Source organism: uncultured Umboniibacter sp. (assembly GCF_947497555.1).
Classification (GTDB): domain Bacteria; phylum Pseudomonadota; class Gammaproteobacteria; order Pseudomonadales; family DSM-25080; genus Umboniibacter.
This window is the reverse complement of record NZ_CANMGY010000004.1, coordinates 115,343-173,013: the sequence shown is the minus strand read 5'-3', so window position 1 is coordinate 173,013 and position 57,671 is coordinate 115,343. Positions and strand designations below refer to the sequence as shown.

Annotated in this window: 48 protein-coding genes (1 of these 48 cut by a window edge); 25 read left to right on the top strand and 23 right to left on the bottom strand. The window is 48.7% G+C overall.

Annotated elements, in window-relative coordinates:
* The 4 genes from Q0698_RS06885 to Q0698_RS06870 all read right to left on the bottom strand — a co-directional run.
* A protein-coding gene (locus Q0698_RS06885; RefSeq protein WP_298635071.1) for a trypsin-like peptidase domain-containing protein crosses the window boundary here: on the bottom strand, positions 1-819 show its 5' portion. 234 nt of this gene lie to the left of the window's left edge; only the first 819 of its 1,053 coding nucleotides appear in the window; it begins with the start codon at positions 817-819; its stop codon lies beyond the left edge, outside the window.
* The gene (locus tag Q0698_RS06880) at positions 816-2,831 is read right to left on the bottom strand and encodes a bifunctional diguanylate cyclase/phosphodiesterase (RefSeq protein WP_298635069.1); all 2,016 of its coding nucleotides are present in this window, start codon (positions 2,829-2,831) and stop codon (positions 816-818) included. The genes Q0698_RS06885 and Q0698_RS06880 overlap by 4 nt, the downstream gene beginning before the upstream one ends.
* Before the next feature lie 118 nt (positions 2,832-2,949).
* Positions 2,950-3,603 carry an HAD family phosphatase gene (locus Q0698_RS06875; RefSeq protein WP_298635067.1) on the bottom strand — a complete coding sequence of 218 codons (654 nt, stop codon included), beginning with the start codon at positions 3,601-3,603 and terminating at the stop codon, positions 2,950-2,952.
* Positions 3,604-4,236, bottom strand: coding sequence for a M15 family metallopeptidase (locus Q0698_RS06870; RefSeq protein ID WP_298635065.1), 633 nt, complete (start codon positions 4,234-4,236; stop codon positions 3,604-3,606).
* A 130-nt stretch (positions 4,237-4,366) separates the two neighbouring features.
* On the opposite strand from Q0698_RS06870, the gene Q0698_RS06865 reads away from it, so the two are divergent.
* The gene (locus Q0698_RS06865; RefSeq protein ID WP_298635061.1) at positions 4,367-5,350 is read left to right on the top strand and encodes a hypothetical protein; all 984 of its coding nucleotides are present in this window, start codon (positions 4,367-4,369) and stop codon (positions 5,348-5,350) included.
* Positions 5,351-5,450: 100 nt separating this feature from the next.
* Here Q0698_RS06865 and ppa read toward each other — a convergent pair whose 3' ends face one another.
* Positions 5,451-5,978, bottom strand: a complete 528-nt coding sequence (gene ppa / locus Q0698_RS06860; RefSeq protein ID WP_298635059.1) for an inorganic diphosphatase — start codon at positions 5,976-5,978, stop codon at positions 5,451-5,453.
* A gap of 224 nt (positions 5,979-6,202) precedes the next feature.
* On the opposite strand from ppa, the gene Q0698_RS06855 reads away from it, so the two are divergent.
* The 3 genes from Q0698_RS06855 to Q0698_RS06845 are packed head-to-tail and all read left to right on the top strand — an operon-like array spanning position 6,203 to position 9,217.
* Positions 6,203-8,266: a prolyl oligopeptidase family serine peptidase gene (locus tag Q0698_RS06855; protein WP_298635057.1), complete on the top strand. Its 2,064-nt coding sequence runs from the start codon at positions 6,203-6,205 to the stop codon at positions 8,264-8,266.
* Positions 8,256-8,849 (top strand): DNA-3-methyladenine glycosylase I, encoded by a 594-nt coding sequence (locus Q0698_RS06850; protein WP_298635055.1) that lies wholly within the window; start codon positions 8,256-8,258, stop codon positions 8,847-8,849. The genes Q0698_RS06855 and Q0698_RS06850 overlap by 11 nt, the downstream gene beginning before the upstream one ends.
* Positions 8,849-9,217, top strand: a complete 369-nt coding sequence (locus Q0698_RS06845) for a hypothetical protein (protein WP_298635053.1) — start codon at positions 8,849-8,851, stop codon at positions 9,215-9,217. The genes Q0698_RS06850 and Q0698_RS06845 overlap by 1 nt, the downstream gene beginning before the upstream one ends.
* Here the strand turns inward: Q0698_RS06845 and Q0698_RS06840 are convergent.
* The gene (locus tag Q0698_RS06840; RefSeq protein WP_298635051.1) at positions 9,214-10,470 is read right to left on the bottom strand and encodes a 6-phosphofructokinase; all 1,257 of its coding nucleotides are present in this window, start codon (positions 10,468-10,470) and stop codon (positions 9,214-9,216) included. The two genes, Q0698_RS06845 and Q0698_RS06840, sit on opposite strands and share 4 nt — an antisense overlap.
* Positions 10,471-10,636: 166 nt before the next feature.
* Here Q0698_RS06840 and mpl point away from each other — a divergent pair, with 166 nt between their 5' ends.
* From mpl to Q0698_RS06755, 18 genes are all read left to right on the top strand, one after another.
* Entirely contained in the window at positions 10,637-11,980 is a 1,344-nt protein-coding gene (gene mpl, locus Q0698_RS06835; protein WP_298635050.1) for a UDP-N-acetylmuramate:L-alanyl-gamma-D-glutamyl-meso-diaminopimelate ligase, read from the top strand.
* A gap of 3 nt (positions 11,981-11,983) precedes the next feature.
* Positions 11,984-12,586, top strand: coding sequence for a flavin prenyltransferase UbiX (locus Q0698_RS06830; RefSeq protein ID WP_298635047.1), 603 nt, complete (start codon positions 11,984-11,986; stop codon positions 12,584-12,586).
* Positions 12,587-12,590: 4 nt separating this feature from the next.
* The gene (locus tag Q0698_RS06825; RefSeq protein ID WP_298635045.1) at positions 12,591-15,275 is read left to right on the top strand and encodes an MMPL family transporter; all 2,685 of its coding nucleotides are present in this window, start codon (positions 12,591-12,593) and stop codon (positions 15,273-15,275) included.
* Positions 15,275-15,526, top strand: coding sequence for a YkgJ family cysteine cluster protein (locus Q0698_RS13335; protein WP_366140297.1), 252 nt, complete (start codon positions 15,275-15,277; stop codon positions 15,524-15,526). Before Q0698_RS06825 ends, Q0698_RS13335 begins: the two co-directional genes overlap by 1 nt.
* 243 nt (positions 15,527-15,769) lie before the next feature.
* Positions 15,770-16,735: a D-2-hydroxyacid dehydrogenase gene (locus Q0698_RS06820; RefSeq protein WP_298635043.1), complete on the top strand. Its 966-nt coding sequence runs from the start codon at positions 15,770-15,772 to the stop codon at positions 16,733-16,735.
* Between the two features lie 8 nt (positions 16,736-16,743).
* On the top strand, positions 16,744-18,000 hold the full coding sequence (locus Q0698_RS06815) for a glutamate-5-semialdehyde dehydrogenase (protein WP_298635156.1): 1,257 nt from the start codon (positions 16,744-16,746) through the stop codon (positions 17,998-18,000).
* On the top strand, positions 17,981-18,640 hold the full coding sequence (nadD, locus tag Q0698_RS06810; RefSeq protein WP_298635040.1) for a nicotinate-nucleotide adenylyltransferase: 660 nt from the start codon (positions 17,981-17,983) through the stop codon (positions 18,638-18,640). Before Q0698_RS06815 ends, nadD begins: the two co-directional genes overlap by 20 nt.
* A 4-nt stretch (positions 18,641-18,644) precedes the next feature.
* Positions 18,645-18,983 (top strand): ribosome silencing factor, encoded by a 339-nt coding sequence (rsfS, locus tag Q0698_RS06805; protein ID WP_298635038.1) that lies wholly within the window; start codon positions 18,645-18,647, stop codon positions 18,981-18,983.
* Between the two features lie 8 nt (positions 18,984-18,991).
* Positions 18,992-19,459, top strand: coding sequence for a 23S rRNA (pseudouridine(1915)-N(3))-methyltransferase RlmH (gene rlmH / locus Q0698_RS06800; RefSeq protein WP_298635036.1), 468 nt, complete (start codon positions 18,992-18,994; stop codon positions 19,457-19,459).
* A 21-nt stretch (positions 19,460-19,480) separates the two neighbouring features.
* The gene (gene mrdA, locus Q0698_RS06795) at positions 19,481-21,340 is read left to right on the top strand and encodes a penicillin-binding protein 2 (RefSeq protein WP_298635035.1); all 1,860 of its coding nucleotides are present in this window, start codon (positions 19,481-19,483) and stop codon (positions 21,338-21,340) included.
* A complete protein-coding gene (gene rodA, locus Q0698_RS06790) occupies positions 21,341-22,474 on the top strand; it encodes a rod shape-determining protein RodA (RefSeq protein WP_298635033.1) in 1,134 nt (377 codons plus the stop codon).
* Between the two features lie 21 nt (positions 22,475-22,495).
* Positions 22,496-23,482: a lytic murein transglycosylase B gene (mltB, locus tag Q0698_RS06785; protein WP_298635031.1), complete on the top strand. Its 987-nt coding sequence runs from the start codon at positions 22,496-22,498 to the stop codon at positions 23,480-23,482.
* Between the two features lie 468 nt (positions 23,483-23,950).
* Positions 23,951-25,750 carry a DEAD/DEAH box helicase gene (locus Q0698_RS06780; RefSeq protein WP_298635029.1) on the top strand — a complete coding sequence of 600 codons (1,800 nt, stop codon included), beginning with the start codon at positions 23,951-23,953 and terminating at the stop codon, positions 25,748-25,750.
* Between the two features lie 112 nt (positions 25,751-25,862).
* Entirely contained in the window at positions 25,863-27,032 is a 1,170-nt protein-coding gene (locus Q0698_RS06775) for a D-alanyl-D-alanine carboxypeptidase family protein (RefSeq protein ID WP_298635027.1), read from the top strand.
* The gene (locus tag Q0698_RS06770; protein ID WP_298635025.1) at positions 27,032-27,301 is read left to right on the top strand and encodes a DUF493 domain-containing protein; all 270 of its coding nucleotides are present in this window, start codon (positions 27,032-27,034) and stop codon (positions 27,299-27,301) included. Before Q0698_RS06775 ends, Q0698_RS06770 begins: the two co-directional genes overlap by 1 nt.
* The gene (gene lipB / locus Q0698_RS06765) at positions 27,302-27,958 is read left to right on the top strand and encodes a lipoyl(octanoyl) transferase LipB (protein ID WP_298635022.1); all 657 of its coding nucleotides are present in this window, start codon (positions 27,302-27,304) and stop codon (positions 27,956-27,958) included.
* Between the two features lie 3 nt (positions 27,959-27,961).
* Positions 27,962-28,957, top strand: a complete 996-nt coding sequence (gene lipA, locus Q0698_RS06760) for a lipoyl synthase (RefSeq protein ID WP_298635152.1) — start codon at positions 27,962-27,964, stop codon at positions 28,955-28,957.
* Positions 28,954-29,589: a trimeric intracellular cation channel family protein gene (locus Q0698_RS06755; RefSeq protein WP_298635020.1), complete on the top strand. Its 636-nt coding sequence runs from the start codon at positions 28,954-28,956 to the stop codon at positions 29,587-29,589. The genes lipA and Q0698_RS06755 overlap by 4 nt, the downstream gene beginning before the upstream one ends.
* Before the next feature lie 13 nt (positions 29,590-29,602).
* Here the strand turns inward: Q0698_RS06755 and msbA are convergent, their stop codons facing one another.
* The 6 genes from msbA to gcvP all read right to left on the bottom strand — a co-directional run bounded on the left by msbA (position 29,603) and on the right by gcvP (position 39,110).
* On the bottom strand, positions 29,603-31,387 hold the full coding sequence (msbA, locus tag Q0698_RS06750) for a lipid A export permease/ATP-binding protein MsbA (protein ID WP_298635018.1): 1,785 nt from the start codon (positions 31,385-31,387) through the stop codon (positions 29,603-29,605).
* 82 nt (positions 31,388-31,469) lie between these two features.
* Positions 31,470-32,912, bottom strand: coding sequence for a sodium:alanine symporter family protein (locus tag Q0698_RS06745; RefSeq protein WP_298635016.1), 1,443 nt, complete (start codon positions 32,910-32,912; stop codon positions 31,470-31,472).
* Positions 32,913-32,958: 46 nt separating this feature from the next.
* A complete protein-coding gene (locus Q0698_RS06740) occupies positions 32,959-33,702 on the bottom strand; it encodes a patatin-like phospholipase family protein (RefSeq protein ID WP_298635014.1) in 744 nt (247 codons plus the stop codon).
* Positions 33,703-33,705: 3 nt separating this feature from the next.
* Entirely contained in the window at positions 33,706-35,160 is a 1,455-nt protein-coding gene (locus Q0698_RS06735; RefSeq protein WP_298635012.1) for a protein adenylyltransferase SelO family protein, read from the bottom strand.
* Between the two features lie 547 nt (positions 35,161-35,707).
* Positions 35,708-36,109, bottom strand: coding sequence for an META domain-containing protein (locus Q0698_RS06730; RefSeq protein WP_298635010.1), 402 nt, complete (start codon positions 36,107-36,109; stop codon positions 35,708-35,710).
* A 109-nt stretch (positions 36,110-36,218) separates the two neighbouring features.
* Entirely contained in the window at positions 36,219-39,110 is a 2,892-nt protein-coding gene (gene gcvP / locus Q0698_RS06725; RefSeq protein WP_298635008.1) for an aminomethyl-transferring glycine dehydrogenase, read from the bottom strand.
* 197 nt (positions 39,111-39,307) lie between these two features.
* On the opposite strand from gcvP, the gene Q0698_RS06720 reads away from it, so the two are divergent.
* Positions 39,308-39,925, top strand: a complete 618-nt coding sequence (locus tag Q0698_RS06720) for an XRE family transcriptional regulator (protein WP_298635006.1) — start codon at positions 39,308-39,310, stop codon at positions 39,923-39,925.
* Between the two features lie 76 nt (positions 39,926-40,001).
* Positions 40,002-40,439, top strand: a complete 438-nt coding sequence (locus Q0698_RS06715) for a cytochrome c (protein WP_298635004.1) — start codon at positions 40,002-40,004, stop codon at positions 40,437-40,439.
* A gap of 180 nt (positions 40,440-40,619) precedes the next feature.
* On the opposite strand, the gene Q0698_RS06710 is transcribed toward Q0698_RS06715, so the two are convergent.
* Both Q0698_RS06710 and Q0698_RS06705 read right to left on the bottom strand, forming a co-directional pair.
* Entirely contained in the window at positions 40,620-42,743 is a 2,124-nt protein-coding gene (locus tag Q0698_RS06710; protein WP_298635002.1) for a prolyl oligopeptidase family serine peptidase, read from the bottom strand.
* 141 nt (positions 42,744-42,884) lie between these two features.
* Complete coding sequence (locus Q0698_RS06705; RefSeq protein ID WP_298635000.1) at positions 42,885-43,559, bottom strand: cytochrome b/b6 domain-containing protein; 675 nt, start codon at positions 43,557-43,559, stop codon at positions 42,885-42,887.
* A gap of 130 nt (positions 43,560-43,689) precedes the next feature.
* Here Q0698_RS06705 and argF point away from each other — a divergent pair, with 130 nt between their 5' ends.
* Positions 43,690-44,691, top strand: coding sequence for an ornithine carbamoyltransferase (argF, locus tag Q0698_RS06700; RefSeq protein WP_298634998.1), 1,002 nt, complete (start codon positions 43,690-43,692; stop codon positions 44,689-44,691).
* A 95-nt stretch (positions 44,692-44,786) separates the two neighbouring features.
* Here the strand turns inward: argF and holA are convergent, their stop codons facing one another.
* The 9 genes from holA to metF all read right to left on the bottom strand — a co-directional run bounded on the left by holA (position 44,787) and on the right by metF (position 57,299).
* Entirely contained in the window at positions 44,787-45,806 is a 1,020-nt protein-coding gene (gene holA, locus Q0698_RS06695; RefSeq protein WP_298634996.1) for a DNA polymerase III subunit delta, read from the bottom strand.
* On the bottom strand, positions 45,803-46,303 hold the full coding sequence (lptE, locus tag Q0698_RS06690; RefSeq protein WP_298634994.1) for an LPS assembly lipoprotein LptE: 501 nt from the start codon (positions 46,301-46,303) through the stop codon (positions 45,803-45,805). Before lptE ends, holA begins: the two co-directional genes overlap by 4 nt.
* A gap of 4 nt (positions 46,304-46,307) precedes the next feature.
* Positions 46,308-48,764: a leucine--tRNA ligase gene (gene leuS / locus Q0698_RS06685; protein ID WP_298634992.1), complete on the bottom strand. Its 2,457-nt coding sequence runs from the start codon at positions 48,762-48,764 to the stop codon at positions 46,308-46,310.
* 111 nt (positions 48,765-48,875) lie between these two features.
* Positions 48,876-50,099 carry an ABC transporter permease gene (locus Q0698_RS06680; RefSeq protein ID WP_298634991.1) on the bottom strand — a complete coding sequence of 408 codons (1,224 nt, stop codon included), beginning with the start codon at positions 50,097-50,099 and terminating at the stop codon, positions 48,876-48,878.
* Positions 50,089-50,796, bottom strand: a complete 708-nt coding sequence (locus Q0698_RS06675) for an ABC transporter ATP-binding protein (RefSeq protein ID WP_298634989.1) — start codon at positions 50,794-50,796, stop codon at positions 50,089-50,091. The genes Q0698_RS06680 and Q0698_RS06675 overlap by 11 nt, the downstream gene beginning before the upstream one ends.
* A complete protein-coding gene (locus Q0698_RS06670) occupies positions 50,793-51,953 on the bottom strand; it encodes an efflux RND transporter periplasmic adaptor subunit (protein ID WP_298634987.1) in 1,161 nt (386 codons plus the stop codon). The genes Q0698_RS06675 and Q0698_RS06670 overlap by 4 nt, the downstream gene beginning before the upstream one ends.
* 3 nt (positions 51,954-51,956) lie before the next feature.
* A complete protein-coding gene (locus Q0698_RS06665; protein WP_298634985.1) occupies positions 51,957-52,655 on the bottom strand; it encodes a YIP1 family protein in 699 nt (232 codons plus the stop codon).
* 87 nt (positions 52,656-52,742) lie between these two features.
* Entirely contained in the window at positions 52,743-56,372 is a 3,630-nt protein-coding gene (metH, locus tag Q0698_RS06660; protein ID WP_298634984.1) for a methionine synthase, read from the bottom strand.
* Positions 56,373-56,384: 12 nt separating this feature from the next.
* Positions 56,385-57,299, bottom strand: a complete 915-nt coding sequence (gene metF / locus Q0698_RS06655; RefSeq protein WP_366140295.1) for a methylenetetrahydrofolate reductase — start codon at positions 57,297-57,299, stop codon at positions 56,385-56,387.
* Positions 57,300-57,671 lie beyond the last annotated feature (372 nt).

The window sequence follows — 57,671 nt, the reverse complement described above, 5'->3', positions numbered from 1 at the left end:
TCGGGCAATAGCGATGCCATCAATATTTAGTCTTCTTAGCAGCTGTGGTGGCGCTAATTCAATACCGAGTACAGGTCTCTGTACCCGACCATACTGAATTAATTCGGGGATCGTGGCGTTAACGATATTGACAGGAATTGAAAAGCTAATTCCCGCGCTCGCACCCGAAGGACTGAAGATTGCGGTATTTACGCCAATCAACAGTCCAGCTGAATTAAGTAGCGGGCCACCCGAGTTACCGGGGTTAATTGCAGCGTCGGTTTGAATGACATCGCGAATAGTACGGTTACTTGGGGACTCAATAATTCGATTCAGAGCACTTATTACACCAGTGGTTAGCGTGGTGTCTAAGCCGAAGGGGTTGCCGATGGCAATGACTTTCTGGCCTACTCGTAATCTTTTAGAATCACCCCTAGTGATAGGTTTAAGAATATTTTCAGTAATATTTATCTTTAGTACCGCTAAATCGCGTTCAGGAGCGATACCGATGAGTTGAGCAGGGTAGTCGTGGCCCTGATAGCTAATAACTATTTGATTCGCGCCATCGATGACATGGAAGTTGGTAACAATATGACCATTCTCATCCCATACGAAGCCGGTCCCCGAACCCGCCGTAGCTTGGTATACACGGCGACTAAAGAGGTCGCGACGCAGGGTGCGATTCGTTACGAATACCACTGAATCTCTGGTCGCTTCATAGACTTCGATCGTATTCGCTTCGTCACTCGTTAAAGCTGGGTAGGCGTTATCCGCGCTAGCGAGTGAGCTCGCGGTGATTAGTATGAGAATTAATAATTTGAAGCGGACGTCTATTCTCATTTTTGAGTTAACAGCGCGTCAGTATTGACCCGAGTGGCTATTCGCTCAATCTGGTCAGAGCTAACAGGCTCAGATAAGAGGTTGCCCTGAATATAATCACATCCTAACGTCGAAAGAATGAGCATTTGACCCGGCGTTTCAACACCTTCCGCAACAACCGTAAGTTTTAATGTATGCGCTAACATCAAAATGGCATCAACAATTCCAGTGCTTTCAGAGCTGTGCTCGAGGTCCGAGATAAATGACTGATCGAGTTTTAACGTGTCGAGCTTAAATTTTCGCACGTAGGAAAGTGATGAATATCCGGTACCAAAGTCATCGATCGCCACACGAACGCCTAGACTTCGAACCTCTGCAACCGACTCAGCGATGTGGTGGTGATTACCGATCATTATGCTTTCCGTAATCTCTAGTTCTAGCAGGCTTGGGTCAATCGGAGCTAAATTGAGCGCTGCCTGAATATCATGGACGAAATCAGGATGCATAATTTGCGCTGGTGAGATATTTACGGCGATACTCAGTTCAATCCCATCCTGACGCCACGCGTCTAGTTGCTTGATAGCTTGTCTAAGTACCGAATTACCTAGCGTTCTAGCTTGGCCCGTATCTTCTGCGATACCAACAAATTCCAAGGGTGAAATGGGCCCTAGCCGCGGATGGTGCCAGCGTGCAAGCGCTTCGACAGAATCAATGACACGCGTTTTAAGCTGCTGCTTTGGCTGGTAAACCAGGAACAACTGGTTGCTAGCAATGGCATCACGTAAGTCATGTTCAAGTTCAAAGTTACGACTTAAGTTATCCATCGTCTCAGGGTTGTACTCGGTGAGATTCGATCCGACAAGAGTCTTCGAAACCTGCATTGCGTTATTTGCGGCGCGAAGAAGGCTTGCGACATCGCTACCGTGATCTGGCGCGAGACTTAAGCCGGCAGCAACCAAAAGACTAACCTGTTCATCTCGATAGGGGATTGGCTCGCCGACGATGGTAAGCACTTTTTGTGCTAACTCACCAATCGAACTCAATCGTGGATGTTGGATGACAATGGCAAACTCGTCACCGCCGATACGATAAACCTTATCGAAATGCGCTTTTAGGCGCGTGGCGGTCTCGCGAATCAGCATGTCACCGAGCTGATGTCCATATGACTGGTTGTATGTCTTGATACGGAGTAGGTCAATGACGATGAGCCCGGTTATCTGGCCATCAAATAGCGCGTCTTCGATTAATTGAGTTCCCGAATTCATAAGTGAAACTCGGTTCGGACAGAGTGTCATTGAGTCTTCGCTGGCTTGAACCTGCAATTGAGTAGATTTTTCTTGTACAAGTTCTTCCAAGTAGCTGCCGTAGTTCTTGAGTTGAGCCTCTCGCCCCTCAATGGCTTCCAGCATGATGTTAACGCTGCTTGCAAGGCGCCCAAATTCATCCTGACGGGTGGTGTCAAAGCGGTAGTTGAAAGTACTATTTAAGGCAATCTTTTCAGCGCGGTCTGATAAATGACGAATTGGCTTTAACGTTAAATTATCGAGCAGCTTTATCAGCAATGGAGACGCTAAACCAGCGATAAGTATCATTCCCAGCACGATGGCAATGGCGCGATTGAGCCAGTCCTGTTCATCAATAGGAGTGAAAATATAGCGCAGTTCACCTATTTTCTCACCCTGATAGTTAATGTCCACTAACTGTTGGATATCAGTGCTGGCGGGAGTGTAACCCTCTGCAGAAGCCTTGACGATGATATTTTTCGAACCATCAAAAAGCGTTGTGCAGCCTTTACCAGCTTGGCTTAGGAGTATCTGCTGAAGTTCGTTAGACTGAAAGCTTTCGGGATTTTCGAAGTAGCGCTGTGCAGCAAGCTGCATCACGGCTATCCGCTCTTCAATTAAACTTTGCTGGATCCGTTTAAGGCCTAGATAATCGTTGATCAAAAAAGCGGCAGACAGCATGGTGATTAGACCAAACAATACGCTAGTCAGAATGAATGCTTGGTGGGCTTTAACGGATAGCTTTTTCATGAGTTCATGTTGCTGATCAAATTTGATCGACAGTTTATTTACCTAATATTAATTCCTGTTAAGACTTTAACATAAAGTTGGGGGCTTGCTAGTAGATGTTTGTATTTCGACAACTAATTCAATGTCTTTCCATCCATGCTAATAATTCCGTATGGTCGCTAAAGAACAGCGTGTTGGGAAACCGGTGTTGTTCTGCCTGAGTAAGTTGAGTATGAAGCCCGATACTATTCATCCCCGCTGCATCGGCAGCCACAAGGCCAGCCTCGGAATCCTCGATCACTAAACACTGTTTTGGATGAGTGTTAAAATAATCGCTAGCCTTTAGAAATAAATCAGGAGCTGGTTTAGAACGAGCGACATCATGTGATGAAAAACGGACTGGAAAGTAGTTGAGTAAATGCGTTTGGCCCAAGGTCAAACTCATTTTTTCATGACTGCCCGATGAGGCAATGCACATTTTAGTGGGAGAACTCTGAAGTCGTCGCACAACTTTGTCGCAGCCAGGGAAACTCAAGTTGGTTGTACGGAACTGCTCGAAGGTTTCCCGCTGCATCGTTTCCAGAAAGTGAGTAGGAAGGTCTAATCTATATTGATTAATGGCTTCTCTAAGGCGTTCGGAAAGGCTTCTGCCGCGAAAAAATCGCTCGGTATCTTTCAAGTCTAAAGGCCATTCGTAGCGCGAGAGATGTTGGTGCAATACATTATTCGCAACACGCTCGGTATCTACTAGAACGCCATCACAATCAAAGATAACTAAGTCAATATTCTGCATTCACTGGTCCACATTAATGACATAGCGGTGAACTATCGTTTCTAACTGCGACGCGATTAGTTTTCCACCACGAATGTCGTCAAGGGGAACGAGTTGGGAAGGCTGTCGAGATAATAGGGTTTGCAAGGCGTTATCGGCATCCGCTTTATAGGAGAGGTGCCAGGCTTCTGGCTGCACGCCGCCGCGAAATTCTCGATAGGGCCGAAAGAAACCTTCGGCGCGGAGCTCATCAATATGAATCGCTAACCATGCGCCGAGTTTTTCGAACGGTCCACCGGGTTGATACTCTTCGGGTGTTAATTGAAGCTGATAGCCTTCCGGTACGGCAGCGGCGTCAAAAACATCAATGTCGGTTCCCCAGTGATGTCTAGAGAGCCCTGGAATGGCCGACCATTTCATGACGCAATCTAGCCACTCCTGATCCGTGAGTTCACCTGCCTTCTTTTGTGCACCATTAATATTGAAGGTGTAGGCAGGCGAATTCTTACGTTGCCATATTTGGACTTGTCGTTCTACCGAGCGAAATCCGGACGCAATGTGCAGGTCAATTCCCTCACGCGCAGCACGTTGGCGCAGTAACATAAACGCATGCTTGGTGTTGGGCGTTAGCTCATCAATGTTGGCAGTGCTCATATTTATCTCGCGATTGGTCTGTTAGCAACGATAACCAGTGCATGGTGTGATCGCAAGTATTGATGGTAGGCTTATTGCACCCAGTCATAAGTCATTATATGGTAGAGCGCATTCGGAGGAGGGGTTGATTTTGAGTAAAGTATTTATCTGTAGCCGCGGCGATATTGCGGCGAATAGTAATCTACAGGCTGTCCGAACGCTTATAGCTGAAGCATTTCCGGTATTGAAACCACTCCATCTAGAACAATTATTTTCGGGTGTACCCTGCGTGCTAAAAGTGGGCCAAAAGGAATCGTTGACCCAGCTCGTTCCGCGTTTTGAATCTCTGGGCTTGATTGTAGAAATTGTTGATAGCACGTCGCCGCTTAGAGCTTTGAATTTCGCTAAACTTAATTGGTTGAGTCTCCTACCTGAGGCGGGAAAGGTTGAAAAAGGATCGGCCGCCGATAACACACAGCGCTTCCGCGATGATCAAAATTCGAACGATCAAGCCGAATCTATAACAGCTCCTGAGCCTATGAGTGAGTCGACGGTAGCGCAGAGCCCGTCTACATTGGTAGCAGGCTCAGTGTCGCGCGAGAACGAGGTATTAAATCAATCAGAATCTGATGACATCTCCCTCGACTTTAGCTTCGAGGAATCGGCTGTCGACGTCAATTCAGATCAGGACGTAACCCCCGTTGAGAAATCTAAGGTTGATATCGACGCGCTCGCTAATTTGTCGCTGGGTATGGATGAGGATTTAGTTTTGAAATCACCGGTCTCGACGAGTAATTCACAGCAAGCTAAATCATCGGAATCATCGGAATCATGGGAATCATGGGAATCATCGGAATCATCAGAATCGTCGGAATCGTCGGAATCGTCGGAATCATCGGAATCGGTAGAAGTAGTTCAAGATTCAATGCTCGAAGTAGGCTCGTCAGCGGGTCTTGATTTTGAACTTGTTGATCACGCAAATCAAGAGGGTGCTCAATCAACAGCAGATGAAGATTTGCATCAGCCACCCCCACAATCGACTTCCTTTGACTTCAGTAATCTTAGCTTAGCACCGCTTGACGAAGGTGAGAGTAAGGGAGATGAAGACACCTCTGATGATGCTGAGGTGAAGTAGGCGACAATTTAACGCCTATTTAAATGAATCAAAAAAAAAGACGAGCCATTGAAGAGCTCGTCTTTTTAGTTAACTAACCGCTAACGTTTCAGGTAATAAATTACCCTTTGTATGCTGCGGCAGCTTTTAGGATTTCAGCGCGCGCAGTATCGGCATCAGCCCAACCGTCGATTTCAACCCATTTGCCATCTTCTAAGTCTTTATAGCGACGGAAGAAGTGCTCGATCTGCTGTGTAAGCAAGCTAGGAAGTTGTGATGCCTCAGTGATGTCAGCATATTCCTTAGAGAGCTTCTCGTGAGGAACGGCAACCAATTTTGCATCTTTACCAGCCTCATCAGACATGAGTAAGACACCAATTGGGCGGCAACGAATTACTGCGCCTGGAGCAACTGGGTAAGGGGTTATTACCAATACATCTACTGGATCGCCATCTTCAGAAAGCGTGTCATTAATATAACCGTAGTTCGCTGGATAGAACATTGGAGCGGTCATAAAACGGTCAACCATCAATGCATCAAAATCTTTGTCAATTTCGTACTTGATTGGCGCGTGGTTAGCTGGGATTTCAATAATCGCGTAGACATCGTTCGGTAAATCTTTACCTGCTGGAATTTTGGTATAGCTCATGGCCGTCTCTCTTTAAGTCACTTCAAAAAAATGAAAGGCCGAATTATACGCGTTCGAACAGTATTTATACAATGTTATCGGCGCAAAAAGCGGTGTTTATTACAGTTGAAGCCTGTTGGTGGTTTTGAAAATTGTTGGTATGACAGGGTATTCGTCGCCGAGTTTTGCGGTTGTTATCAGATTGTAACTGGTGAGATCGCGATTTACTGTTTAGTCTTATGAGCATGATGACATTTGTTCGTGCTTACCTCATTCGATTGGCGATGTATTGTCAGTTGAGTGCTATCGCCGTGGTGGCTGCAAGTCAAAGCTCTGAGGTGTTCGCCGATTCATTGGTAACTGAGACGCAGCCAATTCCTAGCGATACCACTTGGATTACAGAACTGAGTGAACTCACCCATGATCAGTTTGGCGACGGTTGGTGGTGGGATAGGTTTGACAGCTTAGAGTCTAATGCAATTGATGGATTGAATACTAACGCTGAGTTCCCTCGTCTTGTATGGCAACAAAATGCGGTGTGCCTCCTCGATTTTAGCGTGATCTTTAGTCAGGGGAGGTATCGCTGCGCCGATCGAGCAGATTATCTCAGTGGCGAAGTTAGGTGGCGAACGGTGGTTGATATGGCCGCCTTAAACAATCGTCACCATCGTGATTGGCGATTTGCTAGCCTGAACTGTCGTGATTACGAAACAGGCCCCTGTATTTTGGGCGTCACCGAAAATGGAACTGATGCCGTCTACTACGCAAGTTATAGTTTAGCTCAGCAGGATTGGTTCTCGAACGGTTTCGAGTTGGCACCTGGGCGCAATCAGGTTACCTGGTTCGACGACGATACGCTGTTGATAATGGATTCGGGATCACCGGATTTCACCAGTTCAGCGGGCTATCCGATGCGGCTAGAAAAGATTGATCGGGCGGGCTCACGATCCGTTTTGGTCAATTTCGCTAGTGACTCAATGGGCGGAACGGTGACCTGGATTGAAGGCGAACTTGTCCTCGTAGAATGGGTCGACTTTTTCGCTAGGCGCTACTTTCATTGGCGTGATGGTGAGTTCCATCCCTTGAACCTACCTCATGGGTCACGGTTAGTAGGTCGCTATCGAGATGGTTGGCTAGTTCAGACAGAATCATCGAAACAGCCTCGGAGCGATGACCTTATTTGGTGGCGGGAACAGGCAGAAAATTTTAACGCTGCAACCGTTGTTTATCGCCTATCACAAAGAGAGAAACTCCAACAAGTGGTCGCTACAGATAACGCTCTTTACCTGCTAACGAGTGCGGAGTTTAACGCACAATTATTAGTTGCTAGCGGTGAGCTTGTTAATGAACCTGAAGTTATCGCGGCAGCTCAGCTTGAACATTGGGTGGTGGAAACGGTCGTCGATGGTGGCCTAGTCGTGCGTAAAGAAACTCTGCTAACAGGGACTAGCCGCTGGCTAATATCTTCTGCAGCTCAGCGACAAATTGACCCGCCTAACTACACCTTGGATGTTGAGAATTTTAAGGCCGAACTCAGCTATGCTACCAGTTCTGATGGCGTGCTTATTCCCCTCTTGATAGTAACGCCAACTGCTAACATCGGAAACAAGCTCCCCACACTCATTGATGTTTATGGCGGTTTTGGTGTTTCTATCTCACCGGTTAATCACGCTATAACATCGAAGCTTTGGCTAGAGCGGGGCGGAAGGCTGGTGTATGCGGGTGTCAGAGGTGGAGGGGAGTATGGTCGATGGTGGCACCATGCTGGGCAGCGTAGGTACAAGAATCAAACGATTGATGATCTTATCTCGGTGGCGACATCTCTTGCCGACAGGGGATTGAGTTCGCCCCAACAACTCGCTTATCGAGGCGCGTCGAATGGTGGTCTAGTAGCCGCTGCGGCCGTCATTCGCGCTCCTCATGTTGTTGGTGCCGTGGTCTTGGAGGCCCCGTTAACGGATATGATGAACTATCATCGGACGCTTTCAGGCCCGAGTTGGTTGGTTGAGTATGGTAATCCTGAGAACCCCACCGAAAGCGCGTGGCTACTTGAGTACTCCCCGGTGCATAATATAAAAGATGACGAGGTTTACCCACCGATATTGTTGTTGGCAGCGAGAAATGATGATCGCGTTGATATCGCTCATTCCAGAAAATTTGCCCAACGTTTGTTCACGCTGGGACAACCTATTTTTTACGATGAGCGTGCTGTGGGCGGGCATTCAATAGCTGTTAGTGGCGCTGATATTGTAGCGAAGGAAGCGCTGATATTTAATTTTCTCTGGGAGATTTTAGCGGATGATGAGTAAAGAACAGGAACCCTGTGGATGGTGTCTTAGCGATCCGGTTTACCGCGATTACCATGATTCGGAATGGGGCGTCCCGCTATTTGATGAACGGCGGATCTTTGAATTCCTTCTACTAGAAGGTGTTCAGGCAGGTCTTAGCTGGATTACCGTATTAAAACGGAGAGACAACTACCGGCTGGTTTATGATAATTTTGATGCCAAAAAAATAGTAGCTTGGAGTGAAGAAAAGAAGCATAGTTTACTTCAGGATGCTCGTATCATTCGCAACAGACTCAAAGTCGAGAGCGCTCAGCGTAATGCCCGAGCATACTTGGAGATGCGCTCGCAGGGACTGTCATTGTCTCAGTACTTCTGGAACTTCGTTGATGGCGAGCCGATTCAGAATCGCTTTGAAGCACTGTCAGCTGTCCCAGCTGAAACACCATTGTCACAGCAAATATCAAAGGATTTGAAAAAACGCGGCTTTAACTTCGTTGGGCCGACAATAATTTACGCACACATGCAGGCGATGGGTTTAGTGAATGATCACTTACTCAGTTGTCCGAGGCATTCAGTCTGTGCAGAACTCAGGAGCTCGAAATAGTGAGATGGTTTACTTGTTTTGCGATATTAGTGGGTGTCATAGGGTGCGAGATGGGCACGGTAGGAATTACAGATTTCACGCCGTCGATATCGCATCAAATTGCAGCGGATGGCAGTAAACGATTTCGGTTTGAAGTGCATAAAGATATGGATAAAGAGGTAATTCGTAGTGCAAACGGACGATATGACGCTGCGCGTTTTGCTAGTGAATTCGATAATTTGCTTGAGAAAGAACTCAAAGATACACGTTACTGTAGGGATGGCTACTTCGTCATCGATCGCTTAGATCATCCCCGTGATGCCTTTATTTTTGGTGAGTGTAATGAAGGGGCGACGCCAGAAGACATCACCCGCTGGGGTGAGGCCTAAATATCGAAGATAGCGAGTTTCTTTGGCGTCAAATTGTGAGCCAGCTTCACATACACCGGTTGGCCATTTTCGTACGGAGGATAGTCTTCCCCTTGGATTAACGGTAAGAGGTAATCACGTCCCGCTTGAGTAATACCAAAGCCATCTTCAGAGATGAAGGATTTCGGCATGAAGCGTTCAACATTCGCGATGTCCTTTAAGGGTGCTGGAATAAAACTCCATTCGCCGTTTTCCATACGCTGAATAGCCGGCATGACCGAATTAAGTCCCTCAAGAGCGTACTCTATGGCCTTTTGCCCTGCTTGGAAGGCCAGGTCTACATCAGTCTTTGACGCGATGTGACGAGCCGAGCGTTGCAGGTAATCGGCGAGAGCCCAGTGATACTTGTATCCCAGTTCGCCCTTGATCAAGTTAGCTAAGACGGGTGCTACGCCACCGAGCTGGGCGTGACCGAAGGCATCAACCGAAGCTTCAGACGCAGCTAGGAAACTACCGTCACCGGTATGCGTACCCTCGGAGGCCACAATGGAGCAATAGCCGTAGGTTTCCACACAGAGCTTAACCTTGGCGAGGAACTTCTCTCTATCGAAGGCAACCTCTGGGAACAGAATAATGTGCGGAGCATCGCCTTCTTCCTGCTGAGCTAGCGCTCCGGCCGCAGCAATCCAACCGGCATGACGACCCATCACTTCCATGATGAAGACTTTGGTGGATGACTCGCACATTGAAGCGATATCAAGCGATGCCTCTTTGATGGAAACAGCGACATACTTTGCTACAGAGCCAAAACCCGGGCAGAAGTCGGTAATGGGGAGATCATTATCTACTGTCTTTGGAATTCCGATACATTGGATAGGGTAACCCATGGTTTCCGAGATCTGCGAGACTTTGTGGGCAGTATCTTGTGAGTCATTACCGCCGTTGTAGAAGAAGTAGCCGATATTGTGTGCTTTGAAGACTTCAATCAGACGCTCATACTCTGCACGACTTTCTTCAATGCTCCGTAACTTGAATCGACATGACCCGAAAGCGCCCGCTGGAGTATGACGCAGTGCTGCAATCTCTTCATCAGAATACTGATTGGTGTCGATCAATTCTTCGCGTAAAGCGCCGAGAATGCCATTTCGACCAGCGTACACGGTTCCGATTTTATCGGGATGTTGACGAGCGGCTTGAATGACACCACAGGCCGTGGCATTGATGACGGCTGTGACGCCACCTGACTGAGCATAGAATGCGTTTTTGATTGTCATGTCGACAATGTTCCTGTTAAAAGTGTGGAGGGTTGCTATTCTAACGACTTTTCTCACCGTTTGCATGGGGCAAATAACAGGGTATTCTAAGCGATGTCACTTAGCGAGATGGCCTCATTGTCAATTCAGCAATGGTTTTTATCTTGATCAAATCGTAGGAACAGCAATGCACATACACATTTTGGGGATTTGCGGCACGTTCATGGGCAGCTTGGCGATTTTGGCCAAGGAACTCGGTTATCGAGTGAGTGGCTGTGACCAAAATGTCTATCCGCCGATGAGCACTCAACTTGAGGATGCCGGTATTGAGCTTATTCAGGGGTACGATGTATCTCAGATAGCGCTCCAGCCGGATATATTCGTCATTGGCAACGCTATGAGCCGAGGTAACCCTTTAGTAGAAGAGATTCTAGAACGTGGTTTGCGCTATACCTCAGGGCCGCAATTTTTGCATGAGCACGTATTACCGGAACGTTGGGTCATAGCGGTCTCCGGGACGCATGGTAAGACCACTACCGCCACCATGGTTGCCAGCATTCTTGAATTCGCCGAAATGTCTCCCGGCTTCCTAATTGGCGGAGTTCCTTTAGGCTTCGAGCGCTCGGCACGACTCGGCGAGTCACCATTTTTCGTCGTCGAAGCCGATGAATATGATTCGGCCTTCTTCGACAAACGCAGTAAATTCGTCCATTACCAGCCCAGAACACTCATCATTAATAATTTGGAATTCGACCATGCCGATATCTTCGCAGATTTAGCAGCGATCCAGCGGCAGTTTCACCATGTGATTCGCTTAGTACCTCGTTCGGGTCAAGTGATTTACCCTGCGAAGAGTAAAGCTATTGCTGAGGTAATAGACCAAGGATGCTGGTCAGAGCAGGCGCAGCTAGAGAGTAATGATGGCTGGGCTAGCAAGCTTATCAATGCTGACGGATCTCACTTTTCCGTATTCCTTCACGATGAGAAGGTGGGTGAAGTGCAGTGGGACTCAACGGGCAATCATTCCGTTAGCAACGGCTTGGCCGCAATCGCGGCGGCGCGTCACGTTGGCGTGGCTCCCGCCATCGCCTGTGAAGCGTTGAGTCAGTTTGCTGGAGTTAAGCGGCGCATGGAATGCCTTTGGAACACGCCTGACCTCAAAGTTTATGACGACTTTGCCCATCATCCAACCGCCATTGAAACAACGCTAAACGGGTTGCGTGAAAAGGTGGGTGAGGAAAGGATTTTAGCGGTGATTGAGCCGCGTTCGAACACGATGAAGTCGGGAGTGCATAACCCACTACTAGGGTCATCCGCAACAGCGGCCGATGCCGTTTTATGGTTTGATGAGGATGGTCAAGCGGGGCTTGCTTCGGTGATCCAATCAAACGGACAAACAGTAGTAACCGAGTTTCCCGTTCTAAAAGCAAAAATATTGGCCGAAATTGCCAATTATCAACATATTGTAGTGATGAGTAACGGCGGCTTTGGCGGTCTGCATAAAGCAATTATCGCCCACCTCAAGGAGTGAAGCGTGACGAAAAGAATATCTTTAGCCCTAACGGGAGGCAGTGGCGCTCAATATGGCTTACGCCTACTGGAGGCACTCACAGCGGCTGGCTGTCACGTCTACCTAATGGTTTCGGATGCCGCCTGTGTAGTGATTAATACAGAAACGGATACCCAACTACCAGAAGATCATGACGGCCGTGCCAAAGTCTTTGCTGCTGACCATGTTAATCTACCTGGTAGCTTTGAACTCTTGACGAAAACAGATTGGTTTTCCGCACCGGCATCAGGGTCGAATGCGCCCGATGGGATGGTGATTTGCCCCGCTTCTGGAGGTACCCTTTCGGCAGTGTCCGTCGGGGCTTCCAATAATCTAATTGAGCGGGCTGCAGATGTGATGATCAAGGAGCGTAAGCCGCTTATATTAGTTCCTCGCGAGACACCACTTTCCACGATACATCTGCGAAATATGCTGCAGTTAAGTGAAGTTGGCGCAATTGTTTTGCCTGCCAGTCCAGGGTTCTACAATAAGCCTGCATCCATTAATGATTTAATTGATTTCGTTGTAGCTCGAATTCTCGACCAGTTGAAGGTTGATCAATCTTTGCAGCCAAAGTGGGGAAAATAGCAGTATGATCGATGACGCTTTCGCGGTTCATACTGCGCCCAAGTTCTTCACTCGATGGATGTCCTTGCGGCTTCTAATCATCAGCTTATTTGTCGGACTGTTAGGTGCTGCGATTTGGCAAATTCCCAATGCTCGACTTGATGCATCTTCTGATTCACTAACATTAGAAACTGATCCCGGCTTAGCGCTATATCGATCGGTATCAACTCGATATCGCTCCGGTGACTTCTTTGTTTTAGCATTCAGAGCGCATGACGGCGATGCGTTATCAAACGCCTCCTTGAATACCTTAGAGGCGCTGCAGGAAGACTTAGCGCAGATCGATGGGGTTGAATCGGTCATGTCAGTGCTTAATGTGCCTTTACTTCAAAGCCCACCAGTAGGTTTGGAAAGTTTGAGTTCGGATGCGCGAACACTGCTTAACGCCGAGGTAGATATTGAGATGGCGCGGGCTGAATTCCATGAGAGTCCCGTCTACCGAGATACTTTGCTTAGCGAAGACAACGCGACGACCGCGCTACTCATTTCGCTACCCGTTGATACCGATTACTACGCGCTGGTGGATCAACGTAATGAGTTACTTGGAGAGCCGGAATCAGCTAACGCTGATGGCGCGCTCGAAATTGCGCAGGCACAACTTCTGGCCTATCGCTCGCAACAGCAGGATATTACCAAAGAACGCTTAGCTCAGCTGCGAAGCGTGGTGGCGAAATACGAGCGCAATGCTGATATCTTTATTGGTGGCGTACCAATGATTGCTTCAGATATGCTCGATTTTATTCGTCGAGATATTCAGGTGTTTGGCTTAGCCAGTTTGGCCTTAATGATTGCTGCGCTTGCCTTGTTTTTCCGCAACTGGCGCTGGGTAGCCATACCGTTGACCATGAGTGCGAGTGTAGTCATTTTGATGTCGGGATGGTTGGCAACTATCGATTGGCGGCTCTCGGTCATTTCTTCGAACTTCGCTTCGCTACTTCTAATTATTTCGCTGGCCATCGGTATCCACCTGTCAGTTCGTTTTCGCGAGCTTCGTGCGCTTTCTGATGCGCCCTTAAATGACGTACTTTGGTCATCATTACAGAGTATGTGGAAACCGTGTTTCTACTCGGTTCTTACCACTTTAGTTGCGTTCTTATCGTTGGTTGTGAGCGGCATTCGCCCCGTTATCGACTTTGGTCAGATCATGGCAATGGGGATTACGCTCTCGTTGATACTCACTTTCGCACTATTTCCATTATTAGTTGCTTTGACGAGACCTACGGCAGAGGCCGAGAGAACTTCCCTAACATCGAAGGTTTTAGCTTCCTGGGGGCAGCTATCACTAAATCGTGGTAAACAAATTTTTGCGGTGTCGCTGCTGTTGTTAGTAGGCGCTTCCTACGGTGTCACTCAAGTGAAAGTAGAGAATCGATTTATTGACTACTTTGCTAAAGATACTGAAATCTATCAGGGTATGGCGCTCATCGATCGTGAACTCGGTGGCACCACGCCGCTAGAAATAGTAGTAAGCGCTCCCGACCTGAGTGAAAGTGAAAACCTGGGTTCGGCTGAGAGCTTCGATGGTTTTGACGACGGTTTTGGTAGCGATCCGCAAGCTGAAACAGCTTCAAGCTCCGAAAAAGGATTCGCGGGTGGTTTCGATGATGAATTCGGTGGCGGTTTCGATGATGAATTCGGTGGCGGTTTTGATGATGAATTCGGTGGCGGTTCTGATGATGAATTCGGTGGCGGTTTTGATGATGAATTCGGTGGCGGTTTTGATGATGAATTCGGTGGCGATGCGACGACGGCCTCCTGGTGGTTCTCGACGTCCGGAGTCAACGAGCTGAGAAAACTTCATGAATACATCGATGGTCTTGAGGCGTCTGGCAAGGTAATGAGCCTGGTTACGACTATTGATGTCGCCGAAGGGCTCAATAAGGGGCCGCTTGACGATTTTACCCTAGCCTTTTTACAAACGGTCATGCCCGAGGATATCGCCGCTCAAGTGGTTCGCCCGTATTGGCACGAGGCCACCGATGAGGCTCGCATTGAAGTGCGGGTAGTGGATTCAACACCGGGGCTTTCTAGACAGGCTTATGTGGAAGATATTGTCGCGTTCGCTAATCAGAAGGCTGGCTTAGCTGGGCGCGTAGAAGCGACAGGCATGCTGGTGCTTTATAACAATATGGTGCAGAGTCTGTTTAGCTCGCAAATCGAAACCCTTGGAGCTGTTTTTGTGGGGATTTTCCTCATGTTCTGGTTGCTGTTTAGGCGTTTAGGGTTGGCACTGGTTGCAATCATTCCTAATTTATTAGCGGCAGTGTGCATTGTTGGCTTCATGGGCGTAGCCGGCTTGCCATTAGATTTCATGACGATCACCATTGCCGCCATTGTGGTGGGGATTGGTGTAGATGATTGTATTCACTATGTGATTCGCTATCAGCATGAGCTAGCAATTGATCATGATAAGCGCGCTGCACTAACGAGGGCTCACCACACTATTGGCTCAGCCATGAGTTATACGTCCTGGACAGTCGTACTCGGCTTCGCTGTCTTAGCGCTTTCTAAATTCACTCCTTCAGTGGTATTCGGTTTGCTAACGGCCTCAGCCATGGTCTTGGCACTTACCGGAGCGCTAATTCTACTGCCACGACTACTACTGCTATTGCCGCTGTCACAGCTATTACCAGCTGGGAAACAAGGCTAGTGGAATGTCGATTGGGGTGTGGAGCCTGTTGCATCGCACCCTCAATCAACACGGCGATCCCTGGGATGCCACATGGCAAACCCGCGAATGTTCGATGTGTTAATCTCACCGACGATAATCTGTGTGTACTCTTTGAGACGCCTGATAGACCGGAACTGTGCGCCCAATTTGAAGCAACGCGAGAAAACTGCGGCAATAGTTCGGCTGAGGCCATTAAGATTCTCACGGATCTAGAGGACGCAACTCGATAGCTGGTAATAGGCAAGCAGAGTAGTGGTTTATCCTGTGATTTCTTGGCTCAGCTCTCGCATAGTTGTTCAGCATCTAAGCTCTACCTTCAGCAGTCGTTACGCTTAGATTCGCCACAGCGCTGCTCGCTGGGAAGCGGGTTCAAATTCCTATAACCAACTGTTTGCCGGAGTATAGATAAAGGTTGCTGTGATAATTAACTTGAAACTTGTATCCTTGGACTTTTCGTTAATGAGAGTAGCACCATGCGAATCGTGATTCTTGATGCGGAGTCAATGCACCCGAGCGACCTAGATCTATCATCTTGGTGCCCCGCGGGAGCTGAGCTAATTCAGTTTGACAATACTGCTCCGAAAGACGTGGCCGCTAGGCTAGCGAATGCCGACGTAGCCATTTTGAATAAAGTGGTTATTGGGCCGGCAGAATTAGTATTAGCTACTCAACTTAGACTCATTGCGGTGACCGCAACGGGAACGAATAATATCGATTTTTCTGCTACGAAAGCTGCTGGAGTAACGGTTATTAACGCGGTTAATTACGGCACTCAGTCAGTGGTTCAGCATGCATTAAGTCTCATCTTCGCGCTATCCGGTAATTTACTGTCGTACGCACACGAAGTTGCCGACGATCGTTGGGCTGATAGTGATCATTTCTGCTCGTTAGCATACCCCATTAGTGAACTCACAGAAAAGACATTGGGCATTATTGGTTACGGTGTTCTTGGGCAGGAGCTGGCTCGCCAGGCTAGACTTCTGGGCATGCGGGTTATCGTGGCACAAAGTGTCCGTGAAGGGGCGGTGACAGCGCCGGATCGAGTTTCGTTGAATCAGTTACTCCAACAGGCTGATGTGGTTAGCCTACATTGCCCGTTAACTAACGATACCCGAGGATTGATTGGCTTAGCTGAACTCAAAATGATGAAGTCAGATGCATTGCTAATTAACTGCGCCCGCGGGGGTATTGTCTGTGAGACGGCTTTGGTAGAGATGCTGAATAGTGGTCATCTTGGCGGTATTGGTTTCGATGTACTTGCGGTTGAGCCACCGGCAAAAAATCACCCTTTAATTAATACTTCACACCCAAATGTCGTTATCACTCCGCACGTTGCCTGGGGCTCGCGTAATGCCCGTCAGACGTTAGTAGACCAAATAGGTGAAGACCTAGCGGCCTTTATTACTGGACAGCCACTTAAAAGAGAGGTGAGAGGATGAGTGCAGAGATGGATGTCAGTGATTATATATTGCAGCTTGGCAAACAGGCGAGACACGCCTCTAGGCAAGCCCGAGCGCTCTCCACCGATGAAAAAAACAAAGCTCTCCATAGCATTGCTGAGATTATTCAAGCTCGCCGAGCTGTGTTAGTTGCCGCAAACAGCGAAGATGTGCAGGCGGGAAGGGAGCGCGGCTTATCTGATGCCATGTTGGACCGGCTAATTCTTACCCCCGAAAGGATAGATGGTATGCTGGAAGGGCTGCGCCAGGTTGCGGATTTGGCTGATCCAGTGGGTGAAATAACAGATTTAAGCTATCGCCCTAGCGGTATTCAAGTAGGAAAAATGCGCGTTCCTCTAGGTGTGGTGGGCATTATTTACGAGTCCAGACCTAACGTGACCTTAGAGGCCGCGAGTTTGTGTTTGAAGTCCGGTAACGCAACGGTTCTTAGAGGCGGTAGTGAGGCGATTCACAGCAATCGCTGTATCGCCCAGTGTATCACTGACGGGTTAGCTGCAGCCGACGTAGACCCGGCCATTATCCAGCTAGTAACCACTACTGACCGAGCCGCCGTAGGCGCCATGATTACGATGCCTGATCATATTGACGTTATCATCCCTCGCGGCGGTAAGACCTTAATTGAACGTATTACCGCCGAGGCAAGCGTGCTGGTAATTAAACACTTAGATGGTATCTGCCATACCTATGTGGATAAATTTGCAGATCTGGACAAAGCCTTATCGGTAAGCATCAATGCGAAAACGCAGCGCTTTGGTACCTGTAACACGACTGAGACATTATTGGTGCATCAAGAGATAGCTACACAATTTCTCCCGCGTTTTGAAACACAAATAGCCTCGTTTGAGGTAGAGCTTCGAGGCTGCGAGCAGGCATTAGCTATTCTGTCTAAGGCAACACCTGCTTCATCGGTAGATTGGGCGACGGAATACCTGGCACCGATTTTAAGCATTAGGGTAGTGGAGTCACTGGCGGCTGCGATGACACACATCGAAACCTATAGTTCGGCACATACTGAAAGCATCATTACCCAAGACTATTCTCGAGCGCGTAGGTTTATGACCGAAGTCGATTCCTCTAGTATCATGGTGAATGCCTCGACACGCTTTGCCGATGGTTTTGAGTACGGTTTAGGTGCCGAGATAGGTATCTCGACAGATAAATTTCATGCTCGAGGCCCCGTTGGCCTAGAGGGCTTAACCTCGCAAAAATGGATTGTATTGGGCGATGGACACACCCGAGCTTAGCAAGTTGATTGCCGTCTATGGCGGTACTTTCAACCCCATTCACCAAGGCCACCTGCAAGCGGCGGAGGAAATATCTGTACTGTGTGGTACGGATAGTCTATTGCTAGTACCTGCAAGCATTCCGCCACATCGGGCGGTACCTTCCGTGACTTTTGCACATCGATTGAAGATGGTCGAGCTAGCCATCGCTGGGCGGGAAGGTTGGCGCGTTGATGATCGAGAGGCACGTCGGAATGCGCCATCCTATACCATCGACACCTTAGCTTCTCTGCGTGACGAACTGGGCCCAGATGTAAGTCTGGCATTCTGTGTCGGCAGTGACGCGTTTCAAAGTATTAATACGTGGCATCGTTGGGAAGAACTAACGGATTTCGCGCATGTTATTGTTGCCCAGAGATGCGATATGATGGCGCCGCTCAATTCGATAGTTGAAAAGTGGTCGGCATCTAAGGTATTGTCGGCGCCGTCTCAGCTGAGAGATCGCCCCAGTGGTGGTGTTTTACACTTGAGTCAGAGACCAATGAACTGCTCGTCGTCAGATATTCGAGCAAAATTGGTGCAAGGGGCGAGTCCCAATCTATTATTACCAGAGTCGGTGTTGCAGTATATTAAGCAACAGCATCTCTACCAAACTGAGTAACCATATGACCGATCCAATGATCAAAGTCGTCGTAGACGCGCTAGAAGATATCAAAGCTGTTGATATTACTGTTCTGGATGTCAGCGACAAGACAGACGTATTCGATACCATCATCATCGCTACCGGTAACTCTAACCGTCAGGTTAACGCGCTGGCGGCTAACGTTGTGGACGAAGTAAAGCAACGTGGAATTCAGCCCATTGGTGTTGAAGGTCGTGAGGCGTCAGAGTGGGTGCTTGTGGATCTAGGCGATATTGTTGTCCACACGATGCTGCCAGCTATCCGTGAGTTCTATGCACTAGAAAAACTTTGGGGTGATACCCCTGAGGCTCAAGTCGAGTAAGCCTCGCTATGAAAGTGACCATCATCGCTGTTGGCACTAAGATGCCTGCTTGGGTTGAAGCAGGCTGCGGCGAGTATATAAAGAGACTACCACGAGACTATAACCTCAGGTTCATAGAGATTCCGGTAGGTGCCCGCGCAAAGAACCCTGATATTCAACGTGCCAAACAGAGTGAAGCGGACGCAATACTCGCTACGATACCTAAAGGTGACTGGGTAGTAGCCTTAGATGTGGCGGGGAAAATTTGGAGCACCGAACAGCTCGCAACCCATTTAGACTCGTGGCGCATGTCGGGCAATAATGTCTGTATCTTAATTGGCGGACCTGATGGCTATGCGCCGTCAGTGTTGGCTAGAGCAAACCAGCGTTGGAGTATGTCACACCTCACATTACCGCACCCGCTAGTTCGAATAGTACTTGCGGAACAGCTATACAGAGCGCACACTATATTGCACAATCATCCCTATCATAAATAGTAATATCTAGGCCGCGGTGCAATGGCTCAAAACCAAATAAAGAATATTGAGCTGGAACTGAAAATCTTTCGTCGTCGTATTTGGGTGGCAGGTTTATTTGTTTTGTTGCTCACCGGTATACTTGTAGCTAGATACGCTTTCCTTCAGGTGGAAATGTACGACCAGTTTCGCACCCAGGCCAATGAAAACCGAATCCTTACCGAACCCATCCCTCCTTCGCGAGGACTAATCCGAGCCCGAGATGGCGAACTTATTGCTAGAAGTAGGCCGTCGTATACCTTATCTATAGTACCTGAGCGCGTTAATGATATTGACGCCACTATCGACACATTAAGCCAATGGGTCACGATTAGCGAGGGTCAACGTCGGCGCTTTTTTCGTCGCGTTGGCGAACGGCGTCGGCCCTTTTCACCCGTTATTCTGCGTTTTGAGCTATCGGAAACAGAAATTGCTCGCGTCGCGGTTCAACGTCATCATTTAGAGGGCGTTGAAGTGGCTGCACATTCGGTTCGAGATTACCCATTTCGCGGCTTATTCGCCCACTCGTTAGGCTACGTTGGTCGTATCAATGAGCGAGAGTTAGCGCAATTAAATGCTGAGCGCTATGCCGGAACCTTGGGAATTGGCAAAACGGGTATTGAGAAAAATTGGGAAGACGAGTTGATGGGTTATCCTGGGCAGCAGGAGGTTGAGGTCAATGCTCGCGGTCGTGCCTTGCGAACCCTTGAGGCGAGACCACCCTCGGTGGGTAATGAACTTATTTTAACACTTGATTTAGCGGTCCAGCAGGCGGCGTTTGATGCACTCGACGGTCGACGTGGTTCAGTCGTCGCTATCGATGTTAACAATGGTGAGGTATTGGCGTTAGTCTCAACCCCAGCGTTTGACCCCAATCTCTTTGTGACGGGGATTAGTCACGAAAATTACCGACTTTTGGTAGAAGATCTCGACTCCCCCATGTTCAATCGTGCTATTCAAGCACGATACCCACCGGGTTCAACCGTTAAGCCACAGATTGGTTTGGCGGGTTTACACTATAACTTAGTTAACCCAAGCCAAGAAATTGATGATCATGGCTATTTTACGTTGCCAAACGACGATCATCGTTACCGGGATTGGAAACCAGAGGGCCACGGGAAAGTCAATTTCTTCGATGCTATGGCGCAGTCCTGTGACACCTACTACTACCTGTTGGCCTACGAAATGGGTATCGATCGTTACTCCAGTTTCCTTGAGGGATTCGGTTTTGGAGAATTAACGGGTATTGATTTACCACAGGAGCGGCGAGGCATCCTGCCATCTAGACAGTGGAAGCGGGACTACCGCGGTCGCGCGTGGTACCCCGGGGACACTATTAATGTAGGAATTGGTCAGGGTTTCTTTTTAGCGACACCGCTGCAGCTTGCTCATGCGACTGCAACCGTTGCAAGCAAAGGCAAGCGTTATCGCCCGCATCTTGTTAAGACAATTCTCGGTGCAGAGAGTAGAGTGATTGAACCTGAGATAGTTAATGAGATTAAGGTGGCTGACGAAGACTGGGATGATATTCATATTGCCATGCACGATGTTGTTCACTCGCTGCGTGGAACCGCTCGTGGATTATCTCGCAACAGCACCTACGAGTTAGCCGGAAAATCAGGAACTGCTCAAGTGGTGGGTATTGCACAGGATGCTGAATATGATTCCGACGAATTGAACGAACGTCTCCGTGATCACGCTTTATTCGTGGCCTTCGCGCCATACGAAAAACCGCAGATAGCGGTGGCGGTGATTATCGAAAATGGCGAAGGCGGGTCTACTGTGGCGGGACCTGTAGCGAAACAAGTAATGGATAGTTGGCTACTCGATGACCGCGGTCAACTAAAACAGGAGTTTCAATAGATGCGCGATTTTAGCCGTCAGTCGAAAAATTCCTTTGAATCGGCAAGCTCCTGGCTGGGCAGATTACATATTGATTTACCGCTTTTGCTGCTACTATTGATGCTCACTTCGCTCGGCGTCGCCGTTTTGTATAGTGCGTCGGATCAAAGTATGGCGACGGTAAAGCGGCAGCTAACTTTCTTTGCGATTGCCTATGGTGCAATGTTTATCGTCGCTCAGTTCAAGCAAGAAACCTTAATGCGTCTGGCGCTGCCGGCTTGGATATTCGGGGTATTTCTTCTCATTCTTGTGGAGTTTATTGGCGTGGGTGCGAAAGGTGCTCAACGTTGGTTGGATCTTCCTGGCCTACCTCAATTCCAGCCGAGTGAAATTATGAAGCTAGCGCTTCCTATAGCGCTTGGAACTTGGCTTCAGAATCGTCAGCTTCCGCCATCATTTAAGGACCTCGCGGTAGCCTCGGCTATTATATTCGTCCCGGTGCTACTCATTGCTACTCAGCCCGATTTAGGTACCTCAATCCTGATTGCTGCCAGTGGCCTAATCGTCATATTGGTTGCGGGGATATCATGGAAACTTGTTTTCGTCTGTCTCGGCTCACTCATCGCAGCAGGACCCGTATTTTGGATCTTTCTCCTCAAGGACTATCAGAAAACTCGTATTTTAACGCTGTTTGATCCGGAGGTAGATCGCTACGGGGCGGGCTGGAATATTATTCAATCTAAAATTGCTATTGGTTCTGGAGGTATTGACGGAAAAGGCTATTTGTCTGGGACGCAGAGTCAATTAGATTTTCTACCTGAGAGCCATACTGATTTCATTATTGCGGTATTTGCTGAAGAGTGGGGACTCACAGGTGTGTTAGCTTTGTTGACACTTTATTTGTTGATTATCGCTCGTGGTTTGTGGATTGGCCTTAACGCCCAGGAGACCTTCGGTAGGATGGTTGCCGCCGCAGTTACGCTGACATTCTTTGTTTATGTATTTGTAAATATGGGTATGGTATCGGGCTTATTACCGGTTGTTGGAGTTCCGCTCCCACTGGTGAGTCAAGGTGGTACTTCGATTGTCACCTTGATGGCAGGATTTGGATTATTAATGAGTATCAGTACCGAAAAGAAACGACTTTGGTACTGAGCAAAACGCTTGGAGTTAGATATGAGAAAAATTTTACGTGGTTTAGTAACGGCTTCCCTGTTGGCTAGCTCAAGCCTTGTGGCATATGAGCGTGACGGCGAGTTAGTTGAAGCGTGGATTGCTGAAGTAAGTTCCGAACATGGAATCGATGCGGAGTACCTGCGCAGTTTGATGGCAGAGGCAAGTTATAAACAATCGATTATTGATGCGATCTCGCGTCCAGCCGAGCGCGTGCTCACATGGGAAGAATATCGCAATATCTTTATCGAACAGGCACGCATCGATGGCGGTATTGAGTTCATCGAGCGTAACCTAGAGACATTAAAGCGTATTGAAGCGGAGACGGGTGTTTCCGCTGAGTACATTGTGGCGATCATTGGCGTAGAGACTCGCTACGGAAGAATTATGGGTAATTATCGAGTTATTGATGCACTTTCAACACTCGGTTTTAGCTACCCACGTCGAAGTAGTTTCTTTAAAAAGGAGCTCACCGAGTTTGTGCTGATGATTGAAGAAACCGGTCTTGACCCGTTATCTTTGAAGGGATCCTATGCAGGTGCGATGGGTCTAGGGCAGTTTATTCCGTCAAGCTACCGAGCTTATTCAAAGGATGATACCGGTGACGGAGTTGCCGATCTCTGGGAGAGTGAACAAGATGCTATCGCGAGCGTTGCCAATTATTTCAAGCGCCACGGCTGGAAAGCTGGTGAGCCCGTTTTGGTGAATCTAGCAGCCCCCGAAGGTGCAGAGGAATTCCCGCGTTCTCCGTTACGTTTGGATCGGACCATGGCCGAGGTTGAAGCATTGGGTTACCGTCCTGATGCCGCATTAGCAGCCGATACTAAGGCTCGTATCTTTTACTTTGCCGATAATCCTGACGGAGAGTACATTGCAGGGTTACAGAATTTTTATACGATTACTCGCTACAATCACTCGAGTTACTACGCGCTAGCCGTGCATCAGTTGGCCGAAGTCCTTCGCGAACAATCGATCTTGTCTTCTCAATAGGTATTACAAGCCTAGTCAACATCCCTCATGTGAATGCGCTTGCTATTGTTACTTCACTCGTTACAATGGCGGCGCATGAGGGCAAATAGTCCTCATCCGTGATGACGGACTCCTATTGATGGGGTGTTGAATAAAACTTATTCAGCAAACTCCTCTCTTGTGATCCACACTGTGTGTGTGGGTATCTTTCTAGGAAGCTAGTCGGTTCAAATGCGCTGAGTACAATCTCAGTGTCATGCCAGAGTCCCGTTCTCGCGTAAATATAGGGTTAATCATATCCCTGAGAATGTGGCGGGCAACTTAATTTGCCGATGGAATCTATGTTACTACCGCTAAGGTGGTCTCCTCCTGCGAGCGCTACACGCCTCAAGAACCTTGATTTAAGCCCAATGGCACCGCGGTTGCCATGACCAGATTGCGCTCTTTTCGCGGTAAAGGGTGAGTGCATTGGCACTATTGGAGATTTACATGTCTGAATCGAATATAACATTCGACGAGCTCGGCTTATCTGAGCAACTATTGAAAGAAATCAAATCGCTTGGCTACGAAAAGCCGTCGCCTATTCAAGAGCGCGCTATTCCAGTACTACTGGACGGACGTGATATTTTGGGTCAAGCGCAAACAGGTACCGGTAAAACCGCTGCCTTTGCATTACCTTTAATTGATAATCTTGACCTGAAAGCAGGCCATGTTCAGGTGTTAGTGCTAACACCAACCCGTGAGCTTGCTATCCAAGTTGCAGAAGCCTTCCAGCGTTATGCTGCGTCGATCCGAGGCTTCCGTGTACTACCTATTTACGGCGGTCAGCCAATGAACATTCAGATGCGCGGTATTCAGCGTGGTGCTCAGGTTGTCGTGGGTACGCCAGGTCGAGTCATCGATCACTTGAATCGTGGTAGCCTGAAGTTAAATAAGTTACATGCTTTAGTACTCGATGAAGCAGATGAGATGCTCAATATGGGCTTTCTAGAAGACGTTGAAAAGGTGATGGAATTTTTGCCTGATGAACGTCAGATTGCGCTGTTCTCAGCAACCATGCCAAAGGCCATTGAGTCGGTAGCTAAGAAGTACTTACGTAACCCAGAGCATATCGAAATTGCCGGTGCCAAGCGTGAGAACAAAAATATCAAGCAGTATTCGTGGGTCATGAAGAATGATCGTAAGCGTGATGCACTGACTCGTCTACTTGAGTCTGAAGAATACGATGCGGCAATCATTTTCGTTCGCACCCGTGTTGCTGCAGATGAATTAACCATGATCTTGAACGCTCGTGGCTACCGTTGTTCGGCACTTCAAGGTGACATGGCGCAGAAACAGCGTGAGCAAGCGGTTAATTCCCTTAAGAAAGGTCAGTTGGACATCATTATCGCAACGGATGTTGCCGCGCGTGGCCTTGACGTTGAGCGTATATCACTCGTTATCAACTATGACATTCCGTATGACGTAGAAGCCTATGTTCACCGCATCGGCCGAACTGGTCGTGCTGGACGTGAAGGGACTACCGTGTTGTTCTCTACGCCGCGTGAGCGTCGTATGCAGCAGGCGATTGAACGTCATCTCCAGATTCAAATGCTTCGCTACCAGTTACCAAGCGGCGAAGATATCGCGTCACGCCGTGTACAGCAGCTAGTTGATGACCTTACTAAGGAATTTGAGAAGAACGAGCTCTCTGACTATGAAGCAATTGGTTCGCAACTCTTGTCGCACTTTGAGCTGTCTCCTGAGAAGTTGTTAGCGGCGCTATTGCGTTCGCAGGCGGAGCAGCGTCCATTGCTAGCGCCACCAAAAATTGATTTCAATGCGGGTAGTGATTCAAGCTACTCGGATCGTGGCGGTCGTGATCGCGGTCCTCGTGATCGCGGTCCTCGTGATCGCGGTGGTCGCGGTGATCGGGGTGGTCGTTCTGAGGTCGCATTGGAAGCAGGATTTAAGCGCTATCGCCTAGACGTTGGTCATAACCACCAGGTTAAGCCAGGTAACATTGTTGGCGCTATCGCTAACGAGGGTAACATCAACGCGAAATCTATCGGTAGAGTTCAAATCAATGAAGGTTACACTTTAGTTGACCTTCCTGACGATCTTCCAAAGGAACTTGAGCGTCATCTACAGAACACCCGTGTTTGTGGTCGTCCAATTAAGCTTCGCGAGTGGACGGATAAGCCGGGAGAAGGTCGCGGTGGAAAGCCAGGTGGCCGAGCTCGTCCAGGCGGTAAGCCAAAGGGTCGAGCGAATAGCTCGCGTCCAAGCTCTCCACGTCGTTCGTCTTGAATACGTAGAGATTGCATCTTGGGTGTGACCCCGTAGTTTGCTATGATGACGGAACAATAAGCAGGGCGCGTTTACGCGCCCTCGTTCCGTGATTAATGTAAGGGTTCGCCGAATGAAATTTCGCTCCATAATTACCACTACACTTTTTCTTATTGCTGGCTTCCAATCTGCTTTGGCAGCGCCAGTCATTGTTCCGCGTGCTCCCGATTTAAACGCCTCAAGTTGGATTCTAATTGATGCAACCACAGGACGCATTCTAACCGAAAATAACTCCAATGAGCGTCTTCCTCCTGCCAGTCTGACCAAAATGATGACCGCATATATTGTCTCAAAGGAAGTGAATGAGGGACGTATCAGTGAATCTGACTTAGTGCCGATATCGGTCAATGCTTGGCGCATGGGTGGTTCAAAGATGTTCGTTCGTGAGGGTACGTCAGTACAATTGCTAGAACTGCTTAGAGGCCTAATGATTGTGTCCGGCAATGATGCAACCGTTGCGTTGGCCGAATACGTCGCGGGCTCAGAAACCGCGTTTGCGGATGTGATGAATCAACAGGCGCAGTTGATTGGTATGGAGAATACCAATTTTAAGAATTCTACTGGCTGGCCCGCAGATAATCACTACACCACCGCAGCGGATCTTTCGAAACTAGCGCAACGTCTGATTCAGGATCATCCTGATCACTACCGTATATACTCAGAGCGTCGTTTCTCCTATACCCCGCCAGGCGAAAGTGCAATTTCACAGCCAAATCGTAACTTGCTCTTAGGTCGCGACCCGTCCGTTGATGGTATGAAGACGGGTCATACTCAAGAGGCTGGATATTGCCTCGTGTCTTCGGCGCTTCGCGATGGTACCCGTTTAATTGCGGTAGTAATGGGCACTTCTTCACCGAATGCTCGTGCTACTGAGAGCGCCAATTTACTTCAGTGGGGCTTCCGTTACTTTGAAACTCAAACCGTTCTTGCTGCGGGTCAAAACTTAGAATCTGCTAAAGTTTGGAAGAGCACCATTGATCAGGTTGAACTTACTGTCCCTAACGATCTAACTCTCACACTGAATCGTGGAAGCTTTGATGGTTTAGCGATAGCAGCTCAGGTTAACGATCAGCTAGAAGCACCACTGAGTGCCGGTGATGTAGTCGGCTTTGTTGAAGTTCAATTGGATGGCGAAACGGTTGGCCGTTCGGATATTGTGGTTGCGAATGATGTTCCAGAGGCAGGATTCTTCAAGCGTCTATGGGATTCGATTGTATTATTTTTCACAGGTTTGTTTAGCTAATGGCAGATGAAAAAGACGTAAAAATTGAATTTCCCTGTGAGTACTTTATCAAGGTCATGATGAAGGCTGAGGACGCTACTCGTTCGGATGTTCATGAAATTTTAGCTAAGCACATTGTCAATTATAACGCTAAAGATCACCATACTCGCCCATCGAGTAAGGGAACTTTTGAATCGCTAACGGTTCATTTTTGGGCTGAGAGCGAAGCCCATATCATGACAATGTTTGGTGAACTTAAAGAGCACGACGGCGTGAAGATGGTCCTCTAAGTGAGCACTACGCTTAATATTCGCCATCTAGGATTGGTGGAGTATCACCAGACCTATGAGGCTATGCAGTTGTTCACTGATCAGCGGACTGCAGAAACTGCCGATGAAATTTGGCTACTCGAACACCCACCGGTATTTACTCAGGGTAGGGCAGGCAAAGCAGAACATTTACTATCGATGACTGACATTCCAGTGGTTCAGTCAGATCGAGGTGGTCAGGTTACCTATCACGGGCCTGGGCAACTCACAGCGTATGTCTTAATTGATGTAAAGCGGCGAGGTTCAGGAGTACGTGAGCTCGTCACAACCATTGAGCAAGCCATTGTGAACCTACTGGCTGATTTCGACATTACTGCTGCAGCCAAGGCAGATGCTCCAGGGGTCTATGTGCAGGATGACAAGATCGCCTCGCTGGGCTTAAGGATTCGCAAAGGCTGCAGTTTTCATGGCCTTGCCCTGAATATCGATATGGATATGACACCGTTTTTGCAAATTAATCCCTGTGGCTATAGTGGGTTAAAGATGATTCAGATGAGTGACTTTTGTTCCCAACTTCCGTCGGTAGATGAAGTGGGCTCACAACTGGCTGAAAAGTTCATTCAGCTACTTAATTATCAACAGGTGGAGCATTACCAAGGGCTCCCTGTAGAGGTTTAAATGATGTCCGATGAAAAGTTTATTGATGCCGCTGAGCCGGTAAAACGTACCCGCCGAATTCAAGCCGGTGAGAAGCTTCGTAATGCTGATAAGGTAGAACGCATCCCGGTAAAGGTTATCAATGATGACGTAGAGATTTTGCGCAAGCCTAAGTGGATTCGCGCTAAGGTTCCTGCGGGTAAAGAGGTTGAACGAATTAAGTCGGTATTGCGCGAGCGCAAGCTAGCTTCGGTTTGTGAAGAGGCGTCATGTCCAAACCTAGGTGAATGTTTCACCAACGGCACAGCGACCTTCATGATCATGGGTGAAATTTGTACCCGCCGTTGCCCATTTTGTGATGTTGGCCACGGCAAGCCATTGCCTTTGGATGCGGACGAGCCACGCAACTTAGCGGATGCGATTGCTCACATGCAGTTGCGTTACGTAGTGATAACGTCAGTGGACCGGGATGATCTGCGTGATGGTGGTGCCAACCACTTTGCTGATTGTATTCGTGAAATCAAAGCGCAAACACCTAATGTACAAATTGAAATCCTCACTCCGGACTTCAGAGGTCGGATGGATGTAGCGCTGGATATCCTTGAAGAAACGCCGCCAGACGTTTTCAACCACAATATGGAAACGGTACAGCGCCTCTATCGTGAAGCCCGCCCTGGTGCCAATTACGCTTGGTCGCTCAAGTTGCTCAATGAGTACAAGCAACGTAAAGGTGACTCGGTACTAACTAAATCTGGCTTGATGGTAGGGCTGGGTGAAACCAATGATGAAATTCTCGAGTTGATGCGTGATCTTCGTGCCCACAACGTAGATATGTTAACCATTGGTCAGTATCTCTCACCTTCGCGTGATCATTTGGCGGTGAAACGCTATGTGACCCCAGAGGAGTTTGATATGTTTGCTTCCGAAGGCTACAAAATGGGCTTTAAACACGTTGCCTCGGGGCCACTCGTTCGCTCGTCCTATCATGCGGATAAGCAAGCCAAGGGCGAATTCGCGTGATTGCTGGTGCCGATGTAGAGTGGATTCAAACGCTCGATTACATTGGCACTGCTGTTTTCGCAATCTCTGGCGCGCTTGCTGCGGGCCGGAAACAAATGGATGTCTTTGGCGTTGTCGTACTGGCAATGGTTACCGCTGTAGGCGGTGGAACAATTCGCGATATGATGTTGGACAACGGCGCCGTATTTTGGCTCCATGCCACGGAATATATTTGGATTGTTTCTGGCGCTGCCGCGATAACCATGCTGGTAGAGAAAATTACTCGAGTCTCGAGCTATCGCTGGTTGGAGTTCTTTGATGCGGCTGGGCTAGCAGTTTTTACCATCATCGGCGTTGCTAAGGCACAGGCAAATGGCCTGTCGGTAGAAATATCATTGGTCTTCGGTGTCATGACGGGGACCTTTGGCGGCTTAATACGCGATGTACTGGCTAACGATGTCCCGCATCTATTACGACGCGAGATATACGCAACTGCCTCGCTATCTGGCGGTCTATGTCTGGTCACCTTAGATTACTTCGGCGTTGCACCCTTAACGGCAATCCTTACCGCGATGGCGGTAGTGTTTGGCGTGAGGATGGCAGCACTCTATTTCAAGCTATCTTTACCAGTCTTTAACTATCAGGGGAAGTGAGTTCTTCTAGCGATTAGCTTTGCGAACTCTTCACCAACTGGCAGTAATAGCCATCCTGCTCCAGCAGGCTTTGATGCGTACCCTGTTCAATCACCTTGCCAGCATCCATGACCAGAATTTCATCGGCATCAATGATGGTACTGAGACGGTGGGCCACAACAATGGTAGTACGATTCTCCATGGCGTGGCTGAGCGCATCCTGAATCAGCTTTTCTGACTCGTTGTCCAGCGCTGACGTAGCCTCGTCAAGAATAAGAATGGGCGCGTCCTTGAGTAGCGCTCTAGCGATGGCAATACGCTGTCGCTGACCCCCTGAGAGCATTAAGCCTCCCTCGCCAATATTGGTATCTAAACCATCAGACTGTTCCTGAATAAAATTCCAGGCATTAGCTTTCTTTGCGGCGCTAATAATCGCTTCGCGGCTGTGATTTTCCAGCTCACCGTAGGCAATATTATTGGCTATAGTGTCATTAAATAGCACGACGTTTTGATTAACGAGGGCAATTTGTGAGCGCAGTGCATCCAAGGAGAAATCCTTAATGGATTGACCATCAATCTCAATTTCGCCTTGCCAGTCTTCGTAAAAGCGGAGTAATAGGTTGGTAATGGTGGACTTACCGCTGCCCGAACGACCAACTAGAGCTAAAACCTTACCCGGTTCAACTTTGAAGCTGATATCACTCAGTACCGTTTCAGTCTGGTTATAACTAAAACTCAGGTCCTTCACATTTATGCTGCCACTAAGATGAAGCCCTTCGGGTGAGCCCGTGAGCGCTTCCTGCTCTTGATCAAGTACACTAAATATGGAGTCGCCTGCAGCGATTCCCTTTTGTAAATCCGCATTCACTTCCGAAAGTTGACGGATTGGCTTGGGTAAAATGGCTACCGCGGTCATGTAGGCCATAAGACTGGCAGCTGATGAATTACCTAACGTCTCAGGAGAGAGGATTAGAAATATGACACCACCAATCGCCATCGAAACAATGATTTGCATCACCGGAGTGGAAATTGCCCGAGTGAAGGCGAGTTTAAGATTTTGGGTGGCATTATTTGCGGATGCTTCACTAAAACGCTTGCGCTCACGCGGGATGCCCCCGAAAGCTCGAACGATACGAAACCCCTGGACGGCCTCGGTAGTAACGTGAGTGATATCGCCAGCCGATTCTTGGATGCGAGTGCTATAACGACGGAAGACCTTAGACACAACACTCACGAGTATCGCCAGGACGGGCCCTACTACTAAGAAGGTGAGAGTAAGTTTCCAGTCCTGCCAAATTAAGTAGCTGATGAGGCCAATCACCGTTAAACCTTCACGAACGAGAACTTTTACTGCATTCGTGGCAGCGGACGTGACCTGCTGCGTATTAAAAGTGACTTTAGAGACTGTGTGTCCCGAATTTTCGGCATCTAAGTCTCGACTTTTTAGAACGGTAATTTTATTGAATAAATCAACCCTTAGGTCATGAATTAGGCCTTGGGCAACTCTTTCAATGAAGAAAGTGCCTAAAAATGAGCCAATCCCTCGGATCAAGAAGATACCAACCGCGAGTAGCGGAAGGATAACTTGCCAGGATGGAATGCTATCGCCAAAGATCCACCAGTTACTGATATAAACGGGGACGGGAAGACTATCTAAGGCATTGAGTAACAACTCCATAAGACCGGCAAATGCAGCCTGCGTGGCAGCAAAAACAGCAAAGCCGATGAAGCTAACAATGAATGACCATCGGTATGGAAATGCGTAGCTCAGAAGTCGACGGTAGGTTGTAAAGCCACTAGGTTGATTTTGCTCACTCATTAACGTTATCACCTTAAGCTATCACTAAATGGAGAATATTCACCCGTTCGAGGGGGCATAAATACCCCCTAAACCGTTAATCTTAATAGTCGACCTTGCGGTGAGCCCAAGCTTTTGAATCCGCCTTGTTGTCGAGCTCAGGAAGGCGAGTACGATCGAAGACTGGATCGATACCTGCTTTGAACTGCCTCTCAAAATCAGCGATTACCTTTAGTGCAACACCGCTAAGCATTAGCAAAGCGAAGACGTTAATGATGGCCATTGCGCCCATAGTAAGATCTGCAATCTTCCAAATTGTTTGCAGTTCAACTACCGATCCAAGAATCAAGGTTCCCATTACGAGTACTCTGAATACGAGTACCATACTTTGGTTCTCTCGAATGAAACGCAAATTGGATTCGCCGTAGTAGTAGTTAGCCATGATAGAAGTGAAGGCAAAAAGAATCAGTGCTACCGCAATAATATGGGCTCCTATTGGCCCAATATGGGTAACCAAAGCGGCCTGTGTCAGGGTGATACCCTCTAGCCCTTGGGAGTCCCCTAAATTAATACCGGAAAGCAAAATGATTGACGCGGTTGCGGTACAGATAACAATGGTGTCCGTGAAGACTCCAGCCATTGAAATAAGTCCTTGAGTCACGGGATGCTTAGGGTTAGCTGTCGCTGCTGCGTTAGGGCCCGAGCCCATACCCGCTTCATTCGAAAATAGCCCACGCTTGACGCCTTGTTCAATGGCAACTTTGATGGCGTAGCCGAGCACTCCGGCGCTGGCTTGTTCCAAGCCCATAGCGTGGCTGACAATCAGCTTGATGAGGCCTGGAAGCTCGGAGAGATTCATAGCTACAACCACCAGAGCGACTAATAGATAGCTAATCGCCATAATTGGCACAATTAGTTCCGCTACTTTGGCAATACGCTTGATACCGCCAAAGATGATGAGACCGATGAGTACCGCAAGAACAGTGCCTGTAAGGATTTTCGGTACGCCCCATGCATTCTCTACCGCTGCGGCGACCTGGTTAGCTTGAAGTGCTGAAAAGGCAAAGCCAAAGGAAACAATCAGACATACGGCGAAGGCGATACCTAGACCCTTTGAACCCAATCCTTTTTGAATATAGTATGCCGGGCCACCACGGTAAGTGCCGTCGTCGTTATCGGTTTTATAGACTTGAGCCAGCGTGGTTTCGATGACCGAAGTGGCCATACCTACTACAGCTGTCATCCACATCCAGAAGATTGCGCCTGGGCCACCAACCAGAATTGCACTGGCAACACCAGAAAGGTTACCTGTACCTACTCGCGCAGCCAGAGAGGTTGCAAAGGCTTGGAACGGGGTAATGCCCTGTCGCGTTGTCGATCTGCTTGAGAGCAATGCACGCCAAGCGGTCCCGAAGGCTCGGATCTGAATGAAACGGGTGCGGAAAGTAAAATACAAGCCACCACCAATGAGCAAGTATATAAGTACATAGCTCCAAATGTAGGTGTTGCCAACATCAACAATATCAGTAAACCAAGTGAGATCCATAGTTTGTCCAAGTCCTTTTATCTTTTATTTTCTAACTATAAAGAGTTTAACGGGTTTCTGCGTCAATGTTGAGCACCGATTCATAGGGGCGACTCATTTGTGCTAAAACCGCCCTATAAGCGCGCTGATAGATGACTGAACCCAACGCCAATTTCGTGGGGCCGGAGCGTGGTAGTCCATGAACAGAGAGCCGGGTAGTTCGCTGTCTCTCAGGAAGAGGCACATGGCGGCGCCAAGGGCTTTTCGAAGGAATATGAAGATAGAGTAGATTGCCATTCTCTGGGACCCCAGCAACGCCAGGCCGATCTTTGATGCCCCCGTCCCAGAGTAGATCTCCGCGAACAGCTTGCGGTTGAAATAACAGCGGTATTGCACAGGAAGCAAATACGCCATCAATTAAATCACCACTATTGATCACTTGTGTGGTCCGTGTTTTAGCCGAATATACCGAAACGCTAAAGGGAATCTTCGTCTCCTCGAATGTCCGCTGCGGTACGAGCTGGCGCAAAGTATCTTTAAATCCGTCAGACTTCAATAACCCTAACCCAACCCCAGGTCTCCAGAAATCACTACGCTGAAGTGTCATTAATCGCGTGGCGATGGTTTCATTAGAAAGGCCGCAGGCGAGCAGGCAGCCAATCAGTGCTCCGGCACTAGCACCCGAAATGGAAGTAGGGCGATAGCCTACTTCCCAAAGGGCTGCGCTGACAGCCGCGTGACTATAAAAGCCGAAAAACCCAGACGAGAGGGCGAGGTGCGAAGGTTGTTTTAAATAGTCTTCAAAGGTCATTACTTAGCTCGAACAACTGATACAGATGGATTTAGCCCACCCCGGTGAAGGGCCTGCAAAGCCCTCATAACCCACCACGCTATCATAGGGGTTAGCTAAACAAGTCTTTAATGCCTTGAGAAAACTAAAGTCACCATTCTCAGCCGCCGTGATGGCGCCTTGCGCGAGATAATTGCGGAGGATATAGGCGGGGTTATGACGGTTTATGGTTTCTCGGTGTTGCTCGGGATCGATATCTCCCAGCGCCTCTCGATAACGACCAAGCCAGTTTTTAGCGAGCTCTTGGTGGTGGAAAAATGCTGAAAATTGATCGTCTGAATCTAAGGCGCCTGCTAAGGCTCGATGGGCAAGCGTGTAGTCAACGGATAGCTTGGCAAGCAGTGTTAACCACTCCTCAATTAGACTACTCCTTAATGACTGTGAAACTGCTCCAAGACCAAGCTTGATGGTCATCTCGTTTCGATAGGCCAATTCAAACTGTGAATCAAAGCTACGGACCGCTTTAATTAGGTCGTGATCGTCAATGAGCCCACTAAGAGCCTGAGCTAGGGCAGCAAGGTTCCAGCGCGCGATAGTTGGCTGCTGATCGAAAGCATAGCGGCCAGTATGATCGGAATGATTACAGATAAACTGCGGGTCAAAATCATCGAGAAAGGCGAACGGGCCATAGTCCAGTGTTTCGCCCGCGATGGAAAAATTATCTGTATTCATAACCCCATGGCAAAAGCCAACCGCTTGCCATTTAGCGATCAAAGTCGCGGTTTGCGCCACGATAACCTGGAACCATTTTCGATAGTCACCAGGGGGAATATCAGCGCGATTAAATTGTTGTGAAATACAGTAGTCAGCTAAACATTTTAATTCGTTGGGTTGATTACGGTAATAAAGCCCTTCAAAGTGTCCAAAGCGGATATGTGTCGTAGCTGTTCTAAGAAGTGTGGCGCCGCGCTCTCGTGTTTCGCGATAGACCGACGTTTGGTTAACGGCCATTGCTAAGGCCCCCGTAGTCGGAATGCCCAATCCGCGCATGGCGATACTCGCAAGGTACTCACGAATCGTTGAACGAATCACGGCTCTACCATCACCGCCGCGTGAAAAGGGGGTAACACCCGCCCCTTTCAAGTGAATGTCGATGAGCCCGCGCTCAGTGTTAATTTCGCCTAATAATAGTCCACGACCGTCGCCTAACTGGGGGTTATATTGGCCAAATTGATGACCGGAATAATTCATGGCAACAGGAAGTCGTCGGTCATTAGGCCATTCACAGGCGAGAATCTTAGCTAGGATGGCGGTAACTTCCGCTGAACCTTCTAAATCAATGTTATTAAGTTCTAGCGTATTCACGTCAACGAGTTCGGACCCTTCAACCTGCTGTGGTTGGACGGCTAACGAATAGGTTTCTCCTAGATCCGCGTAATGATGGATAAAGGGAAGGAAGGGTGCTTTGGTCGTTGACACATTTTTTCCTAAAAAAGAGTGAATTGAACGTTAACCGGCTTGAGCGCGCGTCGAACTCATCGTCAGATAATATCATGTGTTCTCCAACACAGCTTGTTATCGTGTTTTAGTTGGAAGACAACGCTCATAGTCTCCTAATTTCACTCGCTTAGCCACTGCTAGCTTATGTCGGTGGAGTTTCTCTAGAGCTTATGGTTTCCTAGGGCTCGAGTTGATTGAGCCATCACGTCAGCCTTTTGATTATGTATCACTCAGCACTCGCTCTGCTTGCCGTGGTGATTAGTAGTGAGGCCTAGGCTAGCAGGTAGACTTAGATATCGCTACGATCATTGGTCAATAACGTTGGCTGAAAGGTACAGGTAATTATCGATGATCGGGATGGGCATTCGATTGAACGATTTGAAAGGTAAAGTGTTGAAATAATCTTTACCTCTCTTCACCGTACCAGTCATTGGTTGGCGTTCAGCTTAATACCTGGCTAATTAATAGCACTTAGCCAAAACACCTGCTAGCACTTGGATAAGCGATTTGTGTAGTTTGCTAACACCTACTGTTGAGAGCGGGAGAGAACCATCGATACCTTCTCACGGGTGTTCTCGAGGATCAGGCGGTCACCATCCATCCTGGCCTCGTTAACTACTGCTAGGACAGCAAAAAAACTGTTCTCTAGCTCGGCAGCGCTTCCTGGGCAGGCCATTTTGGTTGCGGCAGTAGGGCCCACTGCAAAGGTCTCACCGTATGACTCTAAGGTCGCCTGATAGCGATTGCAGCCTCCCGAGCCACTTATGGAGTTACCGGAGAACATAATTGTGGGAGTGTGAAGGCCTTCCCAGCTATTGCCGTTAATAGTCGTAACTTGCCATTCTCCATATTGCTCAAAGACAATACTTTTTGCTGGAACACAGGCAACGATTAATAGTGTTGCTAAAAGGACCAGTATTCGTTTCATCGCTTTACTCTCCACATTGAACTATTTATCAAGTGTAGACTGATTTTGACGCAAAAAAAGAGCGCCATTAGGCGCTCTATTCAGCTTAGTGACCTCACGTCTTGATGACTTAGTCTTCGAGGTAGTGCTCTAGCGGCGGGCAAGAGCAGATCAGGTTACGATCGCCAAAGACGTTATCAATACGGTTTGCCGTTGGCCAAGACTTACCTGCTTTAACAAAATCGGCAGGGTAGGTCGCTTTTTCACGGCTGTACGGACGGTCCCAATCTCCTAGGATATCGGCCTGAGTATGTGGCGCGTTACATAGTGGGTTATTATCCGCAGGATATTCACCGCGACCCACCGCATCCGCTTCGGCACGAATCGTTGCCATAGCGGTAATGAAGTTGTCCAGCTCGACTTTAGATTCAGATTCCGTTGGCTCTATCATTAACGTACCGGCTACTGGAAAGCTCATTGTTGGCGAATGAAAGCCAAAGTCCATCAGGCGCTTGGCAATATCTTCCTCACTCACTCCAGTGGCTTCTTTAAGAGGACGAACATCGATTAGACACTCGTGCGCGACACGGCCACTGGTACCCGTATACAGCACGGGAAAGTGTGGCGTCAGGTGCTTCGCCAGATAGTTGGCACTTAAAATTGCGGTTTCCGTTGCCGCCTTAAGACCTTCGGCACCCATCAATTTAATATACGCCCATGAAATCGGCAGAATACTTGCCGAGCCCCAAGGCGCAGCCGAAATCACGCCATTCTCCATTGAAGTTCCTTCAACCTGCTGAATAGGATGGGCTGCTAGGAACGGCGCTAGATGAGACTTAACACCAATTGGCCCCATGCCTGGACCACCGCCACCGTGCGGAATACAGAAGGTTTTATGTAGGTTGAGGTGGGAAACATCGCCACCGAAATGACCTGGAGCCGCTACACCCACGAGGGCGTTCATGTTTGCGCCATCAACGTAAACCTGGCCGCCGTGCTCGTGAATAAGGTCACAGAGTTCGGTAATAGACTCTTCGAATACGCCGTGCGTTGACGGGTAGGTCACCATGATCGCCGCTAAGTTTTCACTGTGCTGTTCAACCTTGGCACGAAGATCATTCATGTCAACATTACCTTTGTCATCACAGGCGACAACGATTACGCGCATGCTAACCATCTGTGCTGAAGCTGGGTTAGTTCCGTGAGCCGAGGCGGGAATCAAGCAGACGTCACGATGATGGTCGCCACGTGACTCGTGGTATTTCTTGATGGCGATCAGACCAGCGTATTCACCCTGCGAGCCTGCGTTAGGCTGCAAGCTGACGTTATCGTAGCCGGTTGCTTCACACAACATTTTCTCGAGTTCTTCAAAAATCTTCAAATAGCCTTCGGCCTGCTCAATCGGTGCGAAAGGGTGTAAAGCGCCGAATTCTGGCCAAGTTACCGGGATCATTTCCACCGTCGCATTCAGCTTCATGGTACAGGAGCCCAGCGCGATCATGGAATGGTTGAGGGCAATATCACGCTTTTCAAGACGTGCAAGGTAACGCAACATTTCGGTTTCAGAGTGGTAAAGATTAAAGACATCGTGAGTTAGAATTTCATCATCACGAAGCATTGACTCTTGGATGCCTAAGCTACCCTGAGCCATTAACTGAGCATCGAGCTCGGTCCAGTCAATATCAGTATCTTCGCCGGTAAACGCGCCAATCAAGACATCTAAGTCGGCAAGCGTTGTCTTCTCGTGGAATGACAGGCCAATCGCCCCGTCTAGCACGCGAACGTTCATCTCGGCTTCCAGTGCACGATTTATCACGTCATCCGATTTCTCACCAGTTTCAACGGTTAGCGTATCAAACCAGTTCTTGTGACGTAGCTCGAAGCCCTGTGATTCAAGTGCTAGCGCGAACAGGTCGGTGATACGATTGACTCGCTGGGCAATGCGCTTAAGGCCCTTTGGACCATGATAGACCGCATAGAAGCCCGCCATGAGCGCAAGGAGCACCTGTGAGGTACAGATGTTTGAATTTGCCTTTTCACGGCGGATATGCTGCTCACGGGTCTGCATTGCCATACGGAAAGCTTTCTTACCGCGAGTATCAACGGAAACTCCGATAATTCGCCCGGCTGAAGCGCGCTTGTAGGCGTCACGGAAGGCGAAGAACGCTGCGTGTGGACCACCAAAGCCCATTGGCACGCCAAAGCGCTGCGCCGAACCGATAACAATATCAGCACCCAAATCACCTGGAGCTTTCAATAGCACTAAACTTAGGATGTCAGCGGCAACGGTAACTAGGACATCTTTACTGTGAGCGATGTCAATGATGCGCTTAATATCTTCGATGTTACCAGTAGAAGTAGGGTACTGAACTAAGGCACCAAAGCAATCGATGTCGGCTAGCTCTGTTGCAGCGTGCGCCACCACAATTTCAAAACCGAAGTGCTCTGCGCGAGTTTGAATGACAGCAATAGTTTGCGGATGGACATCAGCATCAACGAAGTAAACGTTCGACTTATTTTTGCGAGCAACACGTTTACTCATGCTCATCGCTTCCGCTGCCGCAGTCGCCTCGTCAAGCATTGAGGCATTAGCGAGTTCCATACCAGTTAGGTCGGTGACCATCTGTTGAAAGTTCAAAAGGCCTTCGAGTCGACCTTGAGCGATTTCTGGTTGATACGGAGTGTAGGCAGTGTACCAGCCTGGATTTTCTAGGACATTTCGAAGAATAACGTTTGGAGTTAGCGTATCGTGATAGCCCATGCCAATGAATGACTGGAAGATTTGATTTCGCTGCGCAACATCTTTTAAGTAAGCAAGCGTATCACGTTCCGAAACGGCCTCTGGGAGATCCATTGATTGCTGACGGCGAATTCCGGCAGGAACAGTATCGGCAATCAAGGCTTCAAGCGATTCGCAGCCTAGTTCTGAAAGCATCTGCTGCTGCTGTGTTTCGCTTACGCCAATATGACGTTCAATGAATTCGCCGTGGTGTTCGAGTTCGTGTAGGCTCGGGTTACTCATGTATCACTCCGCAAATGGACCTTTAGACGTTCCGCCAAAAGTTACTAGTATTTTAAGTTTGAACGAATCCTAGCAATCAATGGTTCACAACTCAATGTAAATGTTTCCGATAAGAAACATTGGTTTTGCGCTTGTCTATGGGATAGGAGTAGAATCATTATTAGTAATTTAAATGTTCGAAGATTAAGGGAGTTTTTGTGAGTGAATTATCCGGTGGTGTCCTAGAGCGCACCAAGAATGAAGAAGCGGAGTTCGTCCAGCCACTTGTCTTGGGTGACCGTCTTCGCGAGATTCGTTTGAGCCACAATTTAACCCTTGCGGATGTTGCGGAAATGACCGGTGTGGCACGTTCCACGCTATCAAAAATTGAAAATCAACAACTCTCACCTACTTTTCAAGTCGTTCAACGTTTAGTAGCAGGATTATCGATTGATATTCCTCAGCTATTTCGCACCGCACCAGCTTCGGTGGATGGAGCTGCTCGTAGAACTTGGACTTTGGCGGGAGAGGGACAAGCTCATCCGACTGCCACCTATGAGCACGAATTACTCTGTACTGAGCTGTCACAGCGGAAAATGGTACCGTTTAAGACTACTGTCAGGGCCAGAGGCTTTGACGAATTTGGTGAATGGGTTCGTCACGATGGCGAGGAGTTCCTTTGGGTGTTGAACGGTCCCGTGGCTGTGTATTCCGAGCACTATGAGCCGCTTCAGCTTAATACTGGCGACTGTATGTACTTTGACTCGCGAATGGGGCATGCATTGGTCAGTTGTGGTGAGCATGACGCGGAAGTGCTTTGGGTTGTCGCGCGATAACTGTTAAGACTACCTATTGACCTGTTAGCTTGAGCTCCTAAACTAACTAACTTGATATGATAATAACGAGGCTACTATGAAAAAATCAGTTTTAGCGATCGCGTTGCTTGTAACGGCTCCTGTATTCGCGAATGAAGAAGTTGAACGGACTATTGATTACCGTCAATCAGTCTATTCGGTGGTGGGTAAACAGATGGGTACGCTTGCAGGTATGGCTCGGGGCCGTATTGATTATAACCAGCCAGCGGCTCAATTAGCAGCGGATACTATCGCTCAGCTAGCACTTCTAGCGCCACATACCTTTAGCGATGAAAGTGTGGGTGTCGAGGGGACTGATGCGTTGGCCTCCTATCAAACCGATCGTGCTGATTTTGATGTATTGATGGAAGATTTTCAGGCGGCGAGTGCAACGTTGGCATTAGCGCTAGATGATGCTGCAGAACTACCTCGTAGTGAATTCGGTGCGATGGCGCAAACCTGTAAGGGTTGCCACGATCAGTTCAAAGCAGAATAAGCTATCCTAGTGATTGGCTGAGTCTCGTTTCTTGAACTTATCCGCATAGTGAGACCCTTAATCCAGGCTCATAAAAAAACCGCCTTATTGGCGGTTTTTTATGTTTGGTTTTGGTCGCCGCAGTATTACCCAGCTGTAGGTCATTCTTTCCTATTATCAGCTGGGCATCTCGACTAGCGATTACTCAGCGGATAACTCGGTAACGCCCATGTTGTAGAGGGTGAAACCAAAGATATCAGCATATTGCTCAATCGTTTTGCTAACCGGTGTCCCAGCGCCATGACCTGCGTTAGTCTCAATACGAATTAACACTGGGTTGACGCCGCCTTGCTTAGCTTGAAGCTCCGCCGCAAACTTGAAAGAGTGCGCAGGGACTACTCGGTCGTCATGGTCACCAGTGGTAACTAGTGTGGCCGGGTAGGAAATCCCCTCCTCTACATTATGAACCGGAGAATAAGCTTGCAGGTACTTGAACATTTCCTCACTCTGTTCAGCTGTGCCGTAGTCATATGCCCAGCCTGCACCGGCTGTGAAGGTGTGGTAACGAAGCATATCAAGAACGCCTACTGCTGGGAGTGCAACCTTCATAAGCTCAGGCCGTTGAGTCATCACCGCACCCACTAGTAAGCCACCATTGGAACCACCGCGGATGGCCAAATGATCAGCATCGGCGTAGCCAGCACTATCTAGGTATTCAGCTGCAGCGATGAAGTCATCGAATACATTCTGCTTTTGCAGCTGAGTACCTGCGTCATGCCACTCTTTACCGTACTCACCACCACCACGAAGGTTGGCAACCGCGTAAACACCACCTTGCTCTAACCAAACAGCGTTGGCTACAGAGAAACTTGGTGTCAGAGAGATATTGAATCCACCGTAACCGTAAAGAATCGTTGGGTTAGTTCCATCAAGCTCGATGTCACGTTTATGAGTGATGATCATAGGTACTTCAGTACCGTCCTTGGAGGTATAAAAAACTTGCTCGGAAACATATTGGCTTGAATCGAATTCAATACCTGAAGCTCGGTAAACATCAGACGCTCCCTGATGAGGCTCGAAACTATAGGTTGTTCCAGGAGTGTTGTAGTTAGTGAAGCTGTAATAGATGGTTGTTGCGTCATCTTTAGCTGAGAAACCACCAACACTGCCAAGTCCTGGTAGCTCGATGTCACGAACAAAATTACCTTCATAGTCATACTGTTTAACTTGCGAGATAGCATCAACCATGTATTCCGCAAAGAAATAACCTGACCCCGTAGATGGTGACAAAACGTGCTCGGTCTCGGCGATGAAATCGACCCAGTTTTCAGGCGCAGGATTTGCCGCATCGACGGTTACAATACGCTTGTTTGGGGCATCTAAGTTAGTGACTAAATAAAGCTTAGAACCATCGTTGTCGATAACATAAGTGTCAGAATCTGTGTTATCCAAAATCGTGACCAGTTCTGCGTCAGGATTGCTGAGGTCTAGCATAAATAACTTATTACCCGAAGTAGAAACCGACGCTGAGATGAAGAGGAAACGATTATCATCAGACACGCCACCCCCTACATAGCGGTGCTTTTCAGCTTCAGTGCCACCAAAGATGACGGGATCGCTGCTCTGTTCCGTACCAAGCTGGTGGTAGTAGAGCTTGTGTTGATCTGTTTTTGCCGAAAGTTCACTACCATCTGGCTTGTCGTAGCTTGAATAGTAGAATCCTTCGTTACTCAACCAAGAAATACCGCTGAACTTGACGTCAACAAGCGTATCTTCAATTGGCTGCTTAGTTTCCGCATCAATAACGATAATCTTCCGCCAGTCACTTCCACCTTCGGAAATCGAGTAGGCAACGAGTGAACCATCTTCGGAGAAGCTAACTTGCGCTAATGAAGTGGTGCCGTCTTCACTGAATTCGTTAGGATCTAAGAAGATTTCGGCTTCTGAATCACCCTTTTGGCGCCAGAGTACATACTGGTTTTGTAAGCCATCATTTTGGTACCAGTAGGTGTAGTCGCCCTCGGTGAATGGAGCGCCTACTTTTTCGTAATTCCAGAGCTCGGTAAGACGATCTTTAAGTTGGGCTCGAAATGGAATTTGATTGAGATAGCTGAAGGTAACTTCGTTTTCGGCTTGAACCCAGCTTGCGGTCTCTTCACTCATGTCATCTTCTAGCCAGCGGTAAGGATCCGCTACCTGATGACCAAAATAGGTATCCACTACATCACCTTTCGCGGTAACAGGGTATTCAATCGCACTATCGTTGCTGTTAGCCGTACAGCCAACTACCGCTAGCATGGCTAGGCCAATTGCAGTTTTCTTCATGATTATGATTTCCTATTATTTATATGATCGCCGCTACTCGCAGCGATGGGTTCGAACCAAATGAGGGTAACAAAGCCGATAAAAGTCTACAATTCACCTACGTATAATACCTAAGCTACGCTAAGCCGCATTGTTTGAGGTTTAAGGCGAAATCACCAGGCCGCTTGCAACACCGACTATCAGTCCCGCTAGTGCCAGCGCAGTAATTAGGCCAAAGAGGCTGAAACCTTGAGTAGGCTTGCCGTCGCGACATAGAGATTCGTCCTTGTGACCGGTAATCATTGCGCTGAGGTAGTCCTTCTTCATAAACAATCGATAGCCAATAATCGTGCTGACGTGAACGAGTATTAAACCTTGCAGAGCGGTGAAATTGAGCAGATGCAGTGATGTTAGTGTTGAAACTAAGTCACTAGAGATGCTATCAGACCAGGGCCCACCCACATAGAGAGCGGTATCAAAACTAAACAGTCCGCTGAAGACCTGAAAGGACAGCAACGAAAGCAGTGCTAGCGACATATAACTGCCCCAGAATCCGTGGCTTGATGACTGCGGACGTAATGCTGAGCGGGCTTCCCAAGCGGTTTTAGGATTAAGACTCCATGAACGGAATCGGGCATAGCTTGAGCCCCAAATCCCCCAGCCCACTCTAAATACCAATACGCCGATCAATGCATAGCCACTGCGGTAGTGCCAGTCCACGAGTTCAAAGTTATCTTTAGCTAATTCAGCGGTGATCCAGCTAGTGGCAAATAGGATAGGCAAAAGCCAGTGACTTAGCCTGACCGCTCTATCCCAAATGTAAACACGCGACATCATTTATTCTCCTTGGCAGTAGCACATAAGCAGACGTTGTGAACGTTATAACAAAGTTTTGTGGTGATTGCCTTGCAATTGCCTTTCTCTCTCTTAGTATGAACTATTGGCAACGAATTTTACTAGGTGGAATATGCTAGGTTTACACGGACGCTCGTTTTTGAAATTACTGGATTTTAGCTCGTCAGAAATTAATGATTTGGTGAATTTAGCTGCGGAGCTAAAAGCCGCCAAAAAAGATGGCAGTGAAGTTCAGCATCTATCACGCAAGAATATTGCGCTAATCTTTGAAAAGGATTCCACACGAACACGCTGTGCATTCGAGGTGGCGGCCTTTGATCAGGGCGCTCACGTTACCTTTATTGGTCCACAGGGCGGCCATATGGGCGCTAAAGAAACGGTCGCCGATACAGCTCGCGTACTCGGACGAATGTACGATGGTATTCAGTATCGTGGTCATGGCCAGGCAATTGTCGAGACTCTATCCGATAACGCCGGGGTACCGGTATGGAATGGTCTAACCGATGAATTCCACCCAACCCAGATATTGGCGGATCTACTCACCATTAAAGAGCAGCTGAATCGACCATGGAATGAAGTTACTTTCTGTTACTTGGGTGATGGGCGAAACAACATGGGTAACTCGCTGATGGTCGGCGCTGCGAAGTTGGGCATAGACTTCCGTATTGCGGCCCCAGAAAGCTGCCAACCCGAGGAAAGTTTAGTAGAGGAGTGTCGAGAGCTAGCTAAAGCAAGTGGTGCAGAGATACAGATTTCCAGTGATATCGATGCTATGGTCGCTGACGCCGACGTGATTTATACCGATGTGTGGGTGTCCATGGGTGAGCCCGAATCGGTATGGGATGAACGCGTGCCGTTACTACTCCCTTATCAGGTCAATGACGAATTAATGGCGAAGACTGGTAAGCCGGGAACGATCTTCCTTCACTGCCTGCCAGCCTTCCACAACCCTGAGACCAAAGTGGGTGAGGCAATAGAGCAGCGCTACAATATTGATGCGATGGAAGTAACCGATAGTGTTTTTGAAGGAAGCCAATCCGTAGTTTTTGATCAGGCGGAGAATCGTCTGCATACGATTAAAGCGGTTATGGTGGCGACACTAAGTCAAGATTAGCACTACGAGATGCTAGCCGTGCCTGTCTGGTATGGGTGATCTATAAACAGCGCATCCTGAACGAGCGGAATCCGCGCTGGTCGCAATGCGAGCTATTAGCTTACTTCTTCGGGCATCATGCCGGAGAGTAGCAAGGATAACTTTTCAAGTTGGTGCCACGCGTAATCGGTCTGACTAGTTTTGATAGCTTCATCCGCTGAGGCACAATATTCCAAAGCCATCTTTAGTGATACTGCCGTTAATCGCTTTGCGGCCTCGCGCATTAAGTGAACGCGATTGAAAAATATCCCTAAGCGCTTTAATTCGGCGTCGTTAGCACTGCGTGCTGCCAACAGTTTTTTCACCGCCATGAGCTGACGAATGTTGGCCGCGATAGCACTCAGGACAATGATGGGTTCGGTTCCTTCTCCACGTAGCCCATTTAGCGCTCTAATCGCCGCAGAAATATCGCCTTTGAGCGCATGTTCAATCAGTTGAAAGGCGTCATAGCGGGCGCTATCTGCGGTGGCCTCTAAAATTTTTTCAGCCGTAAGAATACCATCACTATCGAGTAGCTTGAGCGCTGAGATTTCCTGAGACGCGGCCAGAAGATTACCTTCGGTTCGTTGCGCGAGAATGGCTAGTGCGTCATCCTCAATAGCGAGCTGTTCGGATTCGAGTCGTGTTACGATCCATTGCTTGAACTCGTCGGACTTGATCGGCCATATAGGTAGATGGGTAGCGTGTTGTTCAATGCTGTTAAACCACTTTGCTTTGGTAGCACTCGCTTCTACCTTTGTGGTAGATAACACGATGAGTGTTTGATCATCACGCTGCTCAACGAGATAGGCCATAGCGGCTTTAAACTTGTCGTTAAATTTAGCATTGAACTGTATATCGATAAACTTCTGTGAGGCAAAGAGTGACAGGGTACCCACGGAAGCCATGATTGGCTCCCAATCGCTGTTATGCTCCATCACATAGCGTTCGCGTTCTAAATACCCGCTATCTTTAGCCAAACGACGAAGCAGATCGGCACTTTCAATATTGAGTAGCGGTTCGTCACCGCTAATCCAGTAGAGCCCGTGTGGCTGAGCGCGAAACGTTTTCTCTAGCGCCTCACGTTGTATTTTCATTGCGAGAGACTTTTCCCCAAAATCGTCGCTTTTCGGGCAATGGCCTGAGCGAGTTGCTGCTCTAAGCGCTGAATGAGCGATTGTTCTTCCTCCGTCATCGCATCGAGGATGCGTTTGTCGAAGTTGTAGTTACCCGATTGACTCATGCGAGTAGCCGGAGATACTGTCTCACCGTTGGCATCGGTTATCGTCACTTCAGTGGATAGGGTAATGCGATATACACTGGCCTCGCCAATTTGATCGACTGCGACGACGCGTTTTTCCTGCCGAATACGTCCAATCGAAATGGTAAGGGTTTCATTACCATCAACAGCTAGAGCCTTGCTCAGTGTCAACTGCTCACGCAAATCGGCGGCGATGGGATTGTTGACTTGAGAGACTACGCCAACTCGTTCCCCGTCAGTATTTAATGTGGCACTATCGCCGCGCAACTGCCAGCCACAGGCTGACAGCGCAAACGAGAGTACTAACAGGGTAACGATTCGCTCGAGTGCCATAGTGTTATCCCACTACCAAATTAACAAGACGACCGGGTACTACGATGACCTTGCGAATAGTTTGTTCAGCAATATGTTTCTGCACATTCGCATCAGCCAGAGCTAGCGCTTCCACAGCTTCTTTGGAGGCGTCGGCTGGGACATCAAGTTTGGCACGGACCTTACCGTTAACTTGGATGACCAAGGTAATCGAGTCGCGAGTCATAGCTGCTTCGTCGGCCACAGGCCAAGACGCATCGAGTAACGTTGAGCCATTGCCGAGCGCTTCCCAAAGCGTATGGCAAACGTGCGGTGCAATAGGCGCTAGCATTTGCACCGCCGCCGAGATGGCTTCGCGCTCTACCGCCAACCCTAATGGCGTTTCGCGGTCCGCGAGCTTAGCGACTTCATTCATTAGTTCCATGATGGCCGCGATCGCGGTATTGAAAGTTTGTCGACGGCCGAAGTCATCGCTCACCTTAGCAATGGTACTGTGAGTCTTAAGTCGAAGTGCCTTGTGTTCAGTCGACAACTTGCTCGCGTCCAGCTCGCCAACTTGACCGGCGCTCAAATGCGCGTGGGCGATACGCCAGAGCTTCTTCAGGAAGCGATGAGCTCCCTCTACACCGGAGTCAGACCACTCCAGAGATTGTTCAGGCGGCGCGGCAAACATGATGAATAGGCGCACGGTGTCGGCGCCGTATTGATCAATAAGCGCCTGCGGATCTACCGTGTTGCCCTTGGATTTGGACATCTTGGCACCGTCTTTTAATACCATGCCCTGACAGAGCAAGCGCTTAAACGGTTCGTCACTATCAACAAGGCCTGCATCACGAAGCAGTTTATGGAAGAAGCGAGAGTAGAGTAAGTGCAAGATAGCGTGTTCGATTCCACCTACATACTGATCTACAGGCAGCCAGTAATTAGCGGCCTTCGGATCAAGCATCTGTGTGTCACTACGCGGTGAGCAGTAGCGGGCGTAGTACCAGGATGATTCCATAAAGGTATCAAAGGTGTCCGTTTCACGGGTATAGGATTGCCCATTGACCGAGACCTTCGCCCATTCAGGATCTGCCTTGATAGGGGATTGGACACCGTCCATCTCTACATCTTCAGGTAATACCACCGGAAGCTGGTCGGCAGGTACTGGCTGCTCTGCGCCATTTTCGTCATACATCATTGGGATAGGTGTACCCCAATAGCGTTGGCGAGATACGCCCCAATCGCGGAGGCGATAGTTGACCTTAACCTTTCCTTTTCCTAGCGCTTCAAGTTTTTGAGCAATGGCATCAAAGGCAGCATCGGATTCCAAACCATCGAATTCTCCGGAATTGATAAGGCTGCCTTTCTCGGTTATCGCAGCAGCGCTAATGTCACCTTCGGCGTCCACAACCTGCTTGATTTCAATGTTGTACTTCTGAGCAAATTCCCAGTCACGTTGATCGTGTCCAGGCACTGCCATGACGGCGCCTGAACCATAATCCATCAAGACAAAGTTGGCGACAAATACGGGCACTAGATCGCCGGTAAGCGGGTGAACCGCCTTCACTCCAGTATTGAAACCCAGTTTTTCCATCGTCGCCATGTCGGCTTCAGCAACCGATTGCACCTTGCAGGCTGCCCTAAATTCCGCTAATTCGGCGTTATTCTCTGAAAGCGCGACAGAAATTGGGTGCTCGGCAGCAATCGCAACGTAGCTCACTCCCATTACGGTGTCGGGGCGAGTGGTGTAGATGTCGAAGCCAGTGATGTCAGTAACGGGTGCTGCCAATTCAAAATGCATTTCTACACCTTGAGAGCGACCAATCCAGTTTTTTTGCATGGTGCGGACCTGTTCTGGCCAACCATCAAGCTGGTCTAGATCATTGAGTAGCTCTTCGGCATAGTCAGTGATTTTTACAAACCATTGTGGAATTTCCTTGCGCTCCACCGCGGTGTCGCAACGCCAGCAGCAACCGTCGATAACCTGCTCATTAGCGAGAACGGTTTGATCGTGAGGGCACCAGTTAACTGCTGAAGTTTTTTTATAGACGAGATCTTTCTTATAAAGTTCCGTGAAGAACCACTGTTCCCAGCGATAGTATTCTGGGTGGCAAGTCGCTACTTCGCGAGACCAATCAAAACCGAAGCCCAGCTGATCGAACTGTGACTTCATGTCGCCGATATTGCTGTAGGTCCAGTTAGCTGGAGCGGTATTGTGTTTAATGGCGGCGTTCTCTGCAGGTAGGCCGAATGCATCCCAGCCCATAGGCTGCATAACATTTTTGCCTTGCATACGCTGGTAGCGAGACACCACATCACCTAAGGTGTAGTTACGGACGTGCCCCATGTGGAGTTTACCGCTTGGGTAAGGGAACATGGATAGGCAGTAGAACTTTTCCTGCTCCGGCTTTTCGGTGACCGTGAAGGCGTTCGTTTCGTTCCAGTAGGTTTGTACCGCGGCCTCGATAGCCTGTGGTAAATAGTTTTCTTCAATAGACATTCAATTTATTCTCGCGAGTCGATATCGACAGTTACTGATCATTATAATGAATGCTAGCGGGCTTTACAGCTAAATTGCGGCTTAGTGGCGGAAAAAATTCCACCACTAAGTTTACTCGTAGCGCAGGGCGTCGATAGGGCTGAGGTTTGCGGCTTTAGCGGCGGGAACGATGCCGAACACCACTCCCACTGAAACTGAAAAACCAAGTGCTAACCAGATGGCCCACATCGGCACGGCTGCAGAGGGGAAGCCTGGAATCATCGCGGCAACGCCCAAGCCTAATAAGAAGCCAATTCCTAGGCCGATTAAACCACCAATGAGACAGAGGACAATCGCTTCAGCTAAAAATTGCGTCAAGATGAAGGAACGTGTTGCGCCCAGAGCCTTGTTAATACCAATTTCCCGGGTGCGTTCCGTAACGGAAACCAGCATGATGTTCATAATGCCAATCCCACCCACTAAGAGTGAAATAGCGACAATACCGCCCAATACTAGGGTAATACTGTCAGTCACAGATTCGAATGACTCGAGTAGTTGGTCCGCCGTAGAGATCTTAAAGTCATTTGCGTCACCCGGCTCTAAATCACGGTGCTGACGCAACAGGCGCTCAATCTTTCGCTTGGTAGCATCGAGCTGGGTGACATCGGTCACCCGTAAACGAATTTGGATGTTCGCGAAGCGTTGACGGCCAAGCAATGATTCGGCGGCGGAGTAGGGTACTAAGACAACATCATCTTGGTTAAATCCTAATAATTCGCCGCGTTCTTCCATGATCCCAACAACTTTAAACCATTCACCAGCGAGTTGAATGAATTCGCCTCGCGGGTCATCTGGAAGTTCGAGATCCTGTCGCACTTTCTCGCCAATCACAACGACTTTTCGACGGGTATCGTCGTCAGTAGAGCCAATGAAACGACCCTGTTGCGGTAACCAATCATCGAGGAAAATGTAGCTACTACTTGTTCCTAAGATATTGGCGCTAGAGGTGTTGGTCCGATAGCGAATACCTCCGCCGGCGGCGCTAGAAACCCAGAGGATAGGAGTGACATAGGATATGCCGTCGATGCGTTGTTTTACAACCTCAAGATCACTGTTGTCGAGGCGGGAAAACTGCCCCTGCATCCGCTCGGAGAAGGGGGTATAAGCTTCAATCGTCAGCGAGTTACTGCCCAACGATTGAAATTGGGAGCTGATGCTCATGGAGAACCCCTGAACGACACTTACGACGGCAATGGTCGACGCAACGCCAACAATAATTCCTAATGTGGTGAGAACGGAACGGAGAACGTTAGCCCTCACTGCTTGAAACGCGGCTCGGAGTATCTCAAAGAACATCGTTCCGCTCCTTGGTAACGTCGTTAACCACTTCGCCATCTCGGAGTACAATCTCGCGTTGGCAATGCGCTGCAATCTCGGGTTCGTGGGTCACGATAATAATAGTTTGTCCCTGTTCATGGAGTTCATCGAAGAGCGCCATAATACTTTCAGTAGTTTTAGAATCTAAATTACCCGTGGGCTCATCAGCCAGTAAAATATTAGGTTCGCCAGCCAGTGCTCTAGCCACCGCTACCCGCTGTCTCTGGCCCCCTGAAAGTTGATTGGGTAAGTGATCTACTCGGTCACCCAATCCTACACGCTCTAGTGCAGCATGAGCGATTTTTAGGCGTTCCTTTCTACCTAGGCCTCGAAAAACCAGTGGCTGCGCGACGTTGTCGAGTGCGCTCATTCTTGGGAGTAAGTTAAAACTCTGAAAGATAAAGCCAATACGTTGATTTCTAGCAGCCGCTAGCTCGTCTTCACTTAAGCCACTAACGTCGTCGCCAGCAAGGAGATAGTTTCCCTGCGACGGCGAGTCTAGACACCCCAGTATATTCATTAAGGTAGATTTACCTGATCCCGAAGGACCGGTAAGGGCGACATACTCATTGCGCTCAATCGATAGATTTACGCCCTTCAGCACATCAAGGGTGTCACCGGCTAGTTCATAGCTTTTTACGATTTGATTGAGCTGAATAACCGGTGTGTCGCTCATTCCACATCATCCGTGCTAACGGGGTCGTTTTCTTTTAAGGTGAGAAGGATTCGGAATGGACCGGAAATAATCTCTTGCCCTTCACTTAGGCCCGAACGAATAACTTGGGTTTCATCGGATGAGGCACCTAACTCAACGGTCTGCTTCTTTGCCAGGCCGTTTTCAACTAACCAAACGTAATGGGATTTGTCGTCGCCTTCGAGATCCGTCACAACCGCCTCTACCGGCACAATGAAGGCATTTGTCGCAGCAGTTTGATAGATCTCTGCACGACAGCTCATGCCCGAGAACAGTGAACGATCGCCACTGTCTTCAAGGCGGATCTTAACCTTGAATCGCAAGCCATTGCGTCCAGGATAACTCCGAGCGGTATTCGCAATGGACTCCACGGTTCCTAGGATAGCGGTATCAGGAAAAGCAACGGCAAAGACGTCTGCGCGCTGACCCACCGCTAGCGCGGCGATGTCGGCCTCGTCGACGTAGACTTCGGTCAGAATGTCATCCTGATTGGCAATGGTCATCATTGAGGAACCAACAATGTTTGTGGTACCTGAAATAACAGTTTCACCAACTTTGATATCCAGGGCGGTAACTACGCCGGTGATCGGCGCCCGAATAATCGTCTTGCGAAGATACTCATTCGCTTTATCGCGTAGCGCATTGGCTTGGCTTAGTGCCTGCTCCCGCGAGGCGAGATCAAGCTGAGCCAAGGCTAAGGCATGATCGATGGCTTCGAAACCTTCTACATCAATTAGACCGGAGTCGTAGAGAGATTTTTGCCTCGACCAGCGACTTTGGAGATTGGCAATTTCATTCTGTTGACGCTCAATCGCAATTTCCTGTAAGCGGACGTTAGCGTTTTGCTGATCAACCTCCGCTTGGAATTGTTCGGGATCCAAACGGAGCAGGATATCGCCTTCGTCAACTGTGTCGCCTTCCTCAACGTTGAGCTCAATAACCTTACCGATCACCTCGGAAGTTAGTTTCACTTCGTTGCGGAACACCAGAGCGCCGGATGCGATGACGCTGGTATCAACGGAACCACGAATCACGGAGGTGAATTCGACCTCCTTTGAAGTTCCTGTATCACTCTTTTTGAAGTACGCGAGTGAGATCACTGCCACAATGACCGCGGCGATAATTAGCCAATTTTTCAATGCTTAGCCCCCGAATACGGCAGTAGCAGATAGCATAAGTACCGTGGGTAGAGCGGCAAAAATAACCGCACTAGCTGGACGATGCTTATTAGCCATAAGGATTAGACTGATAATCGCGATGCTCCAAATAGATAGCAGATCAAACTGACTAAACATTTGATAGAGGGGTTCGCCGAATTCGCGGCCCATGATAAGAGCGTTAACCGTTGTGAGTGATAGTTGCTCTGGAGCGAGTGATCCCGGGGCGGAAATAAAGACGTTAACGATGGCGCCGATTTGGACGAAGACCATGGGAACGGATGCCCACATCGACATGGCAAACCAAGTGCCATAACTCTGTTGGGGAGTACCAGAAACACGGTTGATAATGAGATAATATACACTGATCAGCGCGCTGATGACCGGAATGATGATCGCGGCGCTTACCGCGGTAATGAGCATCATCGTGTTCAGTGACATCATGCGCATGCCAGCCGCAGCTTCATCATAGCCCTCGACAGGAATGCCACGAAGACTGAAAGCGATAAAATCTTCCATCGTAATAGAAGAAAAGTAAACAACTTGTGCGGCTACAACACTAGCTATGATAAGCAACAGTGGTAAAACGATTCCTTTCTTTTCGGTAAAGAAATTGGCCGAGAACTGCACGGGTTGAGCGATGACTTGAGAGACGTTGGCGAAGAATCCATTTTCACTAGACATATAAACTACTCCTATAATTATTTGTCTAGACTATAGTTTCATCTGCGCCAAGTCAATTCTATTTAAATTAACTCATGTTGATTAAAGTTAACTTAAAATGCTTTGAAGCCACCTTTTGTCTTCAATAATGGATTCGCCCTGAAGCTCAGTGTAGCGAGCTAATTGATCCTCTGCGATGGGACCTAAGGTAAAGTACCGCGCATCGGGATGACTAAAGTACCAACCTGATACCGATGAGACTGGCTCCATTGCCAATGACTCCGTCAGGGTGATCCCCGTTTGGGCTTCCACATCTAATAAGTCCCAAATTAATAACTTCGCCCTGTGGTCGGGGCAACTTGGATAACCTGGTGCTGGCCTGATACCTTGGTATTGCTCGCGAATTAAGGCCTCGTTGTTGAGTGACTCGCTAGCGGCATAACCCCAAATACGTGTTCGTACTTCGCGATGCATCCACTCAGCAAACGCCTCCGCGAAGCGATCTGCGAGAACCTTAACAATGATTGCACTATAGTCGTCGTGCTCCGCTTCAAAGGCGGCAACGTAGGGCTTGATTTCATCGCCAGCGGTGACAGCAAAGGCACCAATAGTGTCTTGGTATCCTGCCGGGGCAATATAATCAGCAAGCGAGAGTGACGGTTTACCCGGGATAATCTTTTGCTGTCTCAAGCAGGGTAATTCAATAACCCTCTCGCCATGGTTAATTGCAATTTTTTCGCCATCTGATTCGGCTTGAAATAGACCTACTACCCCTCGCGGCTTTAACCACTTGTCTTCAACCATAATTGCTAGCAGGCGCTGCGCATCGTTGAATAATTTTGTGGCCTCTGGGCCCTTGATGGGGTCATTGAGGATATCAGGAAAGCGCCCGTTAAATTCCCAAGCATTAAAGAAGGGCATCCAATCGAAGAATTCAAGTAGCTCTTCAAGTGAGGGGGTTAAAAGTTGCGTTCCAAGTTCATTAGGACGTCGAGATTCAACATCGGTGAAATCCAGTGCCGTGCGCCGTGCTAGCGCCTGAGAGTAACCATCTAATTTTGTTTGGCGACGGTTAGCATGCGCGTTGCGTTTTAGTTCCTGGTCGTGACGAATCTTTTCAATGACCGTTGAAGACTGGGCGCCAAGAAGTGACTGAGCCACGCCTACCGCACGGGACGCATCTTTTACGTAGGTTGCTACTCCGGTGTATTGTGGCGCAATCTTAACGGCGGTATGTGCTGGACTGGTAGTGGCGCCGCCGATGAGTAGGGGGCGCTGATCACCGCGACGTTCCATTTCACTGGCTACGTGGACCATCTCGTCAAGCGAAGGGGTAATTAGGCCCGACAGGCCAATAAGATCTGCTTGATGCTCGTCCGCTGCGGCGAGTATCGCTTCGCAACTCACCATCACGCCTAGATCAATTACCTCAAAGCCATTACATTGCAACACCACGCCAACAATATTCTTGCCGATGTCGTGGACGTCGCCCTTAACGGTCGCCATGATGATGGTGCCAGCAGTGTGGGAGCCACCGGCTTCCTTCTGTGCTTCGATGAACGGAATGAGGTGAGCGACGGCACGCTTCATTACTCGGGCAGATTTAACTACCTGTGGTAGGAACATTTTGCCATCGCCGAATAAGTCGCCCACTCGGTTCATTCCATCCATCAGGGGACCTTCAATCACGTCAAGTGGCCGATCACTGAGCAACCTTGCTTCTTCGGTGTCTTCCACCACAAACTGATCAATACCCTTAACCAAGGCATGACTAAGCCGCTCTTTGACCGGTAGCTCTCGCCAACTAAGGTCCGTAGTGTGTTGTGATTGATTCGATTGTCCTGACCACTTCGGCGCTGCGTCAATGAGTCGATCCGTGGCATCATCCCGTCGATTTAGGATAACGTCTTCAACTAACTCTCTGAGTTCTGAATCAAGGTCATCATAGATCGCAAGCTGGCCAGCATTCACGATCCCCATATCCATGCCCTTGGCAATAGCGTGGTAGAGAAAGACGGAATGCATGGCTTCGCGAACAAAGTTATTCCCGCGAAAGCTAAAGCTCACATTGGACAGGCCACCAGAGATCTTGGCACCAGGGCAGCTCTGCTTGATAGCCGCGCAGCTTTCGATGAATGAGATCGCGTAGTCGTTATGTTCCTCTATACCCGTCGCCACGGCGAAAATATTGGGATCGAAGATGATGTCGTAGCCGGGAAGCCCAACCTCTTGAGTAAGTAATTGGTAAGCGCGCTTGCAGATCTCTACTTTACGCGCGAGCGTCTCCGCTTGACCCTGCTCGTCAAAGGCCATGACGACCACCGCTGCACCATAGCGGCGCGCCAACTTAGCTTGCTCCAAGAAACTCGCTTCGCCTTCCTTAAGTGATATCGAATTAACGATGCTTTTACCTTGAAGGCATTTCAAGCCGGACTCGATAATCTCCCATTTACTCGAGTCGATCATGATGGGAACTTTCGCGATGTCTGGCTCGGCCATTGCTAGGTTGAGGAAGCGAACCATGGCGGCTTCGGAGTCCAGCATTCCTTCATCCATATTAATATCAATGATCTGGGCACCATTCTCAACTTGCTGCTTTGCAACCTCTAACGCGGAGTCATAGTCTTGGGCTTCAATCAGTCGTCTAAAGATAGCTGAACCGGTCACGTTGGTTCGTTCACCTACGTTAACGAATAGGCTGTCTTCTCGGACTGCTAAGGGTTCCAGACCGCTCAGTCCGAGATAGCTGTTGTCCGCAAAGTCAATCCGCGCCTTGTGGTTGACCATCACTTCAGCTAAGGCCGAAATATGATGAGGTGTGGTGCCGCAGCAACCGCCGACAATGTTCAACCACCCTTGCGCGGCAAACTCGCCCACGAGCTCTGCCATTTCCTCAGCTGTCTGGTCGTATTCTCCGAATTGGTTGGGAAGGCCGGCGTTGGGGTGGGCAGAAATCGCGCAGTCGGCAATATCGGCTAAGGCCTTAATATGCGGCCGCAATTCCTCCGCGCCGAGCGCACAGTTCAATCCTATAGATAGCGGTTTGGCGTGCTTAACGGAGTGCCAGAATGCCTCCACAGTTTGTCCCGATAACGTTCTGCCGGAGGCATCGGTAATAGTTCCGGAGATCATAATGGAAATGTTCCGATCCAGCTCTTCTGCCACGGTATCTATGGCAAAAATTGCTGCCTTGGCATTGAGTGTATCGAAGATGGTTTCAATCATGATTGCGTCTACGCCACCTTCTAGCAGCGATTTAGTTGCATCTTTGTAGGTGTTGACGAGTTGGTCGAAGGTGATGCTACGAGCACCAGGGTCATTGACGTCGGGACTTAAGGAGGCGGTGCGATTAGTTGGGCCAAGTACCCCAACCACATAGCGCTGGGTGCCCGAGCTGGCAGTTATCTCATCGGCAACGCGGCGAGCTAAGAGAGCGCTCTCACGGTTTAATTCATTGACCAGTTCGGCCATCTCGTAGTCCGCCATGGATGGCGAGTTAGCATTAAAGGTATTGGTGCAGATTATATCTGCTCCCGCCTCAAGGTATTGGCGGTGGATGGACTCAATGATACTAGGTTGTGTGAGACTGAGTAGGTCATTATTGCCCTTCAGGTCACAGGGCCAATTCGCAAAGCGGCTGCCACGGTAATCTGCTTCCGCCAGTTGGTAGCCCTGGATCATGGTGCCCATGGCTCCATCTAAAAGTAGAATTCGATCTTTTACTGCTTGATCTAACATTCCTATATTACCTCAAACCATCTCGACAGCAGGGCGAATGCCCAATGAGTGACATACAGCGTAGCAGAGTTCTGCGCGGTTCAAAGTATAGAAGTGGAAGTCATTAACGCCTTCGTTTTGAAGTGCGAGCACTTGCTCTATTGCAATATTGGCAGCAATCAACTGTCGGGTCTCCGCGTCATTATCTAAGCCTTCGAAGCTATCGCTCAGCCACTTGGGAAGATCGGTACCACAGGCCCCCGCGAACCGCTTAAGGGTATTGAAGTTGGTTACTGGGAGAATCCCTGGAATGATTGGCTTATCAATACCAGCTAGGACGCATCGGTCTCTGAAGCGCAGATAGGCCTCAGTAGAGAAGAAGAACTGGCTAATCGCAAAGTCGGCACCCGCATCAAACTTGCGCTTTAAGTTGTCGATGTCGAAATGTGCGCTAGGAGCTTCGGGATGTGTTTCCGGATAGGCGGCCACGCCGATACGAAAGTCATGTTGGCGTTTGAGGCCCGCTACGAGGTCGGCCGCATAGTGGTAGCCGTCGGGCTTTGGCGTATAAACGCTGCCCGCGCCAGAGGCTGGATCGCCTCGAAGTGCCATGATGCTTTTCACTCCCATTTTCCAATAGCTATCAGCCACTTCGTCGACTTCGCTTCGAGAAGCATCGACACATGTTAGGTGAGGCATTGTTGGAATAGCCGTCTGTTCGCCTAAGGCTTTAATAACGCGATGAGTGTTGTCTCGTGTTGAACCGTCGGCACCGTAGGTGACTGATACAAATTCAGGAGCGAGCGTCTTTAATCGTGCCACACTTTTCCACAGCGTTTCTTCAATAGCCGGTGTACTGGGCGGAAAGAATTCAAAGGACACCTTTGGCACCGGACGTGATGATGTGGCTTGGCGTTGAGCTCGGAGTTCGTGTGCACCTTGAAACATGACTGACCCTTGAATTAATAAATATTGATATATCAAAATATTTTGATGTTTACAGCTTCATAATATATAAAAATCTAGGTCTTTCAAGCCTTTAAGCAAAATGATTTTTATAAATTCAAAGCTATAACTGAGTGATAGCAAGGTGTACTGCGAATGCATTACTTTTTAGCATAAACGGCAATAAACTCAGTAATTCGTCATTCTGTGGGTGAAGACCCGTAGATCGGCGGGTTGAGGATTAGCCGCTAAGACCAACTGCTAGCCTTTAGGAACGATAAGGCTAGTTCGAACTTGCTTTAAATTTCGAACGTGAGTGGTGTGCTGACATTTAATCGATTTCGTTGTAGGTCAATGAGCTCAGTGTTACGCCAG

Bases quoted from the DNA above. Each gene is read 5' to 3' on its own strand.
- mrdA (WP_298635035.1), top strand. From the start codon at position 19,481: ATGGCTCAAAACCAAATAAAGAATATTGAGCTGGAACTGAAAATCTTT.
- leuS (WP_298634992.1), bottom strand. From the start codon at position 48,764: ATGTCTATTGAAGAAAACTATTTACCACAGGCTATCGAGGCCGCGGTA.
- Q0698_RS06745 (WP_298635016.1), bottom strand. From the start codon at position 32,912: ATGGATCTCACTTGGTTTACTGATATTGTTGATGTTGGCAACACCTAC.
- Q0698_RS06730 (WP_298635010.1), bottom strand. From the start codon at position 36,109: ATGAAACGAATACTGGTCCTTTTAGCAACACTATTAATCGTTGCCTGT.
- Q0698_RS06880 (WP_298635069.1), bottom strand. From the start codon at position 2,831: ATGAAAAAGCTATCCGTTAAAGCCCACCAAGCATTCATTCTGACTAGC.
- Q0698_RS06665 (WP_298634985.1), bottom strand. From the start codon at position 52,655: ATGTCTAGTGAAAATGGATTCTTCGCCAACGTCTCTCAAGTCATCGCT.
- Q0698_RS06710 (WP_298635002.1), bottom strand. From the start codon at position 42,743: ATGAAGAAAACTGCAATTGGCCTAGCCATGCTAGCGGTAGTTGGCTGT.
- Q0698_RS06815 (WP_298635156.1), top strand. From the start codon at position 16,744: ATGGATGTCAGTGATTATATATTGCAGCTTGGCAAACAGGCGAGACAC.
- Q0698_RS06820 (WP_298635043.1), top strand. From the start codon at position 15,770: ATGCGAATCGTGATTCTTGATGCGGAGTCAATGCACCCGAGCGACCTA.
- Q0698_RS06780 (WP_298635029.1), top strand. From the start codon at position 23,951: ATGTCTGAATCGAATATAACATTCGACGAGCTCGGCTTATCTGAGCAA.
- Q0698_RS06770 (WP_298635025.1), top strand. From the start codon at position 27,032: ATGGCAGATGAAAAAGACGTAAAAATTGAATTTCCCTGTGAGTACTTT.
- nadD (WP_298635040.1), top strand. From the start codon at position 17,981: ATGGACACACCCGAGCTTAGCAAGTTGATTGCCGTCTATGGCGGTACT.
- holA (WP_298634996.1), bottom strand. From the start codon at position 45,806: ATGAAAATACAACGTGAGGCGCTAGAGAAAACGTTTCGCGCTCAGCCA.
- Q0698_RS06825 (WP_298635045.1), top strand. From the start codon at position 12,591: ATGATCGATGACGCTTTCGCGGTTCATACTGCGCCCAAGTTCTTCACT.
- Q0698_RS06840 (WP_298635051.1), bottom strand. From the start codon at position 10,470: ATGACAATCAAAAACGCATTCTATGCTCAGTCAGGTGGCGTCACAGCC.
- rodA (WP_298635033.1), top strand. From the start codon at position 21,341: ATGCGCGATTTTAGCCGTCAGTCGAAAAATTCCTTTGAATCGGCAAGC.
- gcvP (WP_298635008.1), bottom strand. From the start codon at position 39,110: ATGAGTAACCCGAGCCTACACGAACTCGAACACCACGGCGAATTCATT.
- Q0698_RS06870 (WP_298635065.1), bottom strand. From the start codon at position 4,236: ATGAGCACTGCCAACATTGATGAGCTAACGCCCAACACCAAGCATGCG.
- Q0698_RS06850 (WP_298635055.1), top strand. From the start codon at position 8,256: ATGATGAGTAAAGAACAGGAACCCTGTGGATGGTGTCTTAGCGATCCG.
- lipA (WP_298635152.1), top strand. From the start codon at position 27,962: ATGTCCGATGAAAAGTTTATTGATGCCGCTGAGCCGGTAAAACGTACC.
- metH (WP_298634984.1), bottom strand. From the start codon at position 56,372: ATGTTAGATCAAGCAGTAAAAGATCGAATTCTACTTTTAGATGGAGCC.
- metF (WP_366140295.1), bottom strand. From the start codon at position 57,299: ATGTTTCAAGGTGCACACGAACTCCGAGCTCAACGCCAAGCCACATCA.
- Q0698_RS06705 (WP_298635000.1), bottom strand. From the start codon at position 43,559: ATGATGTCGCGTGTTTACATTTGGGATAGAGCGGTCAGGCTAAGTCAC.
- rlmH (WP_298635036.1), top strand. From the start codon at position 18,992: ATGAAAGTGACCATCATCGCTGTTGGCACTAAGATGCCTGCTTGGGTT.
- Q0698_RS06875 (WP_298635067.1), bottom strand. From the start codon at position 3,603: ATGCAGAATATTGACTTAGTTATCTTTGATTGTGATGGCGTTCTAGTA.
- Q0698_RS06775 (WP_298635027.1), top strand. From the start codon at position 25,863: ATGAAATTTCGCTCCATAATTACCACTACACTTTTTCTTATTGCTGGC.
- rsfS (WP_298635038.1), top strand. From the start codon at position 18,645: ATGACCGATCCAATGATCAAAGTCGTCGTAGACGCGCTAGAAGATATC.
- Q0698_RS06855 (WP_298635057.1), top strand. From the start codon at position 6,203: ATGATGACATTTGTTCGTGCTTACCTCATTCGATTGGCGATGTATTGT.
- msbA (WP_298635018.1), bottom strand. From the start codon at position 31,387: ATGAGTGAGCAAAATCAACCTAGTGGCTTTACAACCTACCGTCGACTT.
- lptE (WP_298634994.1), bottom strand. From the start codon at position 46,303: ATGGCACTCGAGCGAATCGTTACCCTGTTAGTACTCTCGTTTGCGCTG.
- mltB (WP_298635031.1), top strand. From the start codon at position 22,496: ATGAGAAAAATTTTACGTGGTTTAGTAACGGCTTCCCTGTTGGCTAGC.
- Q0698_RS06740 (WP_298635014.1), bottom strand. From the start codon at position 33,702: ATGACCTTTGAAGACTATTTAAAACAACCTTCGCACCTCGCCCTCTCG.
- Q0698_RS06680 (WP_298634991.1), bottom strand. From the start codon at position 50,099: ATGTTCTTTGAGATACTCCGAGCCGCGTTTCAAGCAGTGAGGGCTAAC.
- argF (WP_298634998.1), top strand. From the start codon at position 43,690: ATGCTAGGTTTACACGGACGCTCGTTTTTGAAATTACTGGATTTTAGC.
- Q0698_RS06675 (WP_298634989.1), bottom strand. From the start codon at position 50,796: ATGAGCGACACACCGGTTATTCAGCTCAATCAAATCGTAAAAAGCTAT.
- Q0698_RS06715 (WP_298635004.1), top strand. From the start codon at position 40,002: ATGAAAAAATCAGTTTTAGCGATCGCGTTGCTTGTAACGGCTCCTGTA.
- mpl (WP_298635050.1), top strand. From the start codon at position 10,637: ATGCACATACACATTTTGGGGATTTGCGGCACGTTCATGGGCAGCTTG.
- ppa (WP_298635059.1), bottom strand. From the start codon at position 5,978: ATGAGCTATACCAAAATTCCAGCAGGTAAAGATTTACCGAACGATGTC.